Here is a 56,971-nt window from a genome sequence, read left to right on the forward strand (position 1 = left end):
CGCCAGGCGCTGCATCCGCGCCTCGACCTTGTTCCGCGCCAAGATGGCCCGCATCCGCATCAGCACGATCGCCCCGAACCAGAGCGAAAAGCCCAGTAGCGTGAGGCCCAGTGGCCAGAGCAACGCCGCGTCGATGCTGGAGCCGCGCAGCGTGATGCTGGGTCCCTGGTGCAGGCTGTTCCACCATATGACCGAACGATTGATGATCGGAATATTGACCGCGCCGACCAGGCCGAAAATGGCCGTGACATGGCTGACGCCCCCCGCCTGCCCGTCGCGCGCGCTGGCGTTGGCGAGCGCGATATAGCCGAGATAGAGGAAGAAGAGCACCAGCATGGAGGTCATGCGCCCGTCCCATTCCCACCAGGTCCCCCAGGTCGGGCGCCCCCAGATGGAGCCAGTCATCAGGCAGATCGCGGTGAAGAGCGCGCCGGGCGCGGCGATGGCGCGTCCCGCAACCGCCGCCAGCGGATGCCGCCAGACCAGCTGCATCAGCGCGGCGACCGCTATGCCGGTCCAGCCACCCATGCCGAGCCATGCGGCCGGCACGTGAATATAGAGTATCCGCACCGTCTGTCCCTGAAGATAATCGGCCGGCGTAACGAACAGGCCGCAGACCGCGCCCGCGAGCAGCAGCGCGAGGCCGGGCCAGAACAACCAGCCGGTCAAGGGACGCGCGATCTTCAAAAAGCGGGCGGGATTGGCGAAACGATGCATCAGGGCTGCGTGTGTAGCCGCGCCGATCACGCTGCGCCAGTAGGGCATTTTGCCGATGGCGCGACGTTGAAAAACGGTTGATCGGACAACGGCTGATCCCGGAAACATAGCGTTTGCGCAGCATATCCTGCCTTTTTTGTGACAGGGAGGCGACAAACGAGCCTCGACCGACTATATGCGCGCGGAAAGGCAGCCCGCTGGGGCGCGCCAAGAACGGCTATGGAACCGCTCGCACCCATGATTACGACCAATCCCTTCGACGACGACAAGTTGCGCGAGGAATGTGGCATTTTCGGCGTTTCCCGCGGGGAAACGGCGTCGGCCATCGTCGCGCTCGGCCTTCACGCCCTGCAACATCGCGGTCAGGAAGCAGCCGGCATAACCAGCTGGGACGGGCATGATTTCCATACCCACCGGGCAATGGGGCATGTGGCCGGCAATTTCGACCGGGACGAAGTGATTCGCGGCCTGCCGGGCGACAGCGCCTGCGGCCATGTGCGCTATTCGACCACGGGCGAAACGTCACTGCGCAATGTTCAGCCGCTTTACGCGGAGCTGAATTCGGGTGGCTTTGCGATTGCCCATAATGGCAATATCTCCAACGCGATGAAGCTGCGCCGCGAGTTGATTCGCCGCGGTTCCATCTTCCAGTCCACCTCCGACACCGAAGTCATCATCCATCTGGTGGCGACCTCCAGCTACCGGACGCTGCTCGACAAGTTCATAGATGCGCTCAAGCAGGTCGAGGGCGCCTATTCGCTGATCGTCATGACCCCGGAGGGCATGATCGCCTGTCGCGACCCGCTGGGCATCCGCCCTCTCGTCATGGGCAAGCTGGGCGATGCGACGATCTTCGCCTCGGAAACCGTGGCATTCGACGTGGTCGGTGCGGATTATGTCCGCTCGATCGATCCGGGCGAACTGGTGATCGTTACCAATGACGGCCAGATCCGGTCGCACCGGCCGTTCGGAGAGACGCACGCGCGCCCCTGCATCTTCGAGCATGTCTATTTCAGCCGCCCCGATTCGATCATCGACAATTCCAGCGTCTATTCGGTGCGCAAGGCGATCGGCGCGCAACTGGCGATCGAGAACCCCGTCGAGGCCGACTATGTCATCCCGGTGCCCGACAGCGGCGTGCCCGCTGCGATCGGCTATGCTCAGGAGTCGGGCATCCCGTTCGAACTGGGCATCATCCGCTCCCACTATATCGGCCGCACCTTTATCCAGCCGGGCGACAAGGTCCGCCATCTGGGCGTGAAGCTGAAGCACAACGCCAATCGCGCTCTGATCGAGGGCAAGCGGATCGTGCTGATCGACGATTCGATCGTGCGCGGCACCACGAGCCTCAAGATCGTGCAGATGATGCGCGAGGCGGGCGCGGCTGAGGTGCATATGCGGATCGCGTCGCCCCCGACCAAGCATAGCTGTTTCTACGGCGTCGACACGCCCGAACGGACCAAGCTGCTGGCGCACAAGCTGGACGTGGGCGGGATGCAGGATTTCATCCATGCCGACAGCCTGGCCTTCATCTCGATCGACGGCCTCTACAAGGCGCTGGGCGAGGCGAAGCGCGCGGACATCCGGCCGCAATATTGCGATGCCTGCTTCACCGGCGACTATCCCACCACGCTGACCGACCAGGACGAGGCCGTGGTGACCAATCAGTTCGAACTGCTCGCCGAACGGGTGGTCTGACAGTTCCGGGGCGGCCGCGCACGGCCGCCCCTTTCCCTTTTCCGATACCAGATGATTCCGGCGACCGGCCGGAGCGACGGGAGTCCCATGTCCGACCTTCCCCTTTCCGGCAAACTGGCCCTTGTGACCGGCGCGAGCCGTGGCATCGGCGCAGCGACGGCGCAAGCTCTGGCCCGCGCCGGCGCGCATGTCGTACTGACGGCGCGGACCGGAGGTGGTCTGGAGGAAGTGGAGGAACGTATCCACCAGGCGGGCGGCCATGCGACCATCGCGCCGCTCGACCTGATCGACGGCGAAAGCATCGGCCGTCTGGCGCAGGCGATCGGCGGTCGTTGGCAGGCGCTCGACATCCTTGTCCTCAACGCCGCGACGCTGGGATCGCTGGCCGCTGTGCAGGCGGTCGACGCCAAGGAATTTGCCCGGTTGCTGACCCTCAATGTCGGCGCGCCGCAAGCTTTGATCGCGGCATTCGACGGAATGCTGCGCGCCAGTCGGGACGCCCGCGTGGTGGCGCTGACATCATCCGTCGCTAGTCCTCGCGCCTATTGGGGCGCCTATGGCGCGTCCAAGGCGGCGCTGGAAACCCTGGTAGGCGCCTATGGCGAGGAAGTGAAGAATATCTCCGCCATCCGTACCCATATCGTCGATCCCGGTGCGACTCGGACGGCCATGCGCGCTCGCGCCTTCCCCGGAGAAGACCCCGCGAGCCTCAAGGGGCCGGAGGCGGTGGGGGACGCAATCGTGCAACTGGTGATGGCCGATACTCCCACTGGGCACCGGATGCGGGTGCCGGACTGAAGCTCAGACGGGCTTGACAAGCGTCACCTGCGCCACGTCGATCCCGCCGCCGCGAAAGCCGCCTTCGCAATAGTTCAGATAATAGCGCCATAGCGCCACGAAATGCTGGTCGAAACTCGCCGGCATCCGGCCTTCGTCGATCACCCGGTCGAAACGAAGCCGCCAGCGTCGCAGCGTCTCCGCATAATGGAGGCCGAAGCGGCGCTCGTCCCGCCATTCCAGTCCCTGTTCTTCGGCCAGTGCGCGAAAACGGCTCTCGGAGATCAGCATCCCACCGGGGAAAATGTAGGTCTGGATGAAATCGGCGCCACGCGCATAGCCGTCGAAAATGGCGTCATCGATCAGGATATATTGGATCGCCGCCCTGCCGCCGGGCCTGAGTAGCCGGTGGATCGCGGCGAGATAGTCGGGCCAATAGCGCTGGCCGACGGCTTCCACCATCTCGACACTGGCGAGCCCATCATATTGCCCCTCCGCGTCGCGATAGTCGGTCAGCAATATCTGGGCGCCCGATCCCAGTCGGTCGCGGGCATAGTCGGCCTGCTCGGTGGACAGGGTGAGACCAGTATAGTGAACGGCCTGCCGCTCCATCGCCTGCTCAGCGAGGCCGCCCCAGCCGCAGCCGATCTCCAGCAGGGCATCGCCATCCTTCAGGTCCAGCCGGTCGAGGATGGCATCGACCTTGCGGTGCTGCGCCCGCTCCAGACTTTCGATAGGGCTATCCGGATCGAGAAACAAGGCACTGGAATAATGCATGTTCTCGTCCAGCCAGAGGCGGTAGAAGTCGTTTCCGAGATCATAGTGATAGGCGATGTTGTAGCGCGATCCGCTGCGGCTGTTGCGCCGCGTCCAGTGCGCCAGACGGCCGATCCAACGTGCCGGTCCGCGGGCGCGAGCGACCTGCCCCAGCGCGACCGCATTGCGCATGAACAGCGCGAACAGCGGCACCGGATCGGGGCTTGACCACTCCCCCGCCGCCCAGGCGCGATACCATCCGGCCGACCCACCGCTGGCGAGGCGGACGAGCGCGCGCCAGTGGTGAATTTCGACGATGCAGGACGGTCCTTCGGCGCGGCCACCCAGCAACCGGCGTGTGCCGTCGGGCAGGCCCGCCTCAAGCGCGCCCTGCTCGAGACCTTGGTCGATCCGGTCGAGAAGCCGATGAAATATCGGCGCCAGCCATCGTGCTATTCGACCGGACGCACCGCTGCGGGGCGGATGCCGAACAGACAGGGCGCGCCGGCCGCGGCGAGGATCTATGGCGTTCATGTCGCCGATCCTGCCGCAAGGTGAACGCCGCCGCAATCACCCCTTCATGCGTCGATAGGCGTCAAGCGCGCGCTCCCTTCCCTCCCGATGCCCGATCATCTTGGCGGGATAGGCCGGCGGACGCGCACCGTGTGCATCGGGATCATGGATGACCGCATCGGGGAGGTGGGCCAGTTCGGATACCCATCGCCGGATATAGTTGGCCGCATCGAACTTTTCCGACTGGCTGAGCGGCGCCATGATCCGGGTGAACAGGTTGGCATCGACACCGCTGCCTGCCACCCACTGCCAGTTGACACTGTTGTTGGCATAATCGGCGTCGACCAGCGTATCCCAGAACCAGCGTGCGCCGTGCCGCCAATCGATCAACAGGTGCTTGATGAGGAAGCTGGCGGCGATCATGCGAACGCGATTATGCATCCAGCCCGTCGCCCAGAGCTGCCGCATTCCCGCATCGACGATAGGATAGCCGGTCTGCCCTTTCTGCCAGGCGACGAGATCGGCGTGCGCTTCGGGAAGGCCCCGCCAAGGCAACCGGTCGAAATCGTCGCGGGCATTTTGCGATCCATAGGCGGGGAAGCCGCAAATCTGGACATGGGCATAATCGCGCCAGATCAGTTCCTTGAGGAAGATTGTGGCATCATGACCTGAAGATGCAACGCGGTGCCAGACATAGGCGGGTGACACCTCGCCGAAATGAAGATGGGGCGACAGGCGCGATGTTCCCTCGACAGCGGGAAGATTGCGTGCGTTGGGATAGTCGCGCACCTCTTCAAGAAAATCCGCGACATTCCTGCGCGCGCCCTCCTCTCCGGGGGTCCAGTCCGTGGCAAAACCCGCCGACCAGTCCGGCCTGGTCGGAAGCAGCCCCCACCCATCAAGCGAATCGCTGGCGGGCCAACGGGCCGGGGCTTGTATGCGGTGCGGCGCGGGCGACGGTGCGGCCGGCGGCATATGGTTCATTACCGCGCGGGCGAAAGGCGTGTAGATGCGATAGAGGCCGCCGCCGCCCGTCCTGACCGCGCCGGGCGGCAACAGCAGCCCACCGTCATGCAGGCATAGATCGAGCCTTTTCGCGACCGCTTTCTCGGCGTTCCGCCACCAGGGTTCATGATGACGCAGCGCGTGAACACGCGACGCGCCGACCTCCCGCGCCAACTCTTCCAGTGTTTCCGCGCTTCCGCCCCGACGCAGGAGGAGCCGCGATCCCCTGGCGCGGAGGCTTTCATCGAGCCGGGCGAGGCTGTGATGCAGCCACCAGCGCGATGCGCCGCCTATCGCCCATTGGCGGGGAGCTTCGTCATCGAGGATATAGACCGGAAGGACGGCGCCTTCCGACGCTGCGGCGATCAGTGCGGCTTGGTCGGAGAGACGGAGATCCTGGCGAAACCAGAGCAGAACGACTTGGGTCATGCGTCCGCAATGCGCGCTCGTGCGGCAAGTTCCAGCCGACCAATGGGGCATATCTGCGACGAGACCCGCCGCAAATCGCACGAATCGCGATTCGATCATGGACGTGACGCAGAGCGCCGCTTATCGTGTCACGGTCATTATGCGTCGGCGCTTTCCAGGGGTGGGACCGCGCCGGCAGCCAGAATCAGGGGACGAATGGCTTCGATGCCGAATGATCAGGAACTGGGATACCGACCATGTGTCGGGATCATGCTCGTCAACATGGATGGCAAGATTTTCGTTGGCCAGCGGCTCGATAACGCGGTCGAAGCCTGGCAGATGCCGCAGGGCGGCATTGATGAGGGCGAGGATGTCCGCGCCGCCGCCTTTCGGGAATTGCATGAAGAAACGGGCATCATCCGCGATCATGTGGAAATCATCGCCGCGACGCGCGAGGAGCATTTCTACGACCTGCCGCCGGAACTGATCGGGAAGCTGTGGGGCGGCAAATATCGCGGCCAGCGGCAACATTGGTTTCTGGCCCGCTTTCTGGGCAAGGACAGCGATATCGACATCCAGACCAAGCATCCGGAATTCCGGGACTGGAAATGGGCCGCGCCCGAAACGCTGCCGGAATTGATCGTGTCCTTCAAGCGCAAGCTGTATCGGGATATTTTGCAGGAGTTCAGGGCGCTTATCTGAAGCGGTTGACGCAAAAGGGGCTTAAATTCCGCTGTCGGGCGGCTAAGAAAGGGCCATGCGCGCACCCCTGATCCTGCTGTCTTTCGCCTGCTTCCCCTTCTCGACCGCCGCGGTCGCGGCCGATACTGCTTTGCTGCCGCCGGCCGTGCGGGAGATGCTGGAGGCCGCCATCGCCAACGGCAACGAGACGGAAATCGTGACCGTCGCAAAGATCGCCCGTCAGACCAATCCCGAATCGGCCAACGCGATCCAGCAAATGGTCGCGAGTTGGAAGGAACGGACCAAGGCGACACACGACACGCTGATACGCGAAGCCAGCTTCACCGACCTTTGGACCGGTCGGGTCGCGGCGGGCGGCTTCCGGTCCACCGGGTCGACGAGCGAGTTCGGCATCAGCGTCAATGCGACGGTGTCCCGCACCGGGCTGCAATGGAGCCACAAGCTGACAGCCACCACGGACTATCGTCGCGCCAATGGCGTGACATCGCGCGAACGTTACCTCGGAAGCTATGAGCCGCGCTACGAGTTCGATCCGCGCGGCTTCGCCTATGGCCTGGTACAGTTCGAGCGGGATACGTCGATCGGCTATGATGAACGCTACACGGGGTCGGTCGGCGTCGGATACAAGCTGGTCATGAGCAAGCCGCTCGATCTGTCGGTCGATATCGGTCCGTCAGTCCGTCATGCCAATTATCTGACTGGCGAGCGCGAGACCAAGATGGGCGCGCGCGGTTCGATGGCCATGGCTTGGCGCGCCTCCCCCACTTTGACCTTCAAGCAGACGGCATCGGGCTATGCGGAGAGTGATGTCTACACGCTCAATTCGCTGACTTCGCTGGAAACCAAGGTCGCCACACGCTGGTCGGCGGCGTTGTCCTACAATATCCAGTATGAATCGGAGACGATGCTGTCGGCGCGGGATTTCGACACACTCAGTCGCCTGACCCTGACATATGATTTCTGATCCACGCAATTTTCGTGCGGGGGTGGAGGCACGGGTCGGGCTCTGATAGACCCTTGCCATGACCCTCCTGACTCCAGCGGAATTGAGGATTCTGGACCATGCCGCGGCTGCACCCATGCTGGCGCAGGTGCAGGATTGGGCTGCGGTCAACAGCGGATCGCGCAATCTGGATGGCCTGGCGCGCATGGCGGCGATGCTGGCTGATGCCTTCGCCCGGCTACCCGGCACCGTTCGGCTGGTCGAGCCGACGCCGGTCGATAATGTGGCGCCGGACGGGCGGGTGGAGACGATCCCCCATGGCCGTCACCTGCATGTGGCGGTGCGCGCCGATGCGCCGATACGATTGTTGCTGACGGGCCATATGGACACGGTCTTTCCCGTCGATCATGCCTTTCAGCAGCAACGCTGGCTGGAGCCGGGCATCCTGAATGGTCCGGGCGTTGCCGACATGAAGGGCGGCATTGCCGTGATGCTGGCTGCGCTGATGGCGATCGAAACGTCGGATGCGGTGTCGAGGCTGGGCTATGACATCGTTATCAACAGCGACGAGGAAGTGGGCAGCCCCTCCTCCGCCGCGCTTCTGCGCGAGGTCGCGCGAGGAAAAGTCGCGGCCTTGACCTACGAGCCGGCGCTCCCCGACGGCACGCTGGCCGGCGCGCGGGCCGGCAGCGGCAATTTCTCGATCATCGTCACCGGGCGCAGCGCCCATGCCGGGCGCAACCCGGATGAAGGCCGCAACGCGCTGCTGGCGGCGGCGGACCTCGCCTTGCGGCTCAAGGCCGGCAGCGGCGCTGGATTTTCCTGCAACCCTGCGAAGATCGACGGTGGCGGGCCGAACAATGTCGTGCCCGACCATGCCGTTCTGCGCGTCAATTTCCGTCCCAGTACGCCGGAGGACGAGATCGCTGCACGGACGCTGATCGATACCATGATGACGGCGATCGCGCACGAACATGACGTCAGCCTGCACCTGCATGGCGGCTTTGGCCGTCCGCCCAAGCCGATGGACGGGAAGGCCGAGCGGTTGTTCGGCCTTGTCCGGCAATGCGGCGCGGACCTGGGCCTTGCCATTGGCTGGCGCGATACCGGCGGCGTATGCGACGGCAACAATATCGCTGCCTGCGGCGTGCCGGTGGTGGATACGATGGGTGTGCGCGGCGGCAGCATCCATAGCGAGGCCGAATATCTGCTGACCGACAGCCTGGTCGAGCGCGCGCAATTGTCGGCGTTGACGCTGTGGCGGATCGCGCAGGGAGGATTCCAACCGGGACAAGATATGAAAGAGGGGATGACCGCTTGAGCTTCATCATGCGCATCGCGCGCGCGGACGATCTGCAGACGCTCTATGAAATGGCGAAACTTACCGGAGGCGGCTTCACCAACCTGCCGCCCGACCGCAAGGCGCTGGCCGCCAAGCTGGAACGCACCGAAAAGGCGCTGGCGCGGGCGAATGAGGGCATAGAGGACGAACTGATCGTCATGGTGCTGGAGAATGTGGAGACCGGCCAGGTGCGCGGAACCTGCCAGATTTTCTCCACCGTGGGGCAAAGCTGGCCCTTCTATTCCTATCGCCTGGGCGTGCTGACCCAGCATAGCCGCGAACTGGGCCGCACGTTCCGCGCGCAGATGCTCTCGCTGACCACCGACCTGGAAGGTTCGGTCGAGGTCGGCGGCCTCTTCCTACACCCGCGCGAACGGGCCGAGGGGCTGGGCCTGTTGCTCGCGCGCAGCCGCTATCTCTACATCCGCAATCACCGGGCGCGCTTTGGCGACAGGATCATCGCGGAACTGCGGGGCGTCATCGACGAAGCGGGCGGATCGCCCTTCTGGGACGGGCTTGCCGGTCGCTTCTTCGGCATGAGCTTTCAGGAGGCGGACGAGTTCAACGCCGTCAATGGCAACCAGTTCATCGCCGACCTGATGCCCAAGACGCCGATCTATACCGCGATGCTGACCGACAGCGCCCGCGCGGTCATCGGCCTGCCCCATCCCAATGGCCGCGCGGCGATGCGGATGCTGGAAACCGAAGGATTCGATAATGCCGGTTATGTCGACATTTTCGACGGCGGCCCGACCATGGTGGGACAGATAGACCAGTTGAAGACGATCGCGGCCGCGCGCGATGTCACCCTGTCCACCACGCATGAGAAGGGCGGCGACAAGATGCTGATCGCCACCGGGCGGCTGGCCGATTATCGTTGCACCTGGGGTTTCGTGCAGGAAGGCGCGGACGGCGCGGTGTCGCTGGACGCGGCCAGCGCCGTCCGGCTTGGGCTGGATATTGGCGAGACTTTCACCATGGCGGGACGGGCATGAGCGTTACCGAGATCAATTTCGACGGGCTGATCGGACCAAGCCACAACTATGCGGGGCTGAGCCTGGGAAACCTCGCCTCCGCGCGCAACGCCGGGCAGGTCTCGCAGCCAAGGGCAGCCGCGCTCCAGGGTATCGAGAAGATGCGCGGCAACATCCGGCTTGGGCTGAAGCAGGGCATCTTCCTGCCGCAATGGCGTCCTGACGGCGCCTGGCTTGCGCGGCTGGGAACCGATGTGGGGGACGCGGAGCCCCATATCCGGGCGGCGGCCATGTCGGCCTCCTCCATGTGGGCCGCCAATGCAGCGACCGTGTCGCCCGCCGCCGACGCCGCCGACGGGCGGACGCACCTGACCGTCGCAAACCTGGTGACGATGCCGCATCGCAGCCATGAATGGCCCCAGACGCTGGCGCAGTTGCGCGTCGCCTTTTCCGATGCGCGGGCCTTCGTCGTGCACGACCCGGTACCGCCCCCCTTTGGCGACGAGGGCGCCGCCAATCATATGCGGCTGACCGAGCGGCACGACCTGCCCGGCGTCGAGATATTCGTCTACGGCCAGTCGGGCGGCCCCTTCCCCGCGCGGCAGCATGTCGAGGCGAGTCGGGCAGTCGCGCGACTCCATGGGCTTGCGCCGGCACGCGCATTGTTCGTGCAGCAATCGGAAGAAGCGATCGCGGCCGGCGCCTTCCACAATGACGTGGTCGCCGTGGCCAATGAGCGGGTGCTGTTTACCCATGAACTCGCCTTTGCCGACAAGGCGCTGTTCCATGCACGCTTGCGAGAGGCTCTGCCCTGTGTCGAGATCGTGGAAGTGCCGGCGAGCGCCGTCAGCCTGGCCGACGCGATCAAAAGCTATCTGTTCAATGCACAATTGGTGACGTTGCCCGACGGGGCCATGGCCCTGATCCTGCCGACCGAGGCGCAGGAGACGCCGGCCGTCTGGTCCTGGCTGCAACAGATGGTGGCCGGGAACGGCCCGATCCGGCGTCTGGTCCCGGTCGATGTGCGCCAGTCCATGGCCAATGGCGGCGGCCCCGCCTGCCTGCGCCTGCGAGTCGTCGCCGACCCCGCCAATATCGACCCCCGCTTCCTGGTCGATGAGGCCAAGCTGGACGATATTGCGGGTATAGTGTCCGATTATTGGCCAGAATCGATCGCACCCGACGATTTGGGCGATACTCGGCTGATTGCGCGGATCGAGCAATCATGGTTAGCCCTTGTTGACCATTTGCAGCTTTCAGGCGACCTGGCCCCCTGACCGCGAGGGGCCGGCGCCGGGTGGGACGACCATGGAACGGATCAAGGGCCTCTTCATCATCAAGACCAAGTTCGAAGCGTTCCTGGTCATCTATGCCCTGGCGCTGGGCGCCGCCGAACGCGGGGTCGCCTATATGCAGCAATATCCGGGCACCGGCGGCCAGTTGCTGGCGCTTGCCTGTTCGGGCGCCGTATTCATGGCGGGCGGCATGATCATCGACGCACTGGAATATCGACGCGGCATCTGATCGGTATCGTCGACGCGCTTGCCCTGCCCGCCCGCTGACGGCAGGAGGGGGCCATGGGCGCTATCATGTTGCAGGGAACAGGGTCGGACGTGGGCAAGTCGGTGCTGGTCGCCGGGCTGTGCCGGGCGCTGGTGCGGCGGGGCTATCGGGTCCGCCCGTTCAAGCCGCAGAACATGTCCAACAATGCCGCCGTGACGAGCGACGGGGGCGAGATCGGCCGGGCCCAGGCGTTGCAGGCCATGGCTTGCGGCGTAGCGCCGCACACGGACATGAACCCGGTGCTGCTGAAACCGCAGGCCGACCGGACGTCGCAGCTGATTGTCCATGGACAGGTGCGCGGCGCGTTGGGTTCCGGCAATTTCCGAGCGGCGCGGGGGCAATTGCTGGCCGCGGTGCTGGAAAGCTATGGCCGGATGAAGGCGCAATGCGACATCGTCGTCGTCGAGGGTGCTGGCTCGCCCGCCGAGATCAACCTGCGCGCGGGCGACATCGCCAATATGGGCTTCGCCCGCGCCGCCAATGTCCCGGTCGTGCTGGTGGGTGACATCGATCGGGGTGGCGTGATCGCGGCGGTGGTCGGAACGCGGACGGTGATCGACCCGGAGGACGCCGCGATGATCCGAGGCTTCCTGATCAACAAGTTTCGCGGTGATCCCGCCCTTTTCGAGGATGGTTACGCCCAGATCGAGTCGCTGTCGGGGTGGCGCGGCATGGGCGTGGTGCCGTGGCTGGACGCTGTCTCGCGGCTGCCGAGCGAGGATGCGGTGGTGCTGGAGCAGCGGAGCTTTTCGAGCGAGGCGCCGCTGGTAGTCGCCTGCCCGGTGCTGCCGCGCATTTCCAATTTCGATGATCTCGATCCGCTCAAGCTGGAACCGGCAGTCGACCTACGCATGATCGGACCCGGCCAGCCGATCCCGGCGGAGGCGGCGCTGGTGATCCTGCCCGGTTCCAAGGCGACGATCGCCGACATGAGGGCGCTGGTGAAACAGGGTTGGGACATCGACATTCGGGCGCATCATCGGCGTGGCGGTGCCGTGCTTGGCATTTGCGGCGGCTATCAGATGCTGGGCCGGTCGATCGGCGATCCCGAGGGGCTGGAAGGGCCGCCCGGCTCCGTCGCCGGACTGGGCCTGCTCGACGTGCAGACGGTGCTGAGCGGAACCAAGACATTGAAGGCAGTGCAAGGGCGGGCGCTGGGGGCCGATTTCAGCGGCTATGAGATGCATATGGGGCGGACGGGCGGGCCCGACTGCGCGCAGCCCTTTGCGCTGCTCGACGGGCGGCCGGACGGCGTCCTCAGCCGCGACGGGCGGGTGATGGGCAGCTATGTTCATGGGCTGTTGGCCAGCACCGACCTGCGCGATGCGCTGCTCCAGCGTGTGGGCGGGCGATCGGCGGGCGCGGATCATGACCGATCGGTCGAAGATGCGCTGGATGACATCGCGGTGCGGCTTGAGACCCATGCCGACATCGACGCGATGGTTGCGCTGGCGACGGGCTGAGGGCAAAGAAAAAGGCGGACTTGGCCGCCTCATACCCCTGATTTCTGGAAGAAATGGCGCACCCGGAACGATTCGAACGTCCGACCCTCAGATTCGTAGTCTGATGCTCTATCCAGCTGAGCTACGGGTGCGTTTTTTCTGGCAGGTCGAGCTTGAAGCCTATCCCTGCCGCTTTTCCAAAATGGCGCACCCGGAACGATTCGAACGTCCGACCCTCAGATTCGTAGTCTGATGCTCTATCCAGCTGAGCTACGGGTGCGTTGGAGACGCGCAGATAGAAGCGTCCGGCCAATTGGGCAAGCCCCTTTTTACACTTTTCCTACGGTTAAATCCGGGGCCCGGCCCGGTCGGCAACCTTTGCGGCGCTCCGCCGTTCAGCACGCAGGAAAGGATGCTATCCATGAGCTTCACCATGAACGAACTGGTGCTGTTGCTGATCGCCCTGGCCATCGGCTGGCTGCTGGGCCTGATGATGAGCGGGCGCGGCAAATATCGACGCTATTGGCGGGACGAGCAAGTAGCGCATCGCACCGCGATCAAGGACCGGGACGCCCGGATCGAGGCCGCCAATTTGCGGATCGCCGAGTTGGAACGCCAGTCGGCCGGCCCGATCGGACCCGGCACGGCAACCGCAGTCTCGGGCGCGGTGCATGGGCGCGACGACCTCAGCCGAATCAGGGGCATCAGCCAGGCGCAGGAAGTGGCGCTCAACGAGGCGGGCTATCACCGCTTCGGGCAGATCGCCGCGATCAATGCCGAACAGGAAGCGACGCTGGAGGCGAGGCTGGGCCTGAAGCCGGGCACCATCGCGCACGAGGACTGGCGGGGTCAGGCGGTCGAACTGGAACGGGGCGAAAAGCCCGGATTGTTCAGCCGGCTGACCGGATCGGCCTGAACGAAAAAGGGCGGGAGTTGCCTCCCGCCCTTTCCTTTATTTCTTCGCCAGCGCGGCCTGGGCCGCAGCAAGACGCGCGATCGGCACGCGATAGGGCGAGGCCGATACATAATCGAGGCCGGTCGCTTCGCAGAAGGCGATCGAGGCCGGATCGCCACCATGTTCGCCGCAGATGCCCAGCTTGATGCCGGGACGGCTCGCACGGCCACGTTCGGCCGCCAGTTCGATGAGCTGACCCACGCCCTCCACATCGATACTGACGAACGGATCGCGAGCGAAGATGCCCTTGTCGACATATTGGGTCAGGAAGCGGCCGGCATCGTCACGGCTGATGCCGATCGTCGTCTGCGTCAGATCGTTGGTGCCGAAGGAGAAAAATTCGCCGACTTCGGCGATTTCGCCCGCCTTGAGCGCCGCGCGCGGCAACTCGATCATCGTGCCGACCAGATACTCCACCGAAGCGCCCTGCTCCGTGAACACGTCCTGCGCGACCTTGTCGACGATCGCCTTCATCAGCTCCAGCTCCTTGCGCGTGGCAACGAGCGGGATCATCACTTCGGGGATCGGCGCTTCACCACTGCGCTGCTTGACCAGCAGCGCCGCTTCGAAGATGGCGCGGGCCTGCATCTCGTAGATTTCAGGATAGGTGACGCCCAGGCGGCACCCGCGATGACCCAGCATCGGGTTGAATTCATGCAGTTCTGCGGCGCGACGCTTGAGCGTGTCGACACTGACGCCGGCGCCCTTGGCCACTTCCTCAAACTCGGCTTCACCATGCGGCAGGAATTCGTGCAGCGGCGGATCGAGCAGGCGGATGGTAACCGGCAGGCCGGCCATCACCATGAAGATCTGCGCGAAATCGTCCCGCTGTTCGGGCAGCAGCTTGTCGAGCGCGGCGCGGCGGCCCTTCTCGCTGTCGGCCAGGATCATCTCGCGCACGGCGGTAATGCGCGCGGCGTCGAAGAACATATGCTCGGTGCGGCAAAGGCCCACGCCCTCCGCGCCGAAATCACGCGCGGTCTGGCAGTCGAGCGGGGTTTCGGCGTTGGCGCGGACCTTGAGGCGACGGACCTTGTCGGCCCATTGCATCAGGATGCCGAAGTCGCCGGCCAGTTCGGGCTGCACGGTCGGCACTTCACCCGCCATGACTTCACCGGTGGCGCCGTCGATGGTCAGGATGTCGCCTTCCTTCAGCTCGCGATTGCCGATGCGCAGGATCTTGTTGGCATTATCGATCGACAGGCTGCCCGCGCCCGAGACGCAGGGACGGCCCATGCCGCGCGCGACCACGGCGGCGTGGCTGGTCATGCCGCCGCGTGCGGTCAGGATGCCCTTGGCCGCGTGCATCCCATGAATATCCTCCGGGCTGGTTTCGACGCGGACCAGGATGACGGCATCGCCGAGTTCGTTGCGACGCTCGGCAGTGTCGGCGTCGAACACGATCAGACCGCTGGCCGCGCCCGGCGAGGCGGGCAGACCCTTGGTCAGCACGTCGCGCGGCGCCTTGGGATCGAGGGTCGGGTGGAGCAACTGGTCGAGCGCGGCGGGATCGACGCGGGCGACGGCTTCTTCCTCGGTGATGAGGCCTTCGCTCGCCATTTCGACTGCGATCTTGAGCGCGGCCTTTGCGGTGCGCTTGCCGGACCGGGTCTGGAGCATCCAGAGCTTGCCCTGCTGCACCGTGAACTCGATGTCCTGCATGTCGCGATAATGTTTTTCGAGGATCTCGAACACCCGGGCCAGTTCGGCATAGGTTTCGGGCATCGCCTCTTCCATCGACAGCGGCTTGGCCCCTGCCCGCTCGCGCGCCTGCTTGGTGAGGTACTGCGGCGTGCGGATGCCCGCGACCACGTCCTCGCCCTGGGCGTTGATAAGATATTCGCCATAATAGGCATTTTCACCGGTGGCCGGATCGCGGGTGAAGGCCACGCCCGTCGCCGAGGTGTCGCCCATATTGCCGAACACCATAGCCTGCACATTGACGGCGGTGCCCCAGTCGCCGGGGATCGAGTTCAGGCGGCGATAGACCTTGGCCCGGTCGGCCTGCCACGAGCCGAACACGGCGTTGATGGCGCCCCAAAGCTGGTCATGCACATCCTGCGGGAAGGGCTTGTTCCAGAGCTTGGCGACCAGCGCCTTATATTCACCGACCAGCACCTTCCAGTCGTCGGCGGTCATTTCGGTGTCGAGAGTATAGCCCTGATCTTCCTTGGCGATTTCGAGGGCTTCCTCGAAGGCGCCATGGTCGAGTTCGAGCACCACGTCCGAATACATCTGGATGAAGCGGCGATAGCTGTCCCAGGCGAACCGCTCGTCCCCGGATGCAGCAGCCAGGCCAAGGACGGTTTCGTCGTTGAGGCCGAGGTTGAGGACCGTGTCCATCATGCCGGGCATGGAGATGCGCGCGCCGGAGCGGACCGAGACGAGCAGCGGATCGGCCGCGTCGCCAAAACGCTTGCCGGTGACGGCCTCGATATGGGCAATGCCGGCGGCAACCTGCGCCTTCAGGCTGTCGGGATAGACGCCGCCATCGGTATAATAGCGGGTGCACATTTCGGTCGTGATGGTGAAGCCCGGCGGCACCGGCAGGCCGATCGCGGCCATGCCATCGAGGTTGGCGCCCTTGCCGCCCAGCAAGTTCTTGTCGCCCTTCCCCCCATCATTCACGCCACCGCCAAAACGATAGACATAGCGGGTCGAAGTGCTGCTCATCTGGGCCTCTTCCGTCATAACCATAGTGTCCGGCTCTCCCTGCACTGATTGCCGAGTTTGTGCGTTGCAACAATGTTGTCGCAATTAGCGTCATAATACTTGATGGGATAGGAAATATCCCGCTTAACTTCGAATATTTCCCGTAAATTTTGGAATATCGTTTCGTTATCCCGTAATTTTCGAAAAGTCTGCCACATTGTGCACTGCATCACGAACCCGCGCCAGCAGCGCGAGGCGAGTCGTGCGTTTGGCCGGATCGGCGTCATTCACGGTGACGCTGTCGAAAAAGGCGTCGATCGGCGCGCGGAGAGTCGCGAGCGCGGCCATGGCGCCCTCGAAATCTTCCGCCGCCACAGCCTGCGCCGCCCGCGGTTCCGCCGCATCAAGTGCCGCGATCAGATCAGCTTCCGCTTTTTCCGGTTCGTAGGAAAGGGAAATTGCTTCCGCCCTTTCAACGCCTTCCTTCTTGAGGATGTTGGCGGCGCGCTTGTAGCCGGCGAGCAGGTTCGCGCCGTCGTCGGTCGCAACGAACGACTGGAGCGCCTTCACGCGGGCAAGCAGGCGAACAAGGTCGTCCTCGCCACCCAGCGCGAACACTGCGTCGATCAGGTCGTGACGGACGCCGGCTTCCTTCTGCTGGACCTTAAGGCGGTCAATGAAGAAAGACGCCAAATCTTGCTCAGTCTTACTAAAGAAGATGATTTCAAATTTCGCTTGGTCATCATCTGCCGCCGCCAGCAATGCGCGCTCCAAACGGAAACTAAGCTTGTTCTGCAAAATCAACGAAATAACTGCGATAGCAGCCCTACGCAGCGCGAACGGATCCTTCGACCCCGTCGGCGGCATCTTTTCAATAAAGAAGCTCGCCAAAGTGTCCAGCTTGTCCGCCAGTGACACCGCCACCGTAACCGGCGCGGTAGGCACGTCATCGCCCTGCCCGACCGGCTTGTAATGGTCGCGAATGGCGTCGGCGACTGCATCGGGCAGGCCTTCGGCGCGGGCGTAATAGCCGCCCATCACGCCCTGCAATTCGGGGAACTCGCCGACCATTTCGGTGACGAGATCAGCCTTGGCGAGGCGGGCGGCATGTTCGGCCTGGTCCGCGTCGGCGCCCTTGACGATCCCATCTTCCACCAGCCAGCGGGCGAGCTTCGCGACGCGCTCGACCTTGTCGGCGACGGTGCCCAGTTTCTCGTGGAAGGTGATGCGCTCCAGCTTCTGCGCGTGGTCCGCGAGGCTGGTCTTGCGATCCTGCTCCCAGAAGAAGCGGGCATCGCTCAAACGCGCGGCCAGCACCTTGCGGTTGCCCGCGATGATCGCCGCACCGCCATCCTTCGCCTCAATATTGGCGGTGCAGATGAAGGCGGGCGCCAGCTTGCCTGCCGAATCGCGCAGCACGAAATATTTCTGGTTGATGCGCAGCGTCAGCTGAATGACTTCGGGCGGCACCTCCAGGAAGGCCGGGTCGAAATCGCCGAGCAGCGGCACCGGCCATTCGGTCAGGCCCGCATTTTCCGCGACCAGCCCCTTGTCCTCGATCACGCTGTAGCCATGGGCGGCGGCGGCCTGCGCGGCCTTCGCCTCTATGATCGCCTGGCGCTCCTGATGGCTGGCGATGACATGGCAGGCGCGCAGCTTTTCGACATAGTCGTGCGCGCTGCCGATGGTAATCTCACCGGGATGATGGAAACGGTGGCCGAGCGTGGCATAGCCCGACCGAATGCCCTCGATCTCGATGTCGACCAGGTCTTCGCCCAGAATCGCGACGATGCCCTGCAACGGACGGACCCAACGCAGGCTCTCGGTCGTCTGGCTGGCGACGCCCCAGCGCATCGATTTGGGCCAGGGAAAGGCGCGGATGACGGCTGGCACGGCTTCGGCCAGCACCTGCGCGGTGGCGCGGCCGGGCTTGTTCACGACAGCGAACCAGACACCTTCGCGATCTTCGAGCTGGTCCTGCGTCAGGCCGGTCTTGCGCAGGAAGCCTTCGAGCGCCTGCGCCGGGGCGCTGGTGCGCGGCCCCTTGAATTCTTCGCTGACCGCCGCGGTTTCGAGCGGCAGGTCGCGGGCGATGAGCGCGAGGCGACGGGGGGTGACGAAGCTGTCGATCACGGCGGGTTTGAGGCCTGCCTTCGCCAGTTCCTCAGTGAAGAGGCGGGCGAGGTCGTCTGACGCCTTCAACTGCATTCGCGCCGGGATTTCCTCGCAGCGCAGTTCGAGGAGGAAGTCAGTCATCACGCCGTCCACCCGTTCACTTCCATCCACTTTTCGCAGCTGCCCTTGGCGAGGTCGCGGACGCGGCCGATATAGCTGGCGCGTTCCTGCACCGAGATGACGCCGCGCGCCTGGAGCAGGTTGAACACATGACTCGCCTTGATCGCCTGGTCATAGGCGGCGAGCGGAACCCCGGCTTCCAGCGAAGCCTTGCACTCCGCCTCGGCGTCCTTGAACCAGCGGAACAGCTTTTCGGTGTCGGCGATTTCGAAATTCCATTTCGACATCTGCTGCTCGTTCGCCAGGAACACGTCGCCATAGGTGACGCCCGCGTCATTGAATTTCAGGTCGTAGACACTGTCGACGCCCTGAATATACATGGCGAGACGCTCCAGCCCGTAGGTCAGTTCGCCTGCGACCGGCTTGCAGTCAAAGCCGCCCATCTGCTGGAAATAGGTGAACTGGGTGACTTCCATGCCGTCGCACCAGACTTCCCAGCCAAGCCCCCAGGCGCCGAGCGTCGGGCTTTCCCAGTCATCCTCGACAAAGCGGATGTCATGGACCAGCGGGTCGATGCCGATCTCCACCAGCGATCCCAGATAGAGTTCCTGGAGGTTCGCCGGGCTGGGCTTCATGATGACCTGATACTGGTAATAATGCTGGAGCCGGTTGGGGTTTTCGCCATAGCGGCCGTCGGTCGGGCGGCGGCTGGGCTGCACATAGGCGGCGTTCCAGGCGTTGGGACCAAGGCTGCGCAACGTCGTCGCCGGGTGGAAGGTGCCCGCGCCGACTTCCATGTCATAGGGTTGGAGGATGACACAGCCCTGTTTCCCCCAATAGGCATGGAGGGTCAGGATCAGGTCCTGGAAGGAAAGCGCTTTGCCTTCGGCCACGGATGGTCCCTGTCAAAATAGCGTTTTTACGTGTCGCGCGCCTTGGCGCATGGGGCCGACAGGGTCAAGGAAAAGCGGCGGCAAACAGGGTTAAGCCGCTTGCCCTTCGCGCGCGCGCTGCGCATGGAGGAAGGCATGACGATCTTCTCCGCCTTGCTGCGTGGCCTGAGCGCCGCGCTGCTGCTGGTCGGCGGCGTGGCGCAAGCCCGCCCGGCCGCGACCGCCACCCCTGCCCTGTGGCAGGTGAGCGATGCCGACACGACCATCTATCTGTTCGGGACCGTCCATGTGATGAAGCCGGGCATCGACTGGTTCAACGGCCCGGTGAAAAGCGCTTTCGACCGGTCCGACCTGCTGGTGCTGGAGATCATCGAGCCAGACAATCCCAACGAACTGGGTGCGACCATGGGCGGCATGGCGCTGGCGAAGGACGGGGTGAAGCTGTCCGACCGGCTGAGCGGCGAAGCGCGGGCCAGATACCAGGCGGCGATGGAATCAAGCGGCCTGCCCTGGCGGACATTCGACCTGTTCAATCCCTGGATGGCAGGCATGGCGCTGTCGGTCGCGCCGCTGGCGCGCCTGGGCTACAAGAATGACCTGGGCGCAGAGAAGATATTGCGTGGCGCGGCGCAGGCGGCGGGCAAGCCGGTCGATGCGCTGGAGACGGTGGAGCAGCAGGTCGGCTTCTTCGCCGGCCTGCCGATGGTCCAGCAGGTCCAGTTCCTGAACGCGACGGTGGACGGCCTGCCGGAGATGGAGAAGGAATTTGGCGACCTGCTGACCTACTGGCAGTCGGGCCAGCCCGACAAGCTGGCGAAATCGATGAACGAGTCGCTGGAAGCCACGCCGGAACTGGCGCAGGTGCTGCTGATCGGGCGCAATGCCAATTGGGCGAAGTGGATCAAGGCGCGGCTGGAGCAGCCGGGCATAACGTTCGTCGCCGTCGGCGCGGGTCATCTGGCGGGCAAGGGCAGCGTGCAGGACCAGCTGAAGGCACTGGGCGTCGCCTCGCACCGGGTGAAGGATTGAGATGATGCGGCTCGTCACCCGTTTCCTTGCGCTCTGCGCCCTCACCCTGGTCGTGGCCTGCGACAAGGCGCCCGAGCCGCCGCCGGTACGGGGCGGCCCGGCGCTGTGGCAGGTGCAGCGCGGCGCGCTGACAGGCTGGCTGTTCGGCACGATCCACGTCCTGCCCAAGGGTGTCGCCTGGGACACGCCTGCGATCAGGGAGGCCATGGAGCGGGCCGACCGGCTGGTGCTGGAAGCGGCGGACTTGCAGGACGAGCAGAAGACGCTGGCCCTGTTCGAGCAGATGGGACGCAGCCCCAACCTGCCACCGCTGGAAGCGCGCGTGCCGGAGGGCGAAAAGGCGCCGCTGTTGAAGGCGATCGGCGATGGCGGGACCAGTTCGCAACTCCTGTCCGGCTATGAAAGCTGGGCGGCGGCGATGCTGCTGTCGGCCGCCAGTCAGCAGGGGCTGGGCGTCAGCCAGGATGACGGAGTGGAGCCGGTCCTGATCGCGACCTTCAAGAAGGCCGGCAAGCCGATCGAAGGGCTGGAGACGGTGGAGCGGCAGTTCGGCGCATTCGATACGCTGCCCGAGCCGGCGCAGGCCGGGCTGCTGGTGCAGACCGTGCATGAAGCCAAGGACATGAAGGCACTGTACGACCGCATCCTTACCGCCTGGACGAAGGGCGACATGGACGCGATCGCCAGGGAGGATCAGATCGGCGAACAGCCCGACCCGGTGGTCGAGGAAGCCATATTGGTCGCCCGGAACCGCGATTGGGTGAAGGCGATCGAGCCAATGAAGGGTCGCCCGTTCATCGCCGTGGGCGCGGGGCATTTGACCGGACGGGAAAATCTGATCGATCTGCTCAAGGCCAGGGGGTTCACGGTCACGCGAGTGCAGTGACGCCTCGCCTCCACGCCCGGCCCAAAACGAACGGACGTCGTGAACAGCAGCACCCTTGCCTTTCGGCCCTATTCTGCTAAAGGGCCGCCTTCCCGCGATGGTCATCCCTGGAGGCGTGGCGGGAAAATGTACAATCAAGCTTTTGGAGACACGCAATGAGCGAGCAGCTTACGCTGTCGGCCGAGGCACGCGATCGGGCAGGCAAGGGAGCCTCCCGCGCTCTCCGCCGCGAGGGCCGCGTACCCGCCGTCATCTACGGTAACAATGAAGAACCCCTGTCGATCCACGTCGAGGAAAAGCTCCTCAACAAGCAGCTCGGCACCGGCCACTTCTTCAATTCGGTCATCATGGTCGAAGTCGGCGGCAAGACCGTCCGCACGCTCGCCAAGGACGTGGCGTTCCACCCCGTCTCCGACCGTCCGCTGCACGCCGACTTCCTGCGCGTTTCGGAACATGCCTCGGTCCACGTCAACGTGCCGGTGCGCTTCGAGAATGAAGACGCCTCGCCGGGCCTGAAGAAGGGCGGCGTTCTGAACGTCGTCCGTCACGACATCGAACTGATCGTCGACGCCGCCAAGATTCCCGAAGACGTCGTTGTCGATCTCTCGGGCTTCGAAGTGGGCGATTCGATCCATATCAGCGCGGTGACGCTGCCCAAGGGCGCGAAGACCGCGATCGACGATCGCGACTTCACGATCGCCACCATCGTTGCTCCCTCTTCGCTGAAGAGCGCCGAAGGCGACACGACCAAGGAAGCCGAAGCCGAATAAGGCTTTTGCGACCGCAAGGTTTCTGCTCAACCCCGTTCGGGCTGGGCCTGTCGAATTCTGGCGCGCGCGCCCATCGACAGGCTCAGGGCGAACGGGGTTTTGCCTGTTTGGAGTAGCGACATGCAGATCTGGGCGGGCCTCGGCAATCCGGGGGCGCAATATGCGATGCACCGGCACAATGTCGGCTTCATGGTCGCCGACCTGATCGCGGACATGTATCGCTTCTCCCCACCGAAGAAGCAGTTTCAGGGCTGGGTGCAGGAAGGGCGGATCGGACCGGAGAAGATCCTGCTGATCAAGCCCGCCACCTTCATGAACGAAAGCGGCCGGTCGATCGGCGAGGCGATGCGCTTCTACAAGCTGACGCCGCAGGATGTGACGGTGTTCCACGACGAACTCGACCTGGCGCCGATGAAGGTCAAGATAAAGCGCGGCGGCGGCAATGCCGGGCATAATGGACTGCGGTCGACCGATGCCCATATCGGCGCCGAGTTTCGCCGGGTCCGAATCGGCATCGGCCATCCGGGTCACAAGGACAAGGTCCATGGCTATGTGCTGGGCAATTACGCCAAGAGCGAGATGGACGCGCTGGCCGACATGCTGGGCGCGATCGGCGCCGAGGCGGAGTGGCTCGCCAAGGGCGACGATGTCCGCTTCATGAGCGAGGTCGCGCTGCGACTGGCATAGAAAAGGCGCCCGGCGGAACCGGGCGCGGGCAACGTCTGGTCATTTCGTAACAAGACCATCAACTTGGCCGTCAGTAGCCTATTCCCGGAACGCCGTCTCGCTCAAATGGGTCAGCGGTGTCAGGATATAGGCCAGGATCGATCGCTTGTCGCCGAGCAGGTTGACGTCCGCTCCCATGCCAGGCCCGATTGCGAGCCTCCGCCCCGCATCATCGGTGATCGCATCGCTGGCCGTGCGGACCCGGACGAGATAATGGCTGTCCCCTGTCCGCTCGTTCACTACCGCGTCCGGCGAGATGGCGACGACGCTCCCCTCCATCGAACCATAGATGGCGCTGTCATAGGCGGAAATATGCACCTTCGCCTTCTGCCCCAATCGGACCGAGGCGATGTCCTTGGCGGCGACGGCGGCTTCGATCAGCAGGCTGTCGCGCCCAGGCACCATTTCCAGCAGCGGGTCGCCGGGTCGAACACTGCCGCCGACCGTGGTGACGAAGACCCGGTTGATCCGTCCATCGACCGGCGCGCGGACCACAGTCCGGGTGAGCTTATATTCATAGGCGGGCATTGCCGCCTGACGCACCGACATGTCGGCGCGCGCGGCGGTCAGTTCATCGGCGGCGCGCGACAGCCAGTCGCGCTTCTGCTGCTGCGCGCTTGCCTGCGCCTCGGTCAGGACCGAGCGCGCGCGCCCGACCGCCGCCGCAGCGCCCGCCGCTTCGCTGCTCGACACGGCAAAGCTGTTCTGCGCCTGAAGCAAGGAACGGCGCGGCTCGATCCCTTCCTGCACCAGTGGCCGAAGGAGGTTGAGATCGGCGCGCGCCGTTTCGCGGGCGGAAATGCGTGCCTCTTCGGTAGCGCTCGCCTCCGTGATGGCGCGCCGGGCCTGGGCCACCCGCGCGGCCGCGACGTTGCCGAGACTGGCCAGTTCGGCCATGCGCGATCGGTGGAGGCTCTGCTCCGCCGCAATCTGGCTGGCCATCAGCGGATTGCGCGGCTGCGGAAAGACCGGGGAGCGCCCGGCGATCTCGGCTTCCAGCCGGATGATCTTGGACTGGAGCGCATCGCTGCTCGCGCGGTTGCTTTCCAGTTCAGCGCCGGGCTGAACCGGGCTGAGCCGAACCAGCGGCGCTCCGCGCTTCACATCCTGCCCGGTGCGGACCAGGATCGATTCGATCACACCGCCCTCCAGGTTGGAGATGACTTGCAATTGTGAGCTGGGAATCACCTTGCCGATAGCGCGGACGGTGCGGTCGATCTCCGTCAGCCAGGCCCAGATCAGGAAGATCAGGAAGAAAGCGGCGATGACCCAGAGAATGATGTTGGCCGGCACGCGCGGCTTGATGGTCGTCGCGGGCGGCTGGAAAGGCAGTTCGGCGCTCATGCGGCCTTCCCCCTGGCAAGGCGCTGCAACACCGCGTCGCGCGGACCATCGGCGACGATCTTGCCCCGGTCGAGCACGACAATCCGGTCGACCATGGACAGCAGCGACGTGCGATGGGTGATGAGCAGAAGGGTGCGTCCGGCAACTTCGGGCTGTAGGCGAGATATGAGGTCGGCTTCGGTCTGCGCGTCCATCGAACTGCTCGGCTCGTCGAAGATAAGGATGGGCGGTCGCCCCGCGATGGCGCGCGCGATGGCGATCGACTGGCGTTGGCCGCCCGACAGGCCATCGCCGCGATCGGCGAGACGCAGGTCATAGCCATTGGCGATCTGTCCCATGAAACGATGCGTGCCGCTGATTTCCGCCGCGCGAATCATCTCCTCCTGCTCGACCCCCGGCCGGTCGAGGCAGATATTCTGCCGCACCGAGCCGGCGATAAGAACATTGTCCTGCATTCCTGCGCCGATCAGCTTGCGCAATTCGGCCGGGTCATATTGGCGCAGGTCGACGCCGTCGATCAGCACGACCCCCTCTTCAGGTTCGTAAAGTCCCAGCACCAGCCGCGCGAGGGTGGACTTGCCCGATCCCACGCGACCCAGGAAGCCGACCCTTTCCCCCGGCCTGATCGCGAGGCTGACGCCGTCCAGCGCCTTTTCCGGCGCGCCGGGATAGCGGAAGGAGACGTTGCGCAGTTCAATCGCGCCCTCCAGCCGGGCCGGATGCAGTGCATCGCCTTGCGGCCCCTCGGTCGGGGTTTCCATCAGCGCGTTGATCTGGCGATAGGCGACGCGTGTTGCGGAAAGGCGCGACAGCAAGGTTGCGATCTGGGCCAGCGGGGCAAGCGCCCGGCCACACAGGATCGAACAGGCGAGCAACGCGCCGGTCGTGACCTCATGATTGCGCAATAGTCCCACGCCGACGATGATGATGCCGCAATAGGCGATGGTCGATGCGCTGTTGGCGACCGTCATGGGGATGGCGGCGGCCAGCCGCTGGCCCAGAGAGCTTTCCGAATGGCTGACAAGCGCGGCCTGCCAGCGACGGCTGAGCATCGGGCCGGCGCCGATCGCCTTCACCGTCTCCAGGCTGCCGATCGCCTCGATCAGCACCGATTGCTTGACCAAGCCGTCGCCCAGGCTGCGGGCCGACAGCCGGTCGAGCGCCGGCGTGGTCAGCAAGCCTGCGCCGATCACTACCGGGATCATCGCCATCGGCAGCAACACCAGCACACCGCCCAGCCACGCGATGACCGCAAGCGTCACGATGATGAAAGGAACGTCGATGATGGCCGTCAGCGTCACCGACGCGAAGAAATCGCGCAATGTTTCCAGTTCACGCATCAGGCCGGTCAAGGTGCCGGTCGAACCGCGTCGCTGGTCCAGCCGGAGCGCCAGCAGCCGGCCGAACAGCGTCTCCCCGACGTCATGGTCGATATTGGCGCCGGCGATATCGACGAAATAGACGCGCAGCAGCCGCAGCACGAAGTCGAAGACGAGGACGAAGACGAGGCCGATGCTCAGCCCGATCAGCGAGGAGGAGCCGTCATTGGGAACGATGCGGTCATAGACGGTCATGGTGAAGAGCGAAGATACCAGCGCGAAGATGTTGATGAGGGCGGCGGCGACCGCGACCTTCATGTAAATCGCCTTGTTGCGAAGCATCGGCTCGATCAGCCAAGGGGCGAAACGCGGTTTGGCAGCGGCGAGCAACGGCTCTTGGATCATGGCGTGGGGTTCCCGTCATTGCGACCGTCGGCCGAATCGACCCGGATCGACAGATCGTCGAGCAGCCGCCCGGTCCGACCGCGCAGGATGAAGCGCGACAGGTCGCGCTCCGCCAGCGTCTGGACATAGGTCGCGATGGAATAGAAATAATTGTCTTCGGACGTGATGAGATCGAAAAGGGTGCCGCCCGAGGTTTCGAACCGGGTGGCATAAACGTCGCGATTGGTGCGGCTGGCAAGATAGGCCGCCTCTGCCGCCGCAAGCTGCGCTTCAAGTCCATGCACATCCGCCCAGGCCATTTCGGCGTCGCGCAGCGCTTCGCGACGTATGCGCGCGGCATAGGCCTCCGCCGCGTCGGCCCGCGCCGTCGCCTGATCGGCGCGCGCGTTGATCCCGGCGCCGATCTGCGCGCGCAGGATGAGGCGGCCGCGCACGTCATAGTCGCCCGAGTTTTCGAACACGCCATAACGCCCCGCATCCACGCCCGCCGCTACGGTCGGCAGGCGCTCGGCGCGAACGGCACGCGCATCCTGCCGGGCGGCGCGCGCTTCCGCGTCGGCCTTCTGCACGGCCGGCGCACGCAGAACCAGCGCCTCCAGCGCCTCACGCCCCTGCACGTCGTCGGGTAACGAGACGCGGCGGATCCATTCGGGCGCATCATGTCCTGCGAGCGCGCGATATTGCGCCTCCGCGCTGGCCCGGTCCCGGCGGAAGCTGGCGAGCCGGGTCTGAATCGTCGCGATGGAGCTGTCGATCCGCGGCAGGTCGCCCCTGGCCGAAAAACCCTGAGCGATGCGCCGCTCCACCGCGGCGCGCAATTCGGTCTGACGCTGGGCATATTCCAGCGCCGCCTGCTCCATCAGCCGTTGCGCGAGAATGGAGTACCAGGCGGTGACGAGCCGAAGCGCGACATCCGTGCCATAGCCCAGGGTCGTGGTCCGCGCCGCCTCGACCCGCGCATTGCCGGCATTGATACGACTGGAGGTGGCGCCGAAATCGAGCAGCCGCTGGCGGACGGATGCCGACGCGTCGGTTCGCCCCTCCGGCCGGGAGCGTTCGATTATGTTGCCCGGATCATTCGAGAAATTGCGTGCGAAAGACCGGTTCGCGTCGACCGTCAGGTCGAGCGACGGGAAAAGTGCCGAGCGAGCCTGCATCCGTGCTGCCTCCGCCTCCCGCTCCCCTGCGCGGGCTTCGTCAAGTACCGCGTTGGTTTCCACCGCGGATTGCACCTCGTCGCGCAACGGTCCGATCGGGCCGACCTGGCGCGCAAGGTCGAGCAGCGGGTCGGAGCGGACGGGACGGGAAAAGGGTTCGGAATTGGGCGGTAACAGCAGATTTTGCTGTGCCTGCGCCGTGCCGGACGAGATCAACGACCATGACGCCACCAGGATGGCTGCGGCCGGCATCCATCGAGCGCGTAAGGCCAGCCTTCCCCAAGGCTGCGTTTCCATCGACAAAAGCCTGACATCCCAAAACCACGCGCATTTCGTTCCCCCACATGATCTTCCTGTTCCGGAAATTCATCATGCGCGAGCGCGGCCCGATCGATAATGCCCGAGATGACCGGCGCGCGCAACGCGCCTCACCCTGTTGGGCGGCCTAATAGCACGCTACGTCGGGAATTGGGGAATAGGCCGAGGGGAGCGGCGACACTCAGGCCGTTTCCGTCAAAGGATGGTGCGGGTGGTCGGGCTCGAACCGACACTCCTTTCGGAACCGGATTTTGAGTCCGGCGCGTCTACCAATTTCACCACACCCGCACGGCTGGTGCCGCCAGATGGCAAAATCCGCCGCGGGCGTCCAGCCGAAAATCGGATTGACGGCTCAAAGCGTGATCCGCGTGCTTGACTATGCCCCCTGGCGCCTCCATCTGACCATCAATGTAATATTATATCATTGGACAAGATATGGCTTCTTGCAGGACCATTGGTGGGGCGACTACGGAAAATGGAGGAACCGCGGGTAACTGGCTCGACGGATTCGCTGTCTGCGCCTCGTCGCTTTGCACCCTCCATTGCATCGGACTGCCCCTGCTCTTCGCCCTGCTTCCAGCGCTGGCGACACGCGTCGACCCCGGCGAGACCTTCCATATCGTCATGCTCGCGATAGCGATTCCGACTAGCCTGGTCGCGCTGCGCGGAGGGCGGCGCCGACATGGCAAGCGGTTGCCGCTATTCTTCGGCCTGTCGGGCCTGCTCGCGATGAGCATCGGCGCGCTATTGGTAGAAGGCGCGCTGCACGAAGCGGCATGGACTTTGACGGGCAGCGCCCTTCTGGCCGGCGCGCATATCCTCAACTGGCGGAGCACCAGGACGAAAACCGTGTCATCCTGAATCGACACGATCCCGACATTGCGCAGCGGCGGACGCAGCGCGAATCATCCGGACGATATGCGCGTCCTCAGTGTGCGTCGGCTTCGCAGCCCCGACGGACGCCGATCTTGAGGACAGCCCGATTCCAGCGGATTGGGCGCGCCCGGACCCATAATGTTGCGGTTGAAGGCCGTGCTCGATAGGCTTCTTGCGTAACGATCCGCGCACGCTATAAGGGCGGCATCGTGCAGACATAGACAACTTACAAACGGAGAAGGATCTTCCTTTGACCGAGCCGTCTGCTACGTTCCTGTTATTCGGCGCCACCGGCGACCTGGCCCGCCGCATGATATTCCCGTCGCTCTACAACCTCCTGTCGGACGGGTTGCTGCCCGAAGACTTCCTGATCGTCGCATCGGGCCGGTCGGAGATGGAGGACGAGGATTTCCGCAACGAAGTCTGCGCCGCGCTGGAGCAGTTCCTGCCCGCCGACCGCTATGATCCGGCGATTGCGGCGACATTTCGTACGATGATCGGATATCAGCCGGTCGAGGCGGGCAATAGCGCGCAGTTCGCAGCGCTCGCCGCACGCATCGACGGCCGCCTGGAGCGCGGCCTGTCCGTCTATCTGTCGACGCCGCCCTCGCTTTTCGCGCCGACCGCGCAGGGACTGGCCGACGCCGGCCTGATTACGCCCAAGACCCGGATCGCGATGGAAAAGCCCATCGGCAAGGATCTCGCCTCCTCGAGAGAGGTGAATGACGGCATCGGCGCGCTGTTCGCGGAGGAGCAGATTTTCCGTGTCGATCATTATCTGGGCAAGGAAACGGTCCAGAACCTGCTCGCCCTGCGTTTCGGCAATGTGATGTTCGAACCGCTGTGGAACGCCAGCGCGATCGACCATGTACAGATTACCGTCGGCGAGACGGTGGGCCTCGAAGGGCGCGTCTCCTATTATGACGGCGTCGGCGCGCTGCGCGACATGGTGCAGAATCACATGCTCCAGATCCTGTCGATCATCGCCATGGAGCCGCCAGCAAGGATGGACCCGACCTCCGTCCGCGACGAGAAGGTGAAGGCGCTGCGGTCGCTGCGCCCGATGACCGACGAGACGGTCAAGACCCACAGCGTGCGCGGCCAATATACGCCCGGCGCCGTGCAGGGGCAGATCGTCACCGGCTATGCTGACGAACTGGGCAAGCCATCGGACACCGAGACCTTCGTCGCGTTGAAGGCCTTTGTCGACAATTGGCGCTGGCAGGGCGTCCCCTTCTACCTGCGTACCGGCAAGCGGATGCCCGCGCGCCAGTCGGAAATCGTCATCCAGTTCAAGCCGGTCCGGCACAGCATCTTCGGCCGCGATGGCCATGGCACGGGACTGGAACCCAACACGCTGGTCATCCGCTTGCAGCCGGAAGAATATATCCGCCTCCAGATCATGAGCAAAAGGCCGGGCCTGGAGCGGCAGGTCCATCTCGAGGAGGTCACGCTCGACGTGTCGCTGACCGCCGCCTTCGCCGGACAGCGCCGCCGCATCGCCTATGAGCGGCTGATCCTGGATCTGCTGGCCGGCGACGCCACTCTTTTCGTCCGTCGTGACGAGGTGGAGGCACAATGGACCTGGATCGACAGCATCATCGACGGGTGGAAGGAGGCTCATGTGAAGCCCTCCACCTATTCTTCGGGGAACTGGGGCCCGTCCTCGGCCATTGCCCTGATCGAACGCGACGGAGCAAGCTGGCATGACTGATCTTCACCCCGTAATCGCCCAGGTGACGGAGCGCATCGTGCGGCGCAGTGCTTCGCGCCGCCGCCAGTATCTCGACCTGATCGAGCGCGGCCGCGAAGCCGGCACCAATCGCGACCAGTTGTCCTGCGGCAACCTGGCCCATGGATTTGCCGCGAGTGGCGAGGACAAGGCCGTCATCCGCACGGGCGCGGCGATGAACATCGGCATCGTCACCTCGTACAACGACATGCTCTCGGCGCATCAGCCCTATGGCCGCTATCCCGAGCAGATCAAGATCGCCGCGCGCGAAGTGGGCGCCACGGCGCAGGTGGCAGGCGGCGTGCCGGCCATGTGCGACGGCGTGACCCAGGGCCAGGCGGGCATGGACCTGTCGCTGTTCAGCCGCGACACCATCGCCCTGTCGACCGCCGTGTCGCTCAGCCATGCGATGTTCGAAGGCACGCTGCTGCTCGGCATTTGCGACAAGATCGTACCGGGCCTGCTGATCGGCGCGCTGCGCTTCGGCCATCTGCCGACGATATTGATCCCCGCCGGTCCGATGCCGTCGGGCCTGGCCAACAAGGAAAAGGTGCGAATCCGCCAGCTCTATGCCGAGGGCAAGGTCGGCAAGGAAGAGTTGCTGGAGTCCGAAAGCGCCAGTTACCATGGCGCGGGCACCTGCACCTTTTACGGCACGGCCAATTCCAACCAGATGATGATGGAGATGATGGGGCTGCACATGCCCGGCGCCGCCTTCGTCAATCCCGGCACGAAGCTACGCAGCGAACTGACCCGCGCGGCGACGCACCGGATCGCAGACATCGGCTGGGACGGAGATGACTATCGGCCGCTCGGCCATTGCGTCGATGAAAAGGCGATCGTCAATGCGATCATCGGGCTGATGGCAACGGGGGGCTCCACCAACCATGCGATCCACCTGCCCGCCATCGCACGAGCGGCCGGGATCAGTATCGACTGGACCGACTTTGCCGAAATTTCCGACGTGGTGCCGCTGCTGGCCAGGGTCTATCCCAATGGATCGGGCGACGTTAATCATTTCCACGCGGCGGGCGGCATGGCGGTCATCATCCGCGAACTGCTGGACGCCGGCCTGCTACACCGCGACATCATGACGGTCGCGCGGGCCGACCTCAGCGATTATGGCAAGGAGCCGGTGCTGGAAAACGAGGCGCTGCAATGGCGCGACGTTCCGGCTTCGCGGGATGAAGCCATGCTGCGGCCGGCCGCAAACCCTTTTCAGGCCGATGGGGGCATGAAGCTGCTCCAGGGCAATCTGGGCCGCTGCGTCATGAAGGTGAGCGCGGTCGATAAGGAACGCTGGACGATCGAGGCGCCCGCCGCCGTTTTCCACGACCAGGACGATGTGTTGCGAGCATTCAAGGCGGGCGAGCTGGAGCGCGACGTCGTGGTCGTGGTCCGCTTCCAAGGGCCGAAGGCCAACGGGATGCCCGAGCTGCACAAGCTGACCCCGGCGCTCGGCGTCTTGCAGGATCGCGGCTTCAAGGTCGCGCTGCTGACCGACGGTCGCATGTCCGGCGCGTCCGGCAAGGTGCCTGCCGCCATCCACCTGTCGCCCGAAGCCTTGGGCGGCGGACCGATCGGCAAGCTGCGCGACGGCGACATGGTGCGCGTGTGCGCGGAGAGCGGCACGGTCGATGCGCTGGTCGACGCGGCGACATGGAACGCGCGGGACATCCCCGCCGCTCCGCCGCCGCCCTATGACACGGGCCGCGAACTGTTCGCCTTGTTCCGCCATCATAGCGACCTGGCGGAAGCCGGCGCTTCGCCGATCCTGGCTGCGATGGAAGACGAGTTTTGAAATCATCACCTCCGTCGTTCCAGCGAAGGCGGAAACCCATCTCCCGGCGTTGCGGCTGAGAGCCATGGCGGGAGTTGAATCCCCGCGGTCGCGGGGATGACGATCAGAATATAATCGAGGCGCCTCAATATGACCGACATCATCGCCGCCGACATTGGCGGGACCAACGCCCGTTTCGCCCGCGCCTCATTGGACGCGAAGGGCGTGCCGACGCTCGGCACCGTGCGCAAGTACAAGGTGGCCGACTATCCCAGCCTCCAGGCCTGCTGGGCCGCCTTCGCCGAGGATGAGCGGAAGGACGGCAATGGTGACCTGCCCAAGGCCGCTTCCATCGCCTTCGCCACCGCGATCGGGCGCGAGGTCATCAAGCTGACCAATAGCAGTTGGGTGATCCGCGCCGATACGCTGGCCGACGATCTGGGCGTGCGCGGCGTGCGGCTGGTCAATGATTTCGAAGCGGTGGCACACGCCGTGTCGCGCCTGCCGGACGAAAATCTGCCGCTGCTGTTCGGCGAGGACCGTCCCTTCCCGAGCGATGGCGGTGTCACCATCCTGGGTCCGGGCACGGGCTTGGGCGTCGCGATGATCGCCTATGATGACGGACATCCTCATGTCATCGCGACCGAAGGCGGTCATCTGGACTTCGCCCCGCTCGATCATATGGAAGAGAAGATCCTCTCCTATCTGCGCGACAAGTTCCTGCGCGTGTCGACGGAGCGGATCGTGTCCGGGCCGGGCCTCAACTATATCTACAAGGCGCTGGCGACGATCGGCCATGACCGTGTGATGCTGATGGAAGACCCCGAATTGTGGCAGGCCGCGCTGGACGACAGCGATCCCTTCGCGCGCGCCGCGCTGGAACGGTTCTGCCTCTGCTACGGATCGGTCGCGGGCGACCTGGCCCTGGCCCATGGCCCGCACAGCGTGGTGCTGGCCGGTGGGCTGACGCAACGGATGCGCGACTTTCTGCCGCACAGCGGCTTCCATACCCGTTTCACGGCCAAGGGCCGGTTCGAAAGCCTGATGGCGACCGTACCGATTCGCATGGCCATCCACGATGAAATCGGCCTGTTCGGGGCCGCAGCCGCATTCCGGGAGAAGTAATGATGAGCAAGCTGACCGTCGAGCAGGTGATGGAACTGGCCCCGGTGATCCCGGTGCTGGTGGTCGATCGGGTCGAGGACGCGCTGCCGATCGCGCGCGCTTTGGTCGCGGGCGGCCTGCCCGCGCTGGAGGTGACTCTGCGCACCCCCGCCGCGCTGGACGTGATCCGTGAAATGGCCAAGGTCGAGGGCGCGGTCGTCGGCGCAGGCACGGTGCTGAACCCCGCGCAGCTCGACGCGGCGATGGAGGCCGGCGCGCGCTTCATCGTCAGCCCAGGCCTCACCAAGCCGCTGGGCAAGGCGGCGATCGCAGCGAAGATTCCCTTCCTGCCGGGCACCGCAACCGCCGCCGACATCATGCGCGGCATGGACATGGGGCTCAGCCATTTCAAATTCTTCCCGGCGGAAACCTCGGGTGGCCTCCCCGCGCTGAAGGCGCTTGCCGCGCCGCTGCACACGGCCCGTTTCTGCCCTACCGGCGGCATCACGCCACAAAGCGCCCCCGAATGGCTGGCCCAGCCCTTCATCAAATGCGTCGGCGGCAGTTGGGTCGTGCCCAAGGGGCCGGTTGACCCCGCCAGGATCGAAACACTGGCCCGCGAAGCCGCCGCCCTCCCCCGTTAGGGATGATGCGGGATCGGTTGCGCGCCGGGCCGGCCCGTCCTAGATGCAGGTCATGAACCCTCGTCGCCTCTTTGCCGCCCTCGCCCTGTTCCTGTCGGGCTGCGCCGGCGCACCGCAGGGCTATCCCTCGCTTGCCAAGCGGCCGATCGAAAGCGCCCCGATGGCCGAAGTCGGCCCAGCGCCCGCCACCGCGCCAGCCGACCCGGCGCTGTCCGAGGAGATCGCACGCCACCTCGGTCAGGCGGGCAAGGGCGCGGCGGCATTCGACGCGGCCTATGCCAAGGCGGATCGCGCCGTCGGCGCGGCATCCGGCGCTGCCGTTTCATCCGACGCCTGGGTCTCCGCGCAGGTGGCGATCAGTTCGCTCGAAGCTGCGAGGAACGACAGCGTGTCGGCGCTTGCCAGCCTCGACACCCTTTATGTTCAGCGGAGCAACGCCATCGCCGACGGCAAGGCGCGCGGCGGGCTCGAGGATGTCGACGCGGCGCGCAGCGCGACGCTGGCCCTGGTCGATCAGCAGAATGACCGGATCGACGCGATGAAGTCGCGATTGCCGCAGCCTTAGGGCTAACTATCGCGAAGCAACCAGAGGCAGACAGTCAAGCGCGATGCGACGCCGCTCGAGTGCGGCCATACTGTATTACCGTCCTCCGGGTCGCTCGGGTAGCGGGACGTCGCCTTCCCCTTGAAGCGTTGTGCGAAATTGACAGTCCGCTAATCACCTTTTCGCGCAATGACCGCCCTCGCCTACTCCCCGGCCGCCTTGACTGCGCCCTTGTGCGCCTTGGCGGCGTGAACATAATGATCCACGCCCTCGCGCATGTCGATCAGCGCTTCATCGCTCAAGTCGCGCATATATCTGGCGGGGCGGCCTGCCCAGAGCTGACGATGGGGCACCGTCTTTCCCGATGACAGCAGCGCACCGGCCGCCAGCATCGCGTCGCTTTCCACCTTCGCGCCGCTCATGACGATCGCGCCCAGCCCGACGAACGCCCTGTCGTTGAGGACGCAGCCATGGATCATCGCCATGTGGCCGATCAGCACATCTTCACCGATAATTGCGGGCCAGCCATCGCTGGGACGTCCGTCGGCACGATCGCCGGGGCTGTCGCAATGGATGATCGTCCCGTCCTGCACATTGGTGCGGGCGCCGATCCGCACTCGGTTCACGTCGCCCCGGATCACGCAATTATACCAGATGCTGGCATCCTCGCCGATCTCGACATCACCGATGATCCGGCATCCCGGTGCGATGAAGGCGCTGGGGTGGATGATCGGCGTCTTGCCCGCAAAGGGGATGATGCTGACGTCGGGGTAGACCGGGACCGACATGGTGGCTCTCCTCTATGGTCTGATCTTCAGGATCGGCAGGATGCTGGCATGGTCGTCCGACCAGACGCTGAAGCCGGGACGGGCCGGCAGCGGCTGCCAGCTGGCCGCCCCGCTCGCTCGCGCCAGTCGATCGAGTTGCGTCCCGTCGCGGGACAGGGCGATCCACACCGACGCCGCATAATGGCGTTTTGCGTCCTTCGGGTCCGGCCGGTAATGGCGCAATCGCGCTTGCCAGCCTTCCGCCGTCGCGTCCGCCGCGATAACCGGCCGCAGGTCGAGATAGCGGTTGGAAATATGGATCAGCAATAGTCCATCCGGCGCCAGGCGACGGCCATAGATGGCCAGTGCCTCCCGCGTCAGCAGATGCACCGGAATGGAATCGGAAGAGAAGGCGTCGATCACCAGCAGGTCGGCGCCTCCGGCCGCTTGCCGCGCCAGCGTCATGCGCGCGTCACCCACGACGATGGCGGCGCGGGGCTGGCAGCGCGACAGGAAGGAAAAATGTGCCGGATCGCGCGCGATGTCGACCATGGCGGGGTCGATCTCGTAGAAGCGCCATGTCTGTCCGGGCTGGATGTAACAGGCAAGCGTCCCCGCCCCCAGACCGACGACGTCGATGCGTGAGCCGGGGCCGAACAGTGAAGCCGCATGGCGGAGCGCGAGGCCCACTCCCGAATCTGGGGCATAATAGCTGGTCGGTTCGCGCTCTCGGCCGGGTGTCCGGTCCTGGATGCCGTGCAGCGTCGTGCCGTGGAACAGGATACGCTGGGTCGCCCCTCTGTCTGCGACCCCATAGACGCCGAAATAGCTGCGGGTCAGCATCCCCGGCGTCAGGGATTGGGCCAGCTTTTCCCAGCCGCTGAGGCACAGCATAAGATAGAGCAGCAGGCCGGCGGTCAGCAACCGGTGGCCGAGCGCAGCAATGCCCAGGGCGATGATAGTCAGGAAGCTGGCCGTCTTGATCGCCGGCGACTTCCATTCCGGCATCACCATGCCCCCGCCGATCACCGACAGCAGCAGACCGGCCACCAGGATCAGCGCGCCGAGCCAGACACGCCGGCGCGGGTCTTCCCACAAGAGGCGCGGCAAACGCAGAAATGGCTCGCGCGGCGGCAGCAGAAGCGCGGCGGCGACAAGCAGGATCGGATATTCATAGGTCCAGTCGAAGATCAAAGGCGCCAACAGCGCGCAGAACAGGCCGCCGACCATGCCGCCGACCGACATGATCAAATAGAAACGCGTCAGATGCACCGGCGCGGGCCGAAGCTCGTAAAGCCGGGCATGGAGCGCCACGGCCGTCACGAACAACACGACAAGGATGCCGAGCGCCACGAAAACCGGGAATTTGACGCCCCCGGTGAAGGCGATGCACGCGCCAATCAGCAGAATGATCGGCGCGATCAACACGCATAGTTCGGCGGGCCGCCGGCCGACCGCGAACGCCAGACTGAAACTCAGCAGATAGAGGCCGAGCGGCAGCACCCAGAGCAGCGGCATCGCCACGATATCGGTCGTCAGGTAGAGGCTGGTCGCCAGCATCAGTCCCGACGGAACCGCCGCCAGCGCGGTCCAGTGCAGCATCGTCCGGCCGTCCGGCGGCGGCGGCGAGGCTTCGACAGCCTCGGTCGCCATCCTTCCGTCCGGCGGCAAGCGACGCGCGCTGGCATAGACCAGAAAGAAGAGCGCACCATAGCAAAGCGACCAGAGGATACTCTGCGCCTTGAGCGTCAGTAGCGGTTCGACCAGCAGCGGATAGGCGATCAGGCCGGCGAAGCTGCCCAGATTAGACGCGGCATAGAGCGGATAGGGATCGCTCCTGTCCGCGATTGCGAACCAGCGCTGCAACAGGGGCGCCTGGGCCGCGACGACGAAGAAGAGCGGCCCGATCGACGCGCCGAGCAGCCAGAGCACCCAGAAGGCCGGCTCCATGCCGGCCGGCGGTTGCCACGCCGCAAGTCCGATCGGCAGGAAGATGGCGCAGACCAGGAACAGGCCGAGATGGATCATCGCCTGCCGCCTCACGCCGAAGCGGCCCAGCCAATGGGCGTAGGCATAGCCGGCAAGCAACAGCGCCTGATAGACCAGCATGGCCGAATTCCACACCGATGGGGCGCCGCCCAGCCGGGGCAGCGCCATGCGCGCGATCATGGGCTGGACCAGGAAGAGCAGGAACGAGCCCGCGCAGATCGTGACGACGTAGCGCGGGCGCGTTCTCATCCGCATCAGGCGCCGAGCAACCTGGCGGCGTGGAGCGCATGATAGGTCAGCACGCCGGAGCAACCCGCCCGCTTGAACGCCATCAACGTCTCCAGGATCAGCGCGTCGCGGTCCCCCGCCCCGGCCGCTGCGGCATGTTCGATCATCGCATATTCGCCCGACACCTGATAGGCGAAAACCGGGACGGCGAAACGGTCCCTTACCCGTGCCACGATGTCGAGATAGGGCAGGCCCGGCTTCACCATCACGCTGTCCGCCCCCTCGGCCAGATCGAGCGCGACTTCGCGCAGCGCTTCCTCGCCATTGGCAGGGTCCATCTGGTAATTTTTCTTGTCGCCCTTGAGCAATCCGCGCGAACCGACCGCATCGCGGAACGGACCGTAGAAGGCGCTCGCATATTTGGCGGCATAAGCCATGATCTGGACATTGGCGTGGCCGGTTTCCTCCAGCGCCTCGCGGATCGCGCCGACCCGACCGTCCATCATGTCGCTGGGTGCGATGATGTCGGCGCCCGCAGCGGCCTGGTTCAGCGACTGCCCGATCAGCACGTCGATGGTGGCGTCGTTGACGACATAGCCCGTCTCGTCGAGCAGCCCATCCTGGCCATGGGCGGTATAGGGGTCCAGCGCCACATCGGTCAGCACGCCGATATCGGGAACCGCATCCTTGATCGCGCGGATCGCCCGGCACATGAGGTTGTCGGGATTGAGCGCTTCAGAGCCGTCATCGCTGCGCCGTTCGGCCTGGGTATTGGGAAAGAGGGCGAGACAGGGGATGCCGGCGTCGCGCGCGTCCCTGGCCCGTTCCACCATCAGGTCGACCGACCAGCGCGAAACACCCGGCAGCGCCGCGATCGGCTCTTCCACGGCCTGCCCTTCGGTCACGAACAGGGGCCATATGAAGTCACTGGGCGACAAGCGGTTTTCGGCGTGCATCGCCCGGCTCCAGGCAGCAACGCGCGTGCGGCGCATACGCAGCGCCGGATAGGGTGCATGGGTCATGGAGCGGGTGTAGGCGTGGGCGTGCGGGGGATCAAGCGGGGTGCTGCTGGCAAGAATCTCCTGCGCTCAAGTTTCATCCCGATCTACGAAGTGACATTGTCAGCGATATCCTCCGCAAGGCGATCAATTTCGGCGGGCGGATTCCGACTGACGAGTGCATAGGCCAAATCGCCTTCCTGCCAACAGGCTACCGATGTGCCGTTGCGGCTCATTACGTCGGGCCTGGATGGTGCGACCTTGTCATCCCGCACTGCAAACAAGGACATGGACGCAGACTTGCCGTTGCTGATGGTCATCTGAAGGCTGGCTCCGCTGTCCGACGGGAAGAGCTGAACGTCTATTACCCGCCACCCGGCAGGCAGTTTCGGCAATGCGATGCGCGTGAAGGCGGCGACTTCCTGTGGATCATAAACAGCAGGTGGCGAACGGCGCAACCGCGTGCGCACCTGCGCTATGTCATGGGATTGCAAGGCTTCCTCGACGAAATATTCTGCGGGCGGGGCGGATGCGGAGAACCCCGTCCGCGCGATCATCCAGCCGCCGATCACCAACAACACAGCCGCCGCGATCTGTGACAAATGGACCCAGCGCATACCGTTCTCCTGACGAGCGGTGCGCCGTCGCGCCGCTTCAAGGGGGAAGGCCGAAGAAACTTGCTGGTCCCGCGAGAGTGACGATTCCCGATGGAACACAGCGTCGAAATGGCTCGCCGCGTCCACATCGTTGGTCCAGGAAAAGCCGTGCCGATAGAGCAGTGCATAGATGGCCTGCGGATCAACGCCGTATCGGCCCAAATTCTTCTCATCGACCTCCACTACAACGCCACACGTCTGTGGCAGGGCCAGGATCGGTTCCAGGCCCTGAAGTACCGAATGCTCGAATCCTTCGACGTCGATCTTGACGAGTATCCGGCGGTCACCGATCAACTTCAAGAGTCCGGGGAAATCCTGAATTGAGAGCGACATGACGCGCTCCCCCCCACGCTCGATTGCATCGGGCGCGATCGCGAACCTGCCAGAATGGCCGACCGCGCTGTTATCAAGAAGTTCAGGCCGGGTCAGCGCGGACAAGGCCATGTTGAAGGGCAGGATATTCTCCGCATCGTTGATGTGGATGTTTCGCACCAGCTTCGCGAAAGTCGAAAAACACGGTTCGAAAGATACAACCAGTCCCTCCGGACCGACGCGCTCGGCCGCCAGAAGGGCAAACACTCCACAATTGGCCCCCACGTCGATGAAACAATCGCCGGGGTTCAGCCGCTCAACCTCATTGGACACGACTGTCCCATATCTGGCCGTTACCCCCAGTTGAAATGTTCTGTCATGTACGTCCATGCCCAAGCGGAAGCTGCCGTAGCCCGATCGCACCGACGTCCCGTTCACCATTTTCGCGAAGGGCGAGAGAATCCGCCATTTCCCGCGAAAATTGGGAACCTGGTGCACATAAAAGTCCATCAGTGCGGATCGAAAATTCCCGGCCAATGTCACAGCAATTTCTCCATTCGTCCGCGCAAGGCGTACGCGACTGGCGACGTCGAATGGGCAACTTTTATGTTCTAATCCAAGGTTCAGAAAAGCGAGCGAACCGGACATAGGCGCTATCCGGATGGAGTAATGCATGTTCGAAAGGCCCGGTCGCTATTTCGCGAACCGCCTGAAGAAACTGCCCTGGTTCCAGCGCGGCCGCGCGGCCGCATTGGCGACCCGCAGCGTGACCGCAGTGACATAGTCGTTCAGCTTCGCGCTTTCCGCCGGCAGCACCGGCTGGTTCAGATCGTCGAAGGGCGAATGATAGAGATTGGCGCGCCACGCCTTCTCCGTCTCCGCCTCCGGCGTGCCGGCCTTGAAGCCATATTTGAAGAAAAGCGCGGGGATGCCTTCGCGGATGAAGGCATATTGGTCCGACCGGATGAAGACGTTGCGGTCCGGGAAGGGATCGGACGTGATCGGCAGGCCCATGGCCGCGCTGACAGCTGCTGCATCCTGCCCCAGCGAGCTCTGGTCATAGCCGATGGGCGTCACGCTGGTCAGCGGGAAGATCGGCAGCGCCATGTCGAAATTGAGGTCCGCGACAATGTCCTTCTGCGGCACCGTTGGCCGGCGGGCGAAATAGCGCGACCCCAGCAATCCCTTCTCCTCCGCCGTCACGATCGCAAAGAGGATGGAGCGCCTGGGCTTCACCTTGCCGGCCTTCAGCGCGCGGGCGATTTCCAGCAGGCTGGCCACTCCGGACGCGTTGTCGAACGCGCCGTTGTAGATGGCATCGCCCTTTATGGGTGTGCCGATACCATAGCCGTCCAGATGGGCGGACAGGACCACATATTCCTGGCGCAGCTTCGGATCGCCGCCCGGCATCATGGCGACGAGGTTGGGCGAACTGACATCGCGTCGCTTGGCCGCGACCTGCGCCTTCAGCCGGAGCGCCAGCGGGAAGCTCGGCACCGGGGCGGAAGCGTCCGCCGCCGCTGCGATCTGGTCGAAAGTCTTGCCAGAGCCTTCGAACAAAAGGGCCGATTTGGCGGGATCGAACTGGGCTCCCAGAAAGGGCGTCTGGGTGTCGCGCAGGCTGTTGTCCGTGAAATAGAGGGCCGGCGCGCCGGCCAGCGCAATCCGCCGCGTCCAAGGAATTTCAACCTGCTTGGGCGTCACCAATGTAATGAGGCCGAGCGCGCCCCGCGCCGCAAGCCAGTGCGCGCGCTCCGAACGGGCGTGCGACTTCAATGCGCCGGAGATGGTGGCGGGCCCGCCCGACAAGACGACCACGATCTTGCCCTTGAGGTCCAGCCCGGCGAAATCATCATGGCCGACCTCCGGCAGATGCAGGCCATAGCCCGCAAAGACCATCGGCGCGTCGATACTTTCCGGAACCGGCCCGCCGCTGCCCGAAACGATGAGGTCGCCCGGCACTGCCAGCGCCTTTTCGCCAGCCGGACCGACCAGCGCGGCACTGCTTCGGTCGGAGAGGATTACCTGTTCGACGAAGGACACGGGCTGCTTGTATCCTTCCGTTCCCATCGGCTTGAGGCCAAGCGCCCGGAACTGCCCGATGACATAGTCGGCCGCGCGGTCATAGCCCGGCGTGCCTGTGCCGCGCCCCTCCATGCCGTCATTGGCAAGCGACTGGACATGGCTCCACCAGCGTGCGCCGCCGTCGCCCGCGTCCTCTGCACGGGCCGCGCCGGCAGCAATCAGCGAAAGAAGCGGAAGAGCGAGATGAGACAGGCGCATGGGTTTGGGACTCCGCGTGTTCGGTAGACTATCTTGGCCGGAAAAGTCCGACGAACAAGGGGCTTGGAACCACCACTGCCAATGTGTATTGTTGCGACAACACACTTAGGAGATAACGATGCCGCTCCCCCTTCCGCTTTTCGCGCTTGTCATTGCCGGACTGAGCCTGTCGACCAGCGCCTGCTCGCGCACCGAAAAGTCACCCTCCGCCGAGGATGTCGCGCGCACCGCGCAGGACTGGTCCGCCCTCAAGGACTTCACCGCCATCGAAGCGACCGGTCCCGACAATGTCGCCGTGACCATCGCGCCCGATTTCTCGATCAAGGCGGAGGGCGATCCCAAGTCGGTGGCGGACCTCGCCATCAGCGTCAAGGACGGCAAGCTGGTGATCGGTCGCAAATCCAAGGGTGACTGGAACTGGGGGCGCAGGAATGGCGACAAGGGCGCGACAATCCGCATCACCATGCCTGCCATCCGGGCCGCCGACCTGACCGGGGCAGGCGATTTCGACCTAGACAAGGCGGAGGGCGAAAGGCTGGACCTGTCGCTGACCGGCGCCGGTGACTTCCGCATCGGCATGGTGAGGCTCAAGTCGCTGTCGGCCGATATCACCGGCGCGGGATCGGTGAAAATCTCCGGCACGGCGGACACGGCGAAGCTGTCGATCACCGGCGCCGGCGACATTGACGGCGAAGCGCTGAAGGTCGGCAGCGCCGACGTTTCGATACTGGGCGCGGGCGACATCGACTTTGCCTCCGACGGGAAGGTTGCTATCAGCATCATGGGACCAGGCGACGTGACGGTGAAAGGCAAGGCGCAATGCACGACCAGCGGCGTGGGACCGGGCGAAGCGCGCTGCATACCCTGATTACGGCGAGCCTGGCGATCGCCGCACCTGCGGGCGCGGCGACGCGGGGTTTCACCATCACGAGTTTCGACGCGATCCGCGTGGACGCGCCCGTCATCATAGTGCTCACTACCGGGACCGGCGCGTCGGCGCGGGCGGAAGGCGATCAAGGTGCGCTCGACCGGCTGAAAGTCGACGTGTCGGGACGACTGCTCACGGTGACCATGGACCGTCCCCGTCCCGGTGAGAAAAGCGGTGGCGCAGCCACGTTGCGGCTGTCGACGGGCATGATCGAGCGCGTGGTGCTGACCGGAGGCGGCTCCATTGCCGTCAACCGGATGAAGGGGCTGGCGGGACAGATCATCCTCGGCGGCAATGGCGATGTGAGAGTGGGGGATGTTCAGCTCGACCGGATCGACCTGATGCTGGCGGGTGGCGGACGCGCGACTCTGACGGGCCGGGCCGGCGTGGCGAATATTCGCGTCAACGGCCCCGGAGCGGTCGCTGCGGAACCACTGCGCGTCCGACAGGCCAGCATCAGCAATGATGGCCCCGGCAGCGTCATCCTGACGACGGAGGTGACAGCGAAAATCGTGGCGACCGGATCGGGCGATGTGACGGTCGGCGGCAAGCCCGCCTGCACCGTCGACAATCGCGGCACAGGGCGCATCCTGTGCGGTGGCGAGCGCTATTAGGCAAGGCCAGCCCTACCTGCACCCATGCGCGCGGTCGAGCAGGAAGATGGGTGATTTCGGCCTGTGGAGCGGGTGAGGGGAATCGAACCCCCGTCGTCAGCTTGGGAAGCTGCTGCTCTACCATTGAGCTACACCCGCGAAGCCCAGCGTCCATGGCCCAAGCCATGGGGCGCTGTCAACGGAACTTAATAGGGCGAGTCAGCATCCCGGGCCGGAATGGCCCCGCGCCGGCCGATATTCCATCCCGCAAGCCGGTGGCCCGCCAGCGCCGCTTCGACAGGCGCCGCGCCCGCGAGCCTTGCGTGGAGATAGCCCGCATTGAAGGCGTCGCCCGCGCCACTCGAATCGACCACGTCGATCCGGCGGGGCGGTGCGACCAATTGGTCGCCGACGAGGCAGCCCTCTCCGCCCAGCTTGACGATGATCTCCCGCCCTTCTCCCGCGCCCCAGCGCGCCGCCGCATCGCGTGCATCGTCCACCTCGCCCATCTCGACCTCATCGGCCAGCGTCGGCAGGCCGATGTCGGCCAGCGCGATCGCCCGGTCGCGCCAATGGCAAGCCGTCGTCGCGTCGGGCCAGAGCCGCGCGCGATAATTGCCGTCGAAGGCCACCTTTCCGCCGCGCGCCTTGACCGCCGCGCACAGGGCCAGCAGCGCTTCACGCCCTTCGTCCGGCAGAATGGCCAGCGTGATGAGCGAGAAGTAGAGCAGATCCGATTGGGCCGCCGCCTCCACCATCGCCTCGCTGTCGGGGAGCGCAAACATACGCCGTGCGGCGGCTTCGCTGCGCCAGTAATGGAAGGTCCGCTCGCCGGTCGCGTCGGTCTCGATGGCATAGAGACCCGGAAGACGATCGGCCGCGGCGAGCACCAGCCCGGTATCGACGCCCTCGGCCTCCCACTGCGCGCGCAAGTCCGCGCTCATCGCGTCAGCGCCCAGCGCGCTCGCTAGCCGAACCGTATCGCCGGAACGGGCCAGGTGTACGGCCGTGTTGATCACGTCGCCGCCATAACGCAGGTTCCAACTGTCCCCCTGCCCGCGGCTCAGTTCCAGCATCGCCTCGCCAATGACCGTGATCGTCGCGCCTGCACCCATGCTCTTCCCTCGTCCCGTGCTGATTGCTGCGCTGCGTGGTGGGCAGACCGTTCCCGCAAGTCAAGTCGTCCGCGTACATATCCGCTTGCGGATGAGAGGAACGTTCGTCACTGGCTTGCGTTTTGCCCATGGCAAAAGGGCGCGCTTCTTTCACTGCGCCCTGATCGGGGAACTCATGACCAGCCTAACGTCGGACAGTGGCAATCGCTTTGAACTGCTGGTGCAGAGCGTCACGGACTATGCCATCTACATGCTCGACCCCAGCGGGTTAGTCATCAGCTGGAACGCCGGCGCCTGCCGGTTCAAGGGCTATGAAGCCGACGAAATCATCGGCCAGCATTTTTCCCGGTTCTACACACCGGAGGACCAGGCGAAGGGAATGCCCGCCCGCGCCCTGGCGACCGCCGAAAGGGAGGGACGCTTCGAGGCCGAGGGCTGGCGCGTGCGCAAGGATGGCACCTGTTTCTGGGCCAATGTCGTCATAGACCCGATCCGCGATCCCCAAGGGCGACTGCTGGGCTTCGCCAAGGTCACAAAGGATCTCACCGAAAGACGCGCTGCACAGGAAGCGCTGCGCAAGAGCGAAGAGCGTTTTCGCCTGCTGGTCGAGAGCATCAGCGACTATGCGATCTACATGCTGGACCCGGTCGGCACCATCACCAGCTGGAATCCGGGCGCCGAGCGGTTCAAGGGCTATAAAGCGCACGAGATATTGGGAGAGAATTTCGCGCGCTTCTATTCGGACGAGGACCGGCTGGCCGGCCTCCCCTCCCGTGCGCTGCACACCGCCGAGCGCGAGGGACGGTTCGAGGCCGAGGGGTGGCGCATCCGCAAGGACGGGTCGCGCTTCTGGGCCAATGTCGTGATCGATCCCATCCGCGACCCCGACCATGGCCATCTGCTGGGCTTTGCGAAAATCACCCGCGACCTCACCGAGCGGCGCGAGGCGCAGCGGGCGCTCGACGACGCCCGCGACGCCATCATCCAGTCGCAGAAGATGGATGCGATCGGCAAGCTGACCGGCGGCGTCGCCCATGATTTCAACAATCTGCTCGCCGTCATCGTCGGCAGCCTGGATCTGGCGCGCCAAAGGATGGCGAATGGCGCGGACATCAGCCGCTATCTCGACAATGCCATGGCGGCAGCCGAACGGGGCGCGACCCTGACCCAGCGTATGCTCGCCTTTGCGCGGCGGCAGGAGCTGAAGCTCCAGAGCGTGGACTGCATCGGCCTTGTCCGCGGCATGGCGGAACTGCTCCAGAGCACCATCGGCGCCAGCGTGGCGATCGAAACGCGCTTTCCCCTGGCGCTCGCGCCCGCCCACGCCGATCCCGCGCAGCTGGAACTTGCGCTGCTCAACCTGGCGGTCAATGCGCGCGACGCCATGCCCGATGGCGGCAGGATCAGCATCGAAGCGAGCGAAATATTCGTCGCCGAGGAAGCCCCGCCGGGCCTTTCTCCCGGACGCTATATATGCCTGTCCGTGGTCGATGAAGGCGAAGGCATGGACGCCGCGACGCTGGAGCGGGCGCGCGAGCCCTTTTTCACGACCAAGGGCGTCGGCAAGGGTACGGGCCTTGGCCTCTCGATGGTGCATGGCTTTGCGCAACAATGCGGCGGCGCTCTCGACATCATCAGCGCGCCCGGCCTCGGCACGACCGTCTCCCTATGGCTTCCCGTATCCCAGGCCCAGCCGGCAGAGGAGCATATCCCCAGCCTGGACCTGCGGGACAGCGCGCCGGTGCCTCTCGTCATCCTGGCGGTCGACGACGACAATCTGGTACTGATGAACACGGCGGGAATGCTGGAAGACCTGGGCCATACCGTGTTCCAGGCCAGCAACGCCGCCGACGCATTGCGGATGCTGGAGGAAGCCAATGTCGATCTGGTCGTGACCGATCATGCCATGCCCGGCATGACCGGCGCGCAACTGGCCGATATGATCGAGCAAAATCATCCGGGCCTGCCCGTCATCATCATTACAGGTTTCGCCGAACTGCCCCCCCACGCCAGCCGCCGCCTCCGGCTCGACAAGCCGTTCAAACAAGCGGAGCTGGCCAGGGCGGTGATGGAAGCGAGCCATGACGCTTCCTCCGGCCGACTGATCCGGTTCACCGCGCCGTTCGATCACGACTGATCATTCCCTTCGCCGCGAAGCAGCAATTCATTTGAAACGCGTTGCCGAAATACAAGAAAAAAGGTCCTTTTCATTCTTTCGCGCTTGCAAGCATGGGCCAGTTGGCCAATGGGGGCCGGACAGCCATCCCCTCCAGCCGCCGCAGGACCGAATGGACATGCCGACCGTGCCGACCCCGACTTCCCATTTCTTCACGTCGCTGCGGTCCCGGCTGCACTATCTGGACTGGGGCAATCCTTCCGCCCCCCTGCTGATCCTGCTCCACGGTGGCTTCGACCATGCGCGGAGCTGGGACTGGACGGCGCGGTTGCTGGCGAAGGACTATCATGTCATCGCACCGGACCTGCGCGGCCACGGCGACAGCGCCTGGTCGGCCGAAGGCTCGTACATGATGGCCAATTTCGTCTATGACCTGGGGCTGCTGGTCGATCTGCTCGACCGCGCGCCAGTAACCATCGTCGGCCATTCGCTCGGCGGATCGATCAGCTTGCGCTATGCCGGGCTTTTCCCCGACAAGGTGCGCAAGATCGTCGCGATCGAAGGATTGGGCCTGTCGCCCGATCGGTTGAAGCAGAAGGCGGAGGAAAATGTCCCCGATGCCTGGCGTCTGTGGATCGACGGCCGGCGCGCCAGCGCAGCTCGCGCCGGACGACGCTATCCCACGATCGAAGCCGCGATCGGCCGTATGCGCGAACGCAACGAGCATCTCTCGGTCGAACAGGCGCTGCACCTGACCCAGCACGGCGTCAACCGTAACGAGGATGGCAGCTATAGCTGGAAATTCGACCCCTATCTGAACAACGCCGCGCCCCAAGCGGGCACCGATGCGGACCTTCCGGAATTCTGGGCGCGCATCGCCTGCCCAACATTGCTTTGCCTGGGCAAGGACAGCTGGGCCTCCAATCCCGAACGGGACGGACGCATGGCGCACTTCCGCGACGCGCGACTGGTCGAGTTCGCCGAGGCTGGGCACTGGCTGCACCATGACCAGTTCGACCGTTTCATCGCGGAGCTGCGCGCGTTCCTGTGACCGGCGGGCAATGCGGCCCCGCCGCGTTCAGGCCGTGAAGTCCGCCACGGCCGCCCGATACTCCGCCTGCAACTGGGCAATGAAGCCGGCAGCCGGCTGCACCTTGGCAATCGCGCCGATGCCCTGTCCCGCCCCCCAGACGTCGCGCCATGCCTTCTTATCGCCGCCAGTCAGCGATGCAAAGTCCATGTCCTTCGCCTCCGGCAGACTATCGGGGTCCAGCCCCGACGCGACGATGCTGGGGCGCAGATAATTGCCATGGACGCCGGTGAACACGTCGGAATAGACGATGTCTGCCGCCCCGCTTTCGACGATCATCTGCTTGTAGGCGGCATCGGCATTGGCCTCCGCCGTGGCGATGAAAGGCGAGCCCATATAGGCGAGGTCCGCGCCCATCATCCGCGCCGCCGCGATCGCCCGCCCGGTCGCGATCGCGCCGGAAAGCGCCAGCGGTCCGTCAAACCACTGACGGATCTCCTGAACCAGCGCGAAGGGCGACAGCGTGCCGGCATGGCCGCCTGCGCCGGCGGCGACCGCGATCAGGCCATCTGCGCCCTTTTCGATCGCCTTGCGCGCGAAGACATTATCGATGACGTCATGCAGGACGATACCGCCATAGCTGTGGATCGCCTGGTTCACATCCTCCCGGGCGCCGAGCGACGTGATGACGATCGGCACCCTATACTGGACGCACAGTTTCAAATCCTCCTCCAGCCGCGCATTGGTGCGATGGACGATCAGGTTGACGGCGAAGGGCGCATCCTGGTCGGTCAGTGCCGCGCCCAGTCGCTGGAGCCAGGCCTCGAACACTCCCGAAGGCCGCGCGTTGAGCGAGGGAAAGGCGCCGACGATGCCGCTGCGGCACTGCGCGATGACCAGGTCGGGCTGCGACACGATGAACATCGGCGAACCGATCAGCGGCAGCGACAGGCGGTCACGGAGCAGCGGCGGCAGGCTCATGCAGGAAAATCCTCTCTCTTCAACTTATCCCCGCGCTAACACCGCTCCAGCCGCGGAAAAAGGCGAAAATAGCTGTATTGATGATATAATACAGTGATGATAGGATGACGTGGCCCAAATGTCCCAGGAGCAGGACCGATGTATAGCGAGAGCGACCTACAGGATGCCGTAGCGGCCGGCGCGATGACGCCCGAGGCCGCTCAGGCATTTCGCGACCATGTGGCCAAACTACGCGCCTCACCCATGGTCGATGAAGAACATTTCCGGCTGCTGACCGGGTTCAACGATATCTTCGTGGCGATAGCCAGCGTGATCATGCTCGTGGCGGTCGGCTGGCTCGGTAACAGCCTGCGATTCGGGGCGGAAGAGCATCATCCGGCCTTCATGTCCGGCCTGCTGGTCGCTGCGGCGAGTTGGGGGCTGGCCGAATATTTCACGCGGCAGCGGCGCATGGCGCTGCCGTCCATCCTGCTGCTGTGCGGTTTTGTCGGCGGTGTCGCCTTCGCGCTCGGCTCACTCGCGGCGCAGATATTCCCGGATGCCGGCGAACGGCAGGCCGCGTTGATCTTTTCCGGCGTGGCCGCCCTGAGCGCCGTCGCCGCCTGGGCGCACTGGCAGCGCTTCATGGTGCCGATCACCGTTGCGGTCGGCGCCGCTGCGGCTGCTGGCGTGATCGCCAGCCTCATCATTTCCGCCTTTCCCACCAGCGTGCAGCTCCCCTATCTGCTATTGCTGGCATCGGGCCTTGCGATTTTCATCCTCGCGATGCGATGGGACATGAGCGACCGGGCGCGCACCACACGCCGTTCCGATGTCGCATTCTGGCTACATCTTGCCGCCGCTCCGATGATTGCCCACTCGCTGTTCCACCTGCTGGGCGTGTTCGATGGCGACGAGATCAGCGTCGCGAAGGCGCTGATGGTGATCGCGCTCTACATCGCCTTCGGACTGGTGGCGCTGGCGATCGACCGGCGCGCGCTGCTTGTGTCCAGCCTCGCTTATGTGTTGTTCGCCCTCTATGCCCTGTTCAAGCAAGCGGGCGCGGTCGAACTGTCGGCCGCCTTTACCGCCCTTGTGATCGGATCGGCGCTGCTGCTGCTGTCAGCGCTGTGGCACCATGCGCGGGCGCTGGTCGTCAACGGGCTGCCGCCGGCTTTGACCGATCGCCTCCCCTATCTGGACCGCGCCGTTGCCTGATGGCCGCGCGACGGCCGGGTGGCAGCCGTGCGACATGCGCGGACCATCCGGCCCTATTGCCGCTCTCGCCCTACAACAGTCCCTTCGCCCGCAGGCTGACATGCCCCTGGGCCCCGATGATGATATGATCGTGGACGCTGATCCCGAGGCGTTTGCCGGCGTCGATGATCTGGCGGGTAATGTCGATGTCCTGCCGACTAGGCTCGGGCGACCCGCTGGGATGGTTGTGGACCAGGATCAGCGCCGCCGAGCCGAAGTCGATGGCGCGCCTGATAACCTCGCGCGTGTAGATCGCTGCCTGGTCGATCGACCCGTCGCCCATATGGTCGTCGCGGATCAACATATTGCGGCTGTTGAGGTGCAGCACCCGGACGCGCTCGACGCCCAGCCAGGCCATGTCGGCGCGCAGATAGTCGAGCAGCGCCTGCCAGCTGCCCAGCACCGGCCGCGCGGCGACTTCGTTGCGGAGCATCCGCAGCGCTGTAGCCTGAACGATCTTGATCGCGGCGACGCTGGTGTCGCCCATGCCGGGCACGCGGGCGATAGCTTGCCAGTCGGCCGTCATCAGCTCACCGATGCCGCCAAAGGTCCGCAGCAATTCCTTGGCCAGCGGTTTGGTGTCGCGTCGGCGGATGGCGAGCGCCAGCAGATATTCGACCAGTTCATGGTCGTGCAGCGCATCGCCCCCGCTATCCGCTAGTTTCTGTCGCAATCGCGCGCGATGCCCCGCGCCGTCATGCATGGCTTTCGCGCCCTGTTCGGCCAATCTTCCGTCCCCTTCGTCGACGCCAAGTGACGCTATGCGTTGCGAAATCGCCGGGCAAGGATATTTAGGGGGGCACAGACGTTATGGTCCCGTTACGGACCATCAGCGTCAAGCGAGAGCCGGGGTTGGCCATAGGCATGAAAGAAGAAGACGGCGAAGAGGCGATTCGCCGGGCATGGCTGCGCTGGCTTGGCGTGGGAACAGGCTCGCTGGCGCTGGTGCTGGTCGGTCTGTGGACCCAGCGTGCGCCGATCGCCGAGAATTTCGTGAGCCGGGAACTCAATCGGCGCGGCGTCCAGGCCAGCTATGACCTGATCGATGTGGGCCTGCGCACCCAGCGGATCGAGAATATCGTGTTGGGCGACCCCGCGAGGCCGGACCTCACCGCCCGCTGGGTAGAAGTCGACATCGCCTTTGCAGGGCTGACGCCGCAGGTCGCCGCCGTGCGTGCAGGCGGCGTGCGGATGCGCGGTTCCTGGCATGACGGAGCGATGCGGCTGGGCGAGTTGGACCGGTTTCGCGATCCCGATTCGACAGCGCCCTTCAGCCTGCCCGATATTCGCGTCACGCTGAGCGACGCCCGGGTGACGCTGGACACCGATGCCGGGCGGATCGGGATGCAGATCGACGGCAACGGCCATCTCCGGTCCGGTTTCAGGGGCCGGCTGGCAGCCGCAATGCCGCGCGCCGCGATCGCGGGCTGCAGCCTGTCGCACACGACCGCTATGATGACGATCGCGATGCAGCAGGGCAACCCGCAGCTATCGGGCCCGGTGCGCGCCGACGCGCTCGCCTGTCGCGACGCCGGCGCAGCGATCGCCAGGCCGGCGGCCGTCGTCGACATCTCCTTGGACAAGGCGCTCGATCACTGGAGCGGACATGTCGACCTATCGGGCCAGGCGCTCAAGGGTGGCGGCCTGGTGCTGGCCTCACCTGACGGCCGTATCGACTTCGATGGCAACACAACGCGGACCGGCGGCAAGCTGCGCATAGTCGCGACCGCGCTGACCGGGCGCGGCGCGGTTTTACGCGATGCGGCGCTTTCGGGCGACTGGGTGCTGGACCAGGGCGGCAACAGCCTTCAAGGTCTGTTGTCAGGCCAGGATCTGCATCTGGCCGGACGCGCTCCGCTGACCGCGCTGCGCGCGGCGACCGCGGGGACTCCGGTCGCCCCCCTCGCGGTGAAGCTGGCCGACGCTGTCGAGAAGGCGGGACGCCGCAACCGGCTCCGCACCACCTTCGCCCTCGTGCAGAAGCCGGGACGCGGGAGCCTCGTCCTGACCGACACTGGTCTGGACGCGCAAAACGGCGCACGCGTCGGGATCGCACAGGGCGGTCAGTTGACGCTGGCCTGGCCGGGCAAGGCTGCGGGACTGGATTGGGCGCTCAATGGCGCCATCACCACGCAGGGCGGCGGCCTGCCCCAGGCCGCGCTGCGCCTCGCGCGGCGGCCAGGAGGCGGCTTTGGCGGCGAGTTGTTCTCCGATCCCTATGCGGCGGGCGAAGCGCGGCTCGCACTGGACCGGGTGCGCTTCACCGCGGATCGTAATGGCGCCACCCGTTTCACGACCGCCATGCGGCTGGACGGACCACTGCCTGACGGCCGCCTGCGCGGGTTGACCCTGCCCATCACCGGGCGGATCGCGGCCGGCGGAACGGTGGCGATCAATCCCGATTGCGTGCCCGTGTCGCTGCTGGAAGCGCGTTACGGCAATTTCGCGCTGGGCCGGACCCGCCAGACTTTGTGCTCGGTCGATGGCGGCGCGATGGTCGCTGTGGGACCAGACGGGATTCGCGGGGGCGCGGCGATTCGCGATCTGGCGCTCGATGGCCACACCGCCGACAGCCCCCTGCGCCTTACGGCCGACCATGCGCGCGTTGTGCTGGGCAAGACAGGCTTCGCGCTCGCCAATCCCGCCCTCACGATCGGCCCGCAGGATGCCCCCGTGCGCCTGTCCGCCGCGTCGATGACGGGCGCGATGACGAAAGATGGCATTGCAGGGAAGCTGAGCGGCATGGGCGGACAGATTGGTTCGGTGCCGTTGATCGTGGAACAGGGCGCGGGCGACTGGCGCTTTGCCAAGGGTCTGTTCGGGCTGCGCTCCACCATGACACTGCGCGATTCGCAGCCAGCGCCGCGCTTCACCCCGCTGACGGTGCCGGATTTCACCCTCACCCTGAACGATGGCCGCATCGCCGCTGCAGGCACGATGGCCGCACAGCGCAATGGCGCAACGGTCGCCAAAGCAGACATCGCGCATGATCTGGCCAGCGGCCGGGGTCATGCCGACCTGGGCGTCCCCGGCCTGACATTCGGCTCGGGTCTCCAGCCAGAGGATGTGACGCCGCTGGCGCTCGGCGTCGTCGCCAATGTGACCGCCACGGTCACGGGCCAGGGTCGAATCGACTGGAACGGCTCTACCGTCACCAGCAATGGCACATTTCGCACCGACGATGCCGATCTGGCAGCCGCCTTCGGCCCGGTGGAAGGGCTGTCGGGCGAGATACGCTTCACGGACCTGATCAATCTGGTCACGGCGCCGGGACAGGAAGCGCGTATCCGGACCGTCAATCCGGGCGTCGAGGTGCATGACGGCGTGGTGCGCTATCGCCTGGAAGCGGGGCAGAAGGTGCGGATCGAAGGCGGGGGCTGGCCTTTTTCCGGCGGACAGCTCGTCCTGCTGCCGACGACTATGGATTTTTCGGCCGACGTCGACCGTTACCTGACCTTCCGCGTCATCGGCCTGGACGCAGGCGCGTTCATCCAGGCGATGCAACTCGACAACGTCTCCGCCACCGGCACGTTCGACGGCATCATGCCGCTGATATTCAATGCCCAAGGCGGGCGCGTCGCGGGCGGCGTACTGGTGGCGCGGCAGCAGGGGATGCCGCCGCTGATGATGCCCGAAGGCGTGCTGCCCAGCATTCCCTGCGACCCTGCCCGCCAGTCCGGCATATTGTCCTATGTCGGACCGGTATCCAACGAGCAACTGGGCGCAATGGGGCGCATGGCCTTCGACGCGCTCAAGGATCTCCAGTATAAATGTCTGACAATCCTGATGGACGGCGCGCTGGATGGCGAGATGGTGACGAACGTTGTCTTCAATGGCGTCAACCGGGGCAGGCTGGGCGATGTGCCGGGCGGGATCGCGCGCAACTTCATCGGCCTCCCCTTCATCTTCAACGTGCGGATCGCCGCGCCCTTCCGCGGATTGCTGGGTACGGCCCAGTCCTTCATCGACCCTTCCCAGCTGATCCAGAACAGCATAGGCGACCAGGTGCAGGATGAAATGCGGGCGGCCTCGCAACAAGAACTTGCGGTTCAGCCTCGCGAAAGCGAGACTGTGCCAGACGGGGAGCAGAAATGAAGACACGAGCAATCATGACCGCCGGTTTCGCCGGCCTTGCGCTGGGGGGATGTATTCAGGTGAAAGCCCCCGACAGGCCGATCGAGATCAACCTGAACGTGAAGGTGCAGCAGGAGGTCGTCGTCAAGCTGCAACGCGACGCCCAGAATCTCATCCAAAATAACCCGGAGTTGTTTCCGCAATGACACGCAGGATGCTCATCGCCGCAGGCGCCGCTGTTGCGCTGGCAAGCTGCCTTGTGATCACCGCGCCCGCGCGCGCCCAGTCGGGCGCCGTCGCCGCCGCGATGAATGCGGGCACCGTGGGCGAGCAGGCCGACGGCTATCTCGGCATCGCAGGGACGGTGGGTGCCGAAGTTCGTTCCGAAGTCGAATCGATCAACATCAAGCGCCGCGCGGCTTATACACAGCTTGCAGGACAACGCGGCGTGACCGTCCAGGACGTGGCCGCCGCCACCGGATGCCAGACGCTCAGCAATCGCGTGAAGCCCGGCCAGGTGTACCGGATCGGCGCCGGCGCATGGCAGACCAAGGGTGCCGGGCCGGTCGCCCTGCCGTCCTACTGCGCCAATGCGGGATGATATTCCGCGGTAGCGGACTTTTCTCATCCCTTCGTACCGCACGGATATTCTCTGCCGCAACCATGGTTGACTATCCGCAATCGCCTTTCTAAACGGGCCGCGCCTTGACGGGTGCAGCCGCAAGCGCCATGCCGACCGCCATGGGGTGAAATACCCGATGGAGGAGGCGCATGGCAGCGGATACACCCGGACAGGACCCGGCGGGCGAGGACTCGCGGATCGCTTCCCTTGAGGAGCGGATCGCAAAGGCCGAGCATGTCGAAAAGGTCAGGCAGGGGGCTACGGAGCAGCAGGCGGACGATGGGTCACGTCTGGGCAACCGGGTTCTGGCTGAACTGATCGGGGGTCTTGTCGGTGGTGCGTTGATCGGCTGGGTTCTCGACCGGCTGTTCGGCACATCCCCATGGCTCCTGCTCGTGTTCCTCGGTCTCGGGATCGTGGCGGCGTTCAGGAACATCATCAGATTGACGACGGCGAAGCGTCCCGACCAATAGGGACGCTTTTGTCATAGTCCGAAGGCTTAGACGTTACAGGGGTCAACGTGGCAGAATCCGGCAAAATCGATCCGATGCACCAGTTTGCGATCGAACCGCTGTTCGGGACGGATCATCTGTCGCTCGGCGGCTTCAACATCGCTTTCACCAACAGTGCGCTTTACATGGTGCTCGCAGCCGTGGTGCTGTGGGTGTTCGTGATTGGCGGGATGAAGCGGGAACTGGTGCCCGGCCGGTGGCAGATGGCGGTCGAATATATGACCGGCTTCATCAAGAACCTGCTGATCGCCAACATCGGCGACAAGGGGCGGAAGTATATTCCCTACGTCTTTTCGCTCTTCATGTTCATCTTGCTGGCGAACCTTTTGGGTATGCTGCCGCTGGGGCTTTTCGGGCTTCACCCCTTCACCTTCACCAGCCATTTCACCGCAACCGGCGTCCTCGCGATCATGAGCTTCTCGATCGTCCTGATCGTCGGCTTCGCCAAGCATGGCTTCCACTTCTTCTCGCTGTTCGTGCCGCACGGCACCCCGGCGCTGATGGTGGTACCGCTCTTCTTCATCGAACTCGTCTCCTTCATGGTGCGTCCGTTCAGCCTGGGCCTGCGACTGTTCGTCGCGATGACCGCCGGACACGTCCTGCTGAAGGTGCTTGCGGGCTTCGTCATCAACAGCGCCAATGCTTCGCCAGCATTGGGCCTGACCGTTGGCACCGCCAGCTTCGTCCTGATGGTCGGCATCAGCGCGCTGGAAATGCTGGTCGCGGTCATCCAGGCCTATGTGTTCGCGCTGCTGACCTCGGTCTATCTCAACGATGCCGAGAACCTGCACTGAGTTTCGATTGATTTTCCTCAACGTTTAGACAGATTTAACAAGGGAGTTTACGACATGGACGCAGAAGCCGCAAAGCTGCTCGGTGCTGGCCTGGCCGCGATCGGTGCGGGCATCGCCGCCCTCGGTGTGGGCAACGTCTTCAGCTCGTTCCTGGAAGGCGCGCTGCGCAACCCGGGCGCCGCTGACGGTCAGCAGGGCCGCCTGTTCATCGGTTTCGCCGCGGCGGAACTTCTGGGTCTGCTGGCGTTCGTCATCGCCATGATCCTGGTGTTCGTGGCCTGATCACGAATCCGGAGCGGGCAGTGCGGCGTGATCGCCGGCCCTGCCCGCTTCCCTTATTGACCGCCCTCTGATCGGACGGACCGTAACATGCCTCAAATCGCGCAAATCGCCGAAACCTATTCCAGTCAGATCTTCTGGCTGCTGGTGACGTTCGGCTTCGTCTTCTTCGTCATTGGCCTGGGCATGGTTCCCAAAGTCCAGGGCACGGCGGACGCGCGCGACGCGAAGATCAGCGGCGATCTGGATGCGGCCAAGGCGGCTTTCGCCCGTGCCGACGAAGCCGAGGCGGACTATCGCATTCGCGACGCAGAGAACCGCGCCGTTGCCCAGGCCGTGATGGCCAAGGCGAAGGCGGAGGCGGCCAAGTCTTCGGAAGCGAAGCTCGCCGCCGCGGATGCCGAGGTGGCGAACAGGATCGCTGCGGCCGAAGGCCGTATCCAGGCTGCGAGCGACGCGGCGCTGGGAGAAATCGAAACCGTCGCCGCCGATGCGGCGCGCGACATGGTGGCTCGCATTGCCGGCGTCGAAGCGTCGGAAGAAGCAGCCCGCAACGCAGTAAAGGCGGCACTGGCCCATGGCTGAGGCAGCAGCACAGCATTCGGCGGAAACGCCCCCCACGCTCGATCAGGCCATTCATGCCGAAGGCATGGAGCCGGTCGGCACCGTCGCCCATGAAGGCGCGGTTCCCCACACCGATCCCAAGGCGATCGGCATGGACGCCACCGCCTGGGTCAGCCTGGCGATGGCGGTGTTCATCGCTATCCTGCTTGTCAAGAAGGTGCCTGCCCTGATCGGCAAGGCGCTGGACGGCCGGATCGCTCAGATCAAGGAACAACTCGCCGAGGCCTCGAAGCTTCGCGCTGAGGCTGAAGCGCTCAAAGGCGAGTATGAAACCAAGCTGGCGGCCGCCGCCGGTGAAGCGGAAGCGATGCGCAAGGCTGCGGAGCATGAGGCCGAAGGGCTGATCGCCGACGCCAAGATCAACGCCGAAGCCCTGGTCGCCCGTCGCCAGAAGATGGCAGAGGACAAGATCGGGGCCGCGGAGCGTGCTGCGATCGCCGGCATCCGGGCCAAGGCGGTGAGCGCGGCAACTGCCGCCGCCGCCACCCTGATCGCCCAGGGCCACGATGCCAAGGCGGACAAGGAACTGGTCGAAGGCGCTATCAGGAATCTCGGCACGATTAATTGAGCAGCCCGCACTGAGGCGGAAACGAAAAGGGCCGATGCGCATCGTCGCACCGGCCCT

At 64.8% G+C, this 56,971-nt stretch carries 50 protein-coding genes and 4 tRNA genes (1 of these 54 only partly in view); 33 read left to right on the forward strand and 21 right to left on the reverse strand.

Annotated elements, in window-relative coordinates:
* Positions 1–717 carry the 5' portion of a heme ABC transporter permease CcmC gene (ccmC, locus tag K3M67_RS07655; protein ID WP_066859500.1) on the reverse strand. It extends 9 nt beyond the left edge of the window, so only the first 717 of its 726 coding nucleotides appear in the window; it begins with the start codon at positions 715–717; its stop codon lies off the left edge, out of view.
* A 237-nt stretch (positions 718–954) separates the two neighbouring features.
* On the opposite strand from ccmC, the gene purF reads away from it, so the two are divergent.
* On the forward strand, positions 955–2,415 hold the full coding sequence (gene purF, locus K3M67_RS07660; protein WP_232313755.1) for an amidophosphoribosyltransferase: 1,461 nt from the start codon (positions 955–957) through the stop codon (positions 2,413–2,415).
* A gap of 87 nt (positions 2,416–2,502) precedes the next feature.
* Positions 2,503–3,213: an SDR family NAD(P)-dependent oxidoreductase gene (locus K3M67_RS07665; protein WP_285832824.1), complete on the forward strand. Its 711-nt coding sequence runs from the start codon at positions 2,503–2,505 to the stop codon at positions 3,211–3,213.
* A 3-nt stretch (positions 3,214–3,216) separates the two neighbouring features.
* Here the strand turns inward: K3M67_RS07665 and K3M67_RS07670 are convergent, their stop codons facing one another.
* Both K3M67_RS07670 and K3M67_RS07675 read right to left on the reverse strand, forming a co-directional pair.
* Positions 3,217–4,482, reverse strand: a complete 1,266-nt coding sequence (locus tag K3M67_RS07670) for an SAM-dependent methyltransferase (RefSeq protein WP_285832825.1) — start codon at positions 4,480–4,482, stop codon at positions 3,217–3,219.
* Positions 4,483–4,518: 36 nt separating this feature from the next.
* Positions 4,519–5,895: a cryptochrome/photolyase family protein gene (locus tag K3M67_RS07675; RefSeq protein WP_285832826.1), complete on the reverse strand. Its 1,377-nt coding sequence runs from the start codon at positions 5,893–5,895 to the stop codon at positions 4,519–4,521.
* A 195-nt stretch (positions 5,896–6,090) separates the two neighbouring features.
* On the opposite strand from K3M67_RS07675, the gene K3M67_RS07680 reads away from it, so the two are divergent.
* From K3M67_RS07680 to K3M67_RS07710, 7 genes are read left to right on the forward strand one after another with little or no spacing between them, the layout of a single operon-like run.
* A complete protein-coding gene (locus K3M67_RS07680; RefSeq protein WP_066859326.1) occupies positions 6,091–6,576 on the forward strand; it encodes an RNA pyrophosphohydrolase in 486 nt (161 codons plus the stop codon).
* A gap of 55 nt (positions 6,577–6,631) precedes the next feature.
* Positions 6,632–7,540, forward strand: coding sequence for a DUF481 domain-containing protein (locus tag K3M67_RS07685; RefSeq protein WP_066859325.1), 909 nt, complete (start codon positions 6,632–6,634; stop codon positions 7,538–7,540).
* 58 nt (positions 7,541–7,598) lie between these two features.
* Positions 7,599–8,840, forward strand: coding sequence for a hydrolase (locus tag K3M67_RS07690; RefSeq protein WP_285832827.1), 1,242 nt, complete (start codon positions 7,599–7,601; stop codon positions 8,838–8,840).
* Positions 8,837–9,856 carry an arginine N-succinyltransferase gene (locus tag K3M67_RS07695; RefSeq protein ID WP_066859323.1) on the forward strand — a complete coding sequence of 340 codons (1,020 nt, stop codon included), beginning with the start codon at positions 8,837–8,839 and terminating at the stop codon, positions 9,854–9,856. Before K3M67_RS07690 ends, K3M67_RS07695 begins: the two co-directional genes overlap by 4 nt.
* Positions 9,853–11,112 carry an N-succinylarginine dihydrolase gene (locus K3M67_RS07700; protein ID WP_285832828.1) on the forward strand — a complete coding sequence of 420 codons (1,260 nt, stop codon included), beginning with the start codon at positions 9,853–9,855 and terminating at the stop codon, positions 11,110–11,112. The genes K3M67_RS07695 and K3M67_RS07700 overlap by 4 nt, the downstream gene beginning before the upstream one ends.
* Before the next feature lie 31 nt (positions 11,113–11,143).
* Entirely contained in the window at positions 11,144–11,359 is a 216-nt protein-coding gene (locus K3M67_RS07705; RefSeq protein ID WP_066859321.1) for a hypothetical protein, read from the forward strand.
* A gap of 53 nt (positions 11,360–11,412) precedes the next feature.
* Positions 11,413–12,861, forward strand: a complete 1,449-nt coding sequence (locus K3M67_RS07710) for a cobyric acid synthase (RefSeq protein WP_066859320.1) — start codon at positions 11,413–11,415, stop codon at positions 12,859–12,861.
* A 54-nt stretch (positions 12,862–12,915) separates the two neighbouring features.
* Here the strand turns inward: K3M67_RS07710 and K3M67_RS07715 are convergent.
* Together K3M67_RS07715 and K3M67_RS07720 are read right to left on the reverse strand one after the other, a co-directional pair.
* Positions 12,916–12,992, reverse strand: a tRNA-Arg gene (locus K3M67_RS07715).
* A gap of 51 nt (positions 12,993–13,043) precedes the next feature.
* A tRNA-Arg gene (locus K3M67_RS07720) sits at positions 13,044–13,120 on the reverse strand.
* Positions 13,121–13,261: 141 nt separating this feature from the next.
* Between K3M67_RS07720 and K3M67_RS07725 the strand changes: the two genes are divergently transcribed.
* On the forward strand, positions 13,262–13,756 hold the full coding sequence (locus K3M67_RS07725; RefSeq protein WP_285832829.1) for a helix-hairpin-helix domain-containing protein: 495 nt from the start codon (positions 13,262–13,264) through the stop codon (positions 13,754–13,756).
* A 36-nt stretch (positions 13,757–13,792) separates the two neighbouring features.
* On the opposite strand, the gene ppdK is transcribed toward K3M67_RS07725, so the two are convergent.
* The 3 genes from ppdK to K3M67_RS07740 all read right to left on the reverse strand — a co-directional run bounded on the left by ppdK (position 13,793) and on the right by K3M67_RS07740 (position 19,575).
* Entirely contained in the window at positions 13,793–16,492 is a 2,700-nt protein-coding gene (ppdK, locus tag K3M67_RS07730; protein ID WP_285832830.1) for a pyruvate, phosphate dikinase, read from the reverse strand.
* A gap of 141 nt (positions 16,493–16,633) precedes the next feature.
* Positions 16,634–18,703 (reverse strand): glycine--tRNA ligase subunit beta, encoded by a 2,070-nt coding sequence (gene glyS / locus K3M67_RS07735; protein WP_285832831.1) that lies wholly within the window; start codon positions 18,701–18,703, stop codon positions 16,634–16,636.
* A complete protein-coding gene (locus tag K3M67_RS07740; RefSeq protein ID WP_066859317.1) occupies positions 18,703–19,575 on the reverse strand; it encodes a glycine--tRNA ligase subunit alpha in 873 nt (290 codons plus the stop codon). Before K3M67_RS07740 ends, glyS begins: the two co-directional genes overlap by 1 nt.
* Before the next feature lie 135 nt (positions 19,576–19,710).
* Here K3M67_RS07740 and K3M67_RS07745 point away from each other — a divergent pair, with 135 nt between their 5' ends.
* From K3M67_RS07745 to pth, 4 genes are all read left to right on the forward strand, one after another.
* Positions 19,711–20,604: a TraB/GumN family protein gene (locus tag K3M67_RS07745; RefSeq protein WP_285832832.1), complete on the forward strand. Its 894-nt coding sequence runs from the start codon at positions 19,711–19,713 to the stop codon at positions 20,602–20,604.
* 4 nt (positions 20,605–20,608) lie between these two features.
* Entirely contained in the window at positions 20,609–21,490 is an 882-nt protein-coding gene (locus K3M67_RS07750) for a TraB/GumN family protein (protein ID WP_502958901.1), read from the forward strand.
* A gap of 155 nt (positions 21,491–21,645) precedes the next feature.
* Positions 21,646–22,260: a 50S ribosomal protein L25/general stress protein Ctc gene (locus K3M67_RS07755; protein WP_066859315.1), complete on the forward strand. Its 615-nt coding sequence runs from the start codon at positions 21,646–21,648 to the stop codon at positions 22,258–22,260.
* Positions 22,261–22,380: 120 nt separating this feature from the next.
* Positions 22,381–22,947 (forward strand): aminoacyl-tRNA hydrolase, encoded by a 567-nt coding sequence (gene pth / locus K3M67_RS07760; protein ID WP_285832834.1) that lies wholly within the window; start codon positions 22,381–22,383, stop codon positions 22,945–22,947.
* Positions 22,948–23,025: 78 nt separating this feature from the next.
* Here the strand turns inward: pth and K3M67_RS07765 are convergent, their stop codons facing one another.
* The 4 genes from K3M67_RS07765 to K3M67_RS07780 form a co-directional block, all read right to left on the reverse strand.
* Positions 23,026–24,330: an HlyD family type I secretion periplasmic adaptor subunit gene (locus tag K3M67_RS07765; RefSeq protein WP_285832835.1), complete on the reverse strand. Its 1,305-nt coding sequence runs from the start codon at positions 24,328–24,330 to the stop codon at positions 23,026–23,028.
* A complete protein-coding gene (locus K3M67_RS07770; RefSeq protein WP_285832836.1) occupies positions 24,327–26,054 on the reverse strand; it encodes a type I secretion system permease/ATPase in 1,728 nt (575 codons plus the stop codon). Before K3M67_RS07770 ends, K3M67_RS07765 begins: the two co-directional genes overlap by 4 nt.
* The gene (locus K3M67_RS07775; protein ID WP_285832837.1) at positions 26,051–27,463 is read right to left on the reverse strand and encodes a TolC family protein; all 1,413 of its coding nucleotides are present in this window, start codon (positions 27,461–27,463) and stop codon (positions 26,051–26,053) included. Before K3M67_RS07775 ends, K3M67_RS07770 begins: the two co-directional genes overlap by 4 nt.
* A 269-nt stretch (positions 27,464–27,732) precedes the next feature.
* Positions 27,733–27,817: transfer RNA gene (locus tag K3M67_RS07780), tRNA-Leu, on the reverse strand.
* Positions 27,818–27,964: 147 nt separating this feature from the next.
* Between K3M67_RS07780 and K3M67_RS07785 the strand changes: the two genes are divergently transcribed.
* The 6 genes from K3M67_RS07785 to K3M67_RS07810 all read left to right on the forward strand — a co-directional run bounded on the left by K3M67_RS07785 (position 27,965) and on the right by K3M67_RS07810 (position 34,230).
* A complete protein-coding gene (locus tag K3M67_RS07785) occupies positions 27,965–28,390 on the forward strand; it encodes a MerC domain-containing protein (protein WP_285832838.1) in 426 nt (141 codons plus the stop codon).
* A 265-nt stretch (positions 28,391–28,655) separates the two neighbouring features.
* Positions 28,656–30,119, forward strand: coding sequence for a glucose-6-phosphate dehydrogenase (gene zwf / locus K3M67_RS07790; protein WP_066859310.1), 1,464 nt, complete (start codon positions 28,656–28,658; stop codon positions 30,117–30,119).
* Positions 30,112–31,938 (forward strand): phosphogluconate dehydratase, encoded by a 1,827-nt coding sequence (gene edd / locus K3M67_RS07795; RefSeq protein WP_285832839.1) that lies wholly within the window; start codon positions 30,112–30,114, stop codon positions 31,936–31,938. Before zwf ends, edd begins: the two co-directional genes overlap by 8 nt.
* A 129-nt stretch (positions 31,939–32,067) precedes the next feature.
* A complete protein-coding gene (gene glk / locus K3M67_RS07800) occupies positions 32,068–33,042 on the forward strand; it encodes a glucokinase (protein WP_285832840.1) in 975 nt (324 codons plus the stop codon).
* A gap of 2 nt (positions 33,043–33,044) precedes the next feature.
* The gene (gene eda, locus K3M67_RS07805; RefSeq protein WP_066859307.1) at positions 33,045–33,665 is read left to right on the forward strand and encodes a bifunctional 4-hydroxy-2-oxoglutarate aldolase/2-dehydro-3-deoxy-phosphogluconate aldolase; all 621 of its coding nucleotides are present in this window, start codon (positions 33,045–33,047) and stop codon (positions 33,663–33,665) included.
* 52 nt (positions 33,666–33,717) lie between these two features.
* Positions 33,718–34,230, forward strand: a complete 513-nt coding sequence (locus tag K3M67_RS07810; RefSeq protein ID WP_285832841.1) for a hypothetical protein — start codon at positions 33,718–33,720, stop codon at positions 34,228–34,230.
* 182 nt (positions 34,231–34,412) lie between these two features.
* On the opposite strand, the gene K3M67_RS07815 is transcribed toward K3M67_RS07810, so the two are convergent.
* The 5 genes from K3M67_RS07815 to K3M67_RS07835 form a co-directional block, all read right to left on the reverse strand.
* Entirely contained in the window at positions 34,413–34,997 is a 585-nt protein-coding gene (locus K3M67_RS07815; protein WP_285832842.1) for a gamma carbonic anhydrase family protein, read from the reverse strand.
* A 12-nt stretch (positions 34,998–35,009) separates the two neighbouring features.
* A complete protein-coding gene (locus K3M67_RS07820; RefSeq protein ID WP_285832843.1) occupies positions 35,010–37,220 on the reverse strand; it encodes a spermidine synthase in 2,211 nt (736 codons plus the stop codon).
* Entirely contained in the window at positions 37,220–38,215 is a 996-nt protein-coding gene (hemB, locus tag K3M67_RS07825) for a porphobilinogen synthase (RefSeq protein ID WP_285832844.1), read from the reverse strand. The genes K3M67_RS07820 and hemB overlap by 1 nt, the downstream gene beginning before the upstream one ends.
* An 83-nt stretch (positions 38,216–38,298) precedes the next feature.
* Positions 38,299–39,807 (reverse strand): FkbM family methyltransferase, encoded by a 1,509-nt coding sequence (locus K3M67_RS07830; protein WP_285832845.1) that lies wholly within the window; start codon positions 39,805–39,807, stop codon positions 38,299–38,301.
* Between the two features lie 45 nt (positions 39,808–39,852).
* Positions 39,853–41,442: a M28 family metallopeptidase gene (locus K3M67_RS07835; protein ID WP_066859302.1), complete on the reverse strand. Its 1,590-nt coding sequence runs from the start codon at positions 41,440–41,442 to the stop codon at positions 39,853–39,855.
* Between the two features lie 118 nt (positions 41,443–41,560).
* Here K3M67_RS07835 and K3M67_RS07840 point away from each other — a divergent pair, with 118 nt between their 5' ends.
* Both K3M67_RS07840 and K3M67_RS07845 read left to right on the forward strand, forming a co-directional pair.
* Complete coding sequence (locus K3M67_RS07840) at positions 41,561–42,310, forward strand: head GIN domain-containing protein (protein WP_285832846.1); 750 nt, start codon at positions 41,561–41,563, stop codon at positions 42,308–42,310.
* Positions 42,262–42,984: a GIN domain-containing protein gene (locus K3M67_RS07845; protein ID WP_285832847.1), complete on the forward strand. Its 723-nt coding sequence runs from the start codon at positions 42,262–42,264 to the stop codon at positions 42,982–42,984. The genes K3M67_RS07840 and K3M67_RS07845 overlap by 49 nt, the downstream gene beginning before the upstream one ends.
* Positions 42,985–43,048: 64 nt before the next feature.
* Here K3M67_RS07845 and K3M67_RS07850 read toward each other — a convergent pair.
* Positions 43,049–43,122 (reverse strand) — tRNA-Gly (locus K3M67_RS07850).
* A gap of 47 nt (positions 43,123–43,169) precedes the next feature.
* Positions 43,170–44,078: a sugar kinase gene (locus K3M67_RS07855; RefSeq protein ID WP_066859296.1), complete on the reverse strand. Its 909-nt coding sequence runs from the start codon at positions 44,076–44,078 to the stop codon at positions 43,170–43,172.
* A gap of 175 nt (positions 44,079–44,253) precedes the next feature.
* Between K3M67_RS07855 and K3M67_RS07860 the strand changes: the two genes are divergently transcribed.
* Both K3M67_RS07860 and K3M67_RS07865 read left to right on the forward strand, forming a co-directional pair.
* A complete protein-coding gene (locus K3M67_RS07860) occupies positions 44,254–46,215 on the forward strand; it encodes a hybrid sensor histidine kinase/response regulator (RefSeq protein WP_285832848.1) in 1,962 nt (653 codons plus the stop codon).
* A gap of 151 nt (positions 46,216–46,366) precedes the next feature.
* The gene (locus K3M67_RS07865; protein WP_285832849.1) at positions 46,367–47,245 is read left to right on the forward strand and encodes an alpha/beta fold hydrolase; all 879 of its coding nucleotides are present in this window, start codon (positions 46,367–46,369) and stop codon (positions 47,243–47,245) included.
* A 27-nt stretch (positions 47,246–47,272) separates the two neighbouring features.
* On the opposite strand, the gene K3M67_RS07870 is transcribed toward K3M67_RS07865, so the two are convergent.
* Entirely contained in the window at positions 47,273–48,205 is a 933-nt protein-coding gene (locus K3M67_RS07870; RefSeq protein WP_285832850.1) for an NAD(P)H-dependent flavin oxidoreductase, read from the reverse strand.
* A gap of 138 nt (positions 48,206–48,343) precedes the next feature.
* Between K3M67_RS07870 and K3M67_RS07875 the strand changes: the two genes are divergently transcribed.
* Complete coding sequence (locus tag K3M67_RS07875) at positions 48,344–49,402, forward strand: hypothetical protein (RefSeq protein ID WP_066859293.1); 1,059 nt, start codon at positions 48,344–48,346, stop codon at positions 49,400–49,402.
* Between the two features lie 70 nt (positions 49,403–49,472).
* On the opposite strand, the gene radC is transcribed toward K3M67_RS07875, so the two are convergent.
* Entirely contained in the window at positions 49,473–50,144 is a 672-nt protein-coding gene (gene radC / locus K3M67_RS07880) for a RadC family protein (protein WP_443018156.1), read from the reverse strand.
* A gap of 161 nt (positions 50,145–50,305) precedes the next feature.
* Here radC and K3M67_RS07885 point away from each other — a divergent pair, with 161 nt between their 5' ends.
* The 8 genes from K3M67_RS07885 to K3M67_RS07920 all read left to right on the forward strand — a co-directional run bounded on the left by K3M67_RS07885 (position 50,306) and on the right by K3M67_RS07920 (position 56,914).
* A complete protein-coding gene (locus tag K3M67_RS07885) occupies positions 50,306–53,536 on the forward strand; it encodes an intermembrane phospholipid transport protein YdbH family protein (RefSeq protein WP_285832852.1) in 3,231 nt (1,076 codons plus the stop codon).
* On the forward strand, positions 53,533–53,721 hold the full coding sequence (locus K3M67_RS07890) for a YnbE family lipoprotein (protein WP_066859290.1): 189 nt from the start codon (positions 53,533–53,535) through the stop codon (positions 53,719–53,721). Before K3M67_RS07885 ends, K3M67_RS07890 begins: the two co-directional genes overlap by 4 nt.
* A complete protein-coding gene (locus tag K3M67_RS07895; RefSeq protein WP_066859289.1) occupies positions 53,718–54,116 on the forward strand; it encodes a YdbL family probable chaperone protein in 399 nt (132 codons plus the stop codon). The genes K3M67_RS07890 and K3M67_RS07895 overlap by 4 nt, the downstream gene beginning before the upstream one ends.
* 170 nt (positions 54,117–54,286) lie before the next feature.
* Positions 54,287–54,610: an AtpZ/AtpI family protein gene (locus K3M67_RS07900; RefSeq protein WP_066859288.1), complete on the forward strand. Its 324-nt coding sequence runs from the start codon at positions 54,287–54,289 to the stop codon at positions 54,608–54,610.
* 47 nt (positions 54,611–54,657) lie between these two features.
* Positions 54,658–55,443 (forward strand): F0F1 ATP synthase subunit A, encoded by a 786-nt coding sequence (locus tag K3M67_RS07905; RefSeq protein WP_066859287.1) that lies wholly within the window; start codon positions 54,658–54,660, stop codon positions 55,441–55,443.
* A gap of 54 nt (positions 55,444–55,497) precedes the next feature.
* Positions 55,498–55,725, forward strand: coding sequence for a F0F1 ATP synthase subunit C (locus K3M67_RS07910; RefSeq protein WP_004207392.1), 228 nt, complete (start codon positions 55,498–55,500; stop codon positions 55,723–55,725).
* Positions 55,726–55,812: 87 nt separating this feature from the next.
* Complete coding sequence (locus K3M67_RS07915) at positions 55,813–56,307, forward strand: F0F1 ATP synthase subunit B family protein (RefSeq protein WP_285832853.1); 495 nt, start codon at positions 55,813–55,815, stop codon at positions 56,305–56,307.
* Positions 56,300–56,914 (forward strand): F0F1 ATP synthase subunit B family protein, encoded by a 615-nt coding sequence (locus tag K3M67_RS07920; RefSeq protein WP_285832854.1) that lies wholly within the window; start codon positions 56,300–56,302, stop codon positions 56,912–56,914. The genes K3M67_RS07915 and K3M67_RS07920 overlap by 8 nt, the downstream gene beginning before the upstream one ends.
* Positions 56,915–56,971: the final 57 nt, after the last annotated feature.

Source organism: Sphingobium sp. V4 (assembly GCF_029590555.1).
GTDB lineage: Bacteria > Pseudomonadota > Alphaproteobacteria > Sphingomonadales > Sphingomonadaceae > Sphingobium.

Excerpts from the sequence above, each read along its gene's own strand:
- purF (WP_232313755.1), top strand. The coding sequence starts at position 955 with ATGATTACGACCAATCCCTTCGACGACGACAAGTTGCGCGAGGAATGT.
- K3M67_RS07665 (WP_285832824.1), top strand. The coding sequence starts at position 2,503 with ATGTCCGACCTTCCCCTTTCCGGCAAACTGGCCCTTGTGACCGGCGCG.
- K3M67_RS07670 (WP_285832825.1), bottom strand. The coding sequence starts at position 4,482 with ATGAACGCCATAGATCCTCGCCGCGGCCGGCGCGCCCTGTCTGTTCGG.
- K3M67_RS07675 (WP_285832826.1), bottom strand. The coding sequence starts at position 5,895 with ATGACCCAAGTCGTTCTGCTCTGGTTTCGCCAGGATCTCCGTCTCTCC.
- K3M67_RS07680 (WP_066859326.1), top strand. The coding sequence starts at position 6,091 with ATGGCTTCGATGCCGAATGATCAGGAACTGGGATACCGACCATGTGTC.
- K3M67_RS07685 (WP_066859325.1), top strand. The coding sequence starts at position 6,632 with ATGCGCGCACCCCTGATCCTGCTGTCTTTCGCCTGCTTCCCCTTCTCG.
- K3M67_RS07690 (WP_285832827.1), top strand. The coding sequence starts at position 7,599 with ATGACCCTCCTGACTCCAGCGGAATTGAGGATTCTGGACCATGCCGCG.
- K3M67_RS07700 (WP_285832828.1), top strand. The coding sequence starts at position 9,853 with ATGAGCGTTACCGAGATCAATTTCGACGGGCTGATCGGACCAAGCCAC.
- K3M67_RS07705 (WP_066859321.1), top strand. The coding sequence starts at position 11,144 with ATGGAACGGATCAAGGGCCTCTTCATCATCAAGACCAAGTTCGAAGCG.
- K3M67_RS07710 (WP_066859320.1), top strand. The coding sequence starts at position 11,413 with ATGGGCGCTATCATGTTGCAGGGAACAGGGTCGGACGTGGGCAAGTCG.
- K3M67_RS07725 (WP_285832829.1), top strand. The coding sequence starts at position 13,262 with ATGAGCTTCACCATGAACGAACTGGTGCTGTTGCTGATCGCCCTGGCC.
- ppdK (WP_285832830.1), bottom strand. The coding sequence starts at position 16,492 with ATGGTTATGACGGAAGAGGCCCAGATGAGCAGCACTTCGACCCGCTAT.
- glyS (WP_285832831.1), bottom strand. The coding sequence starts at position 18,703 with ATGACTGACTTCCTCCTCGAACTGCGCTGCGAGGAAATCCCGGCGCGA.
- K3M67_RS07745 (WP_285832832.1), top strand. The coding sequence starts at position 19,711 with ATGACGATCTTCTCCGCCTTGCTGCGTGGCCTGAGCGCCGCGCTGCTG.
- K3M67_RS07750 (WP_502958901.1), top strand. The coding sequence starts at position 20,609 with ATGCGGCTCGTCACCCGTTTCCTTGCGCTCTGCGCCCTCACCCTGGTC.
- K3M67_RS07755 (WP_066859315.1), top strand. The coding sequence starts at position 21,646 with ATGAGCGAGCAGCTTACGCTGTCGGCCGAGGCACGCGATCGGGCAGGC.
- pth (WP_285832834.1), top strand. The coding sequence starts at position 22,381 with ATGCAGATCTGGGCGGGCCTCGGCAATCCGGGGGCGCAATATGCGATG.
- K3M67_RS07765 (WP_285832835.1), bottom strand. The coding sequence starts at position 24,330 with ATGAGCGCCGAACTGCCTTTCCAGCCGCCCGCGACGACCATCAAGCCG.
- K3M67_RS07770 (WP_285832836.1), bottom strand. The coding sequence starts at position 26,054 with ATGATCCAAGAGCCGTTGCTCGCCGCTGCCAAACCGCGTTTCGCCCCT.
- K3M67_RS07775 (WP_285832837.1), bottom strand. The coding sequence starts at position 27,463 with ATGCCGGCCGCAGCCATCCTGGTGGCGTCATGGTCGTTGATCTCGTCC.
- K3M67_RS07785 (WP_285832838.1), top strand. The coding sequence starts at position 27,965 with ATGGCTTCTTGCAGGACCATTGGTGGGGCGACTACGGAAAATGGAGGA.
- edd (WP_285832839.1), top strand. The coding sequence starts at position 30,112 with ATGACTGATCTTCACCCCGTAATCGCCCAGGTGACGGAGCGCATCGTG.
- glk (WP_285832840.1), top strand. The coding sequence starts at position 32,068 with ATGACCGACATCATCGCCGCCGACATTGGCGGGACCAACGCCCGTTTC.
- eda (WP_066859307.1), top strand. The coding sequence starts at position 33,045 with ATGAGCAAGCTGACCGTCGAGCAGGTGATGGAACTGGCCCCGGTGATC.
- K3M67_RS07810 (WP_285832841.1), top strand. The coding sequence starts at position 33,718 with ATGAACCCTCGTCGCCTCTTTGCCGCCCTCGCCCTGTTCCTGTCGGGC.
- K3M67_RS07815 (WP_285832842.1), bottom strand. The coding sequence starts at position 34,997 with ATGTCGGTCCCGGTCTACCCCGACGTCAGCATCATCCCCTTTGCGGGC.
- K3M67_RS07820 (WP_285832843.1), bottom strand. The coding sequence starts at position 37,220 with ATGCGGATGAGAACGCGCCCGCGCTACGTCGTCACGATCTGCGCGGGC.
- hemB (WP_285832844.1), bottom strand. The coding sequence starts at position 38,215 with ATGACCCATGCACCCTATCCGGCGCTGCGTATGCGCCGCACGCGCGTT.
- K3M67_RS07830 (WP_285832845.1), bottom strand. The coding sequence starts at position 39,807 with ATGTCCGGTTCGCTCGCTTTTCTGAACCTTGGATTAGAACATAAAAGT.
- K3M67_RS07835 (WP_066859302.1), bottom strand. The coding sequence starts at position 41,442 with ATGCGCCTGTCTCATCTCGCTCTTCCGCTTCTTTCGCTGATTGCTGCC.
- K3M67_RS07840 (WP_285832846.1), top strand. The coding sequence starts at position 41,561 with ATGCCGCTCCCCCTTCCGCTTTTCGCGCTTGTCATTGCCGGACTGAGC.
- K3M67_RS07845 (WP_285832847.1), top strand. The coding sequence starts at position 42,262 with ATGCACGACCAGCGGCGTGGGACCGGGCGAAGCGCGCTGCATACCCTG.
- K3M67_RS07855 (WP_066859296.1), bottom strand. The coding sequence starts at position 44,078 with ATGGGTGCAGGCGCGACGATCACGGTCATTGGCGAGGCGATGCTGGAA.
- K3M67_RS07860 (WP_285832848.1), top strand. The coding sequence starts at position 44,254 with ATGACCAGCCTAACGTCGGACAGTGGCAATCGCTTTGAACTGCTGGTG.
- K3M67_RS07865 (WP_285832849.1), top strand. The coding sequence starts at position 46,367 with ATGGACATGCCGACCGTGCCGACCCCGACTTCCCATTTCTTCACGTCG.
- K3M67_RS07870 (WP_285832850.1), bottom strand. The coding sequence starts at position 48,205 with ATGAGCCTGCCGCCGCTGCTCCGTGACCGCCTGTCGCTGCCGCTGATC.
- K3M67_RS07875 (WP_066859293.1), top strand. The coding sequence starts at position 48,344 with ATGTATAGCGAGAGCGACCTACAGGATGCCGTAGCGGCCGGCGCGATG.
- radC (WP_443018156.1), bottom strand. The coding sequence starts at position 50,144 with ATGCATGACGGCGCGGGGCATCGCGCGCGATTGCGACAGAAACTAGCG.
- K3M67_RS07885 (WP_285832852.1), top strand. The coding sequence starts at position 50,306 with ATGAAAGAAGAAGACGGCGAAGAGGCGATTCGCCGGGCATGGCTGCGC.
- K3M67_RS07890 (WP_066859290.1), top strand. The coding sequence starts at position 53,533 with ATGAAGACACGAGCAATCATGACCGCCGGTTTCGCCGGCCTTGCGCTG.
- K3M67_RS07895 (WP_066859289.1), top strand. The coding sequence starts at position 53,718 with ATGACACGCAGGATGCTCATCGCCGCAGGCGCCGCTGTTGCGCTGGCA.
- K3M67_RS07900 (WP_066859288.1), top strand. The coding sequence starts at position 54,287 with ATGGCAGCGGATACACCCGGACAGGACCCGGCGGGCGAGGACTCGCGG.
- K3M67_RS07910 (WP_004207392.1), top strand. The coding sequence starts at position 55,498 with ATGGACGCAGAAGCCGCAAAGCTGCTCGGTGCTGGCCTGGCCGCGATC.
- K3M67_RS07915 (WP_285832853.1), top strand. The coding sequence starts at position 55,813 with ATGCCTCAAATCGCGCAAATCGCCGAAACCTATTCCAGTCAGATCTTC.
- K3M67_RS07920 (WP_285832854.1), top strand. The coding sequence starts at position 56,300 with ATGGCTGAGGCAGCAGCACAGCATTCGGCGGAAACGCCCCCCACGCTC.